The sequence below is a fragment of the Myxococcus sp. XM-1-1-1 genome, from assembly GCF_020037095.1.
Taxonomy (GTDB): Bacteria; Myxococcota; Myxococcia; order Myxococcales; family Myxococcaceae; genus Myxococcus; species Myxococcus fulvus.
The window spans coordinates 57,672-115,342 of the sequence record NZ_JAIQDH010000017.1; the positions used below are offsets into that span (position 1 = coordinate 57,672).

Below are 57,671 nucleotides of genomic sequence, written 5' to 3' on the forward strand. Positions count from 1 at the left end.
GAGAGCGCGTTCAAGCCCGAGGTGATGAGCGCGGCGGACGCGCGCGGGCTGATGCAGATCATCCCGAAGACAGCGACGGAGATCGCGCAGAAGCTCGCCGAGCCGGCTCCCGCGCCCGCGGACCTCTTCTCGCCCGAGCGCAACATCCGCTACGGGGCCTGGTACCTGTCACGGCTGATGGAGCGCTTCGCGCATCCGGTGCTCGCGGCCGCCGCATACAACGCGGGCCCCACCGCCGCGGCGAAGTGGGCCCAGGAGCGCGGCGACCTGCCCTTGGACCTCTTCGTGGAGTCCATCCCGTTCCGCGAGACGCGCGGCTACGTGAAGCAGGTGGTGGCGGACCTGTTCCTGTACCACGGCTTCTACGACGCCCAGGGAACCCAGCAGCCCCGGCTGTCGCTCGTGGTGCCCGCCCCCTCGAAGGAGGGCGTCACTTTCTGAGGGTGAACGGCGGCGGGCCCGTCCCCTACCCTCGCGCGGCCATGCGGCGGAGGATCTCCGCCTCCATGTCGTGGACGACCTCCGAAAGTGGGAGGCTGCTGGAGTCCACGCGGACGGCGTCGTCCGCGGCCTTCAGCGGAGCCACCGCGCGCGCGGAGTCGTCCTTGTCGCGCTTGGTCTGGTCCGCGAGCACGTCGCCCAGGCTGCTCTCCACGCCCTTCTGGAACAGCTCCTCGAAGCGACGCCGCGCGCGCACCTCGGGGCTGGCCTCCAGGAAGAACTTGGCGTCCGCGTCCGGGAACACCACCGTGCCGATGTCGCGCCCCTCCAGGATGGAGCCCTTGCTCGACTCGAGCGCGAGCCGCCGCTGCAGTTGCAGCAGCCCCGCGCGCACCACCGGGCGGCCCGACACCTGCGAGGCGGCCATGGAGATCTCCGGCGAGCGGATCTCTCCGGACACGTCCTCGTCGCCGAGGAACACGCGGTTCTCCTCACCCACCACCTGGAAGTGGATGTGCACGCGGCCGAGCAGCTCGCCCAGGCGGGCATCGTCGTCGTAGGCGATGCGCTCACGCCGCGCGAGCAGCGCCACGCAGCGATAGATGGCGCCCGTGTCCACCAGGCTGAACCCGAGCCGGCGCGCCAGCAGCTTGGACACCGTGGACTTGCCCGCGCCCGCGGGACCATCGATGGCGACGATGAAGCAGCGAGCGCCCGTCACGCGAGCACCTCCTTCAGCGCGCGCACACAGCGCTCGTTCTCCGACGCGGTGCCCACCGAGATGCGCAGGCAGGTCGGGAAGCCGCCGCCCGCGAACGGCCGGACGATGACCCCCTTGCGCAACAGCAGCTCATACAGCTCCGTGGACGAGCGGCGGAAGTCGGCGAACACGAAGTTGGCGTGGCTCTTCGTGAGCGTGATTCCCAGCCTGGGCAGCTCCGCCTCGAAGTAGCGCAACCCTTCCCGGTTGTTCTCGCGCGTGCGCTTCACGTGCTCGGTGTCCTCGAGCGCCGCGAGCCCCGCCGCCTGCGCCACCACCGTGAGGTTGAAGGGCATGCGCGTGCGCTGCACGTACGTCGCCAGCTTCGCGTCCATCACCCCGTAGCCCAGCCGGATGCCGGCGAGCCCGTGGATCTTGCTGAACGTGCGCAGCGCGACCAGGTTCGGGTGGCGCCGGAACAGCTCCACCCCGCTGACGTACTCGGGCCAGTCGACGAACTCGAAGTAGGCCTCGTCGTAGACCACCAGCACCTCGGACGGCACCGCCGCCAGGAACTTCTCCAGCGCCTCGCGGCCGAACGCCGTGCCCGTGGGGTTGTCCGGGTTGGCCAGGAAGATGAGCCGCGTGCGCGGCGTCACCGCGCGCGCCATGGCCTCCAGATCGTACTGGTAGCCCTCGCGCATCGGCACCTCCACGAAGGGCCGCCCGTGGGCCTGCGCGGAGATGCGGTACGCGGCGAACGAGTTCTTGCACAGGAGGATCTCATCCTCCGGCGTGGTGAAGGTGCGGATGAGCAGCTCGATGAGCTCGTTGGAGCCGCTGCCCAGCACCACTTCCTGAGGCTGCACGCCCAGGGACGCGGCCAGCCGGCGCACCAGGTGGAACGACGTGGCATCCGGATACAGGTGCACCTGGGCGGACGCGTGCCGCATCGCCTCGAGCGCCCGCGGGGAGGGCCCCAGCGGGTTCTCGTTGGAGGCCAGCTTGATGACGCCGGAGAGCCCGAACTCGCGCTCGGTCTCCTCGATGGGCTTGCCCGGGACGTACGGCTTGAGCGTCTCGACGTAGGAAGGAACGAGAGGTCGCATGGGAGACGGGGCCCTGGAAGTGGTGGCTCGAATGAGCGGTGGCTGGCTCAGCGCCCGGAGAACACACCGAGCGCGCGGAACTTCGCGTAGCGGTCCTTGACCAGGCCGTCGGGCGTCAGCTCGGCCAGCTGGGTCAGGTGCTTGCGCAGCGTCTTGCCCAAGGCCTCCGCCATCTTCGCCGGATCGCGGTGGGCGCCACCCGCGGGCTCCTGCACGACCTCGTCGACGATCTTCATCTGGACCAGGTCGCTCGCCGTCAGCTTCATCGCGTCCGCCGCCTTGTCCGCCTTGCTGGCGTCGCGGAAGAGGATGGAGGCGCAGCCCTCCGGTGAGATGACCGAGTAGACGCTGTTCTGGAGCATCAGCACGCGGTTGCCCACGCCGATGGCCAGCGCGCCCCCCGAGCCGCCCTCACCCACCACCGTGGAGATGATGGGCACGCGCAGCCGGCTCATCACCTCCAGGTTGACGGCGATGGCCTCGGCCTGTCCGCGCTCCTCCGCGCCGATGCCCGGGTACGCGCCCGGCGTGTCCACGAAGGTGAGGATGGGCTTCTCGAAGCGCTCCGCCAGTTCCATCAGCCGGCGCGCCTTGCGGTAGCCCTCCGGGCGCGGCATGCCGAAGTTGCGCGCCATGTTCTCCTTGGTGTTGCGGCCCTTCTGGTGCCCCATCACCATCACCGGCTTGCCGTCGAAGCGCGCGAAACCGCCGACGATGGACGGGTCCTCGCCGAAGTGCCGGTCTCCGCACAGCTCCACGAAGTCCGTGAAGAGGAAGCGGACGTAATCCAGGAAGTAGGGCCGCGCGGGGTGGCGGGACATCTGCACCACCTGCCACCGCGTCAGGTCGCTGAAGATCTCCGTCTGGAGCTTCTTCGCCTTCTTCTCGAGCTTCGAAATCTCCGAGGTGAAGTCCGCGGATCCACCCGTGGACAACGCCTTGAGCTCATCGATCTTCTTCTCCAGTTCGATGAGCGGGCGCTCGAAGTCGAGCGCGTAACTGATGCCGGTTGCCATGGCGCGGAACTAGCACCAGGGTATGGCACCTTTCAACGCGCAAGCACTTACGCACCGCACCGTGTCACGGTGCCGGACACCCCACGCCCCTCCGGACGCCATGCTTCATGCCCTGCCGCTGCTCGTCCTCGCGCTGAGCGCCGCCCCCGTCCCGGCCCCCGCAAGGGCCCTCAACACCGAGGGCTTCCGCCTGTACCAGGCCGGCCGCTATCCAGAGGCCCTGGAGAAGTTCCAGGCCGCCGTCCGAGCGGCCCCGGACTACGCCCTGCCCCGCTACAACACCGCCGCCACCCTGGGCGTGCTCCGCAAGCAGGGCCAGGTCTGCGAGTACGGTGCCCACCGGGACGTCATCGTCGAGCACCTCACCCAGGCCGTGAAGCGGGACGCCCGCCGGCTGACGCGCGCCCGCCAGGACGCGGACTTCGACGGCATCCGGGACACCCTCGGCTGGCAGCGCCTGCAGGGCCGCGTCCCGGAGAAGGAGGCCGACGTCCCCTTCCTCCTGCGCAACGTGAGCTGGTACGGCCCGGGCGTGGGTGTCCACGGCACCACCCGGGGCCTGCGCTTCCGCACCCAGGGCCGCGTGACGCTCTGGAATCGCGACGTGGACGCGGAGGGAAAGCCCCACCGCTCGGAGCTCTCCGGCACGTACTCCGTGAAGGGGCGCCAGGTGGAGCTGAGGCTGCGCGGAGAGGCGCCCGTGACGGGCACGCTGACCGAGACCGGCGCGCTGACGTTCCCCCAGTGGGGAACCTTCACCGACGCGCCGTCCGAGTGTGACGCCTGAGGCCGCCAGAGCCGCCCCAGTGGGGCCTCAGGCGGCCTTGATCTTCGCGGCCGGCGGCGACAGCGCGTACCACGCCGTGCGGAACGCCTTCAGCTCGCGCAGGCCGGCCGGGTGACGACCGAGCGCCGGGGCCATGGTGACGGGCAGGCCCAGCTTCTTCTCGATGGCCTTCGCCGCGTTGAGCTCCAGCTTGCGGCGGTTCTCGCACTTCTCACACGTGGACTTGGGGCCCACGCGGTTGACGAGGATGCGCTCCACCGGGAGCTTCTTCTCCTTCAGGTACTCCACCACGCGCTCGGTGCGCGCCGCGGCCAGGTCCTCGCCGCGCGTCACCACCACGAAGCGCGCCTCCGACGGGGACGCCAGGGCCTCCTCGAAGCGCTTGGCGTGCTTGATCATCCCGGCGATGTCGTCCGCCAGCTCGCCCAGGCCCTTGGCGCGGTGCTTGTTGAGCACGGTGTGCAGCGCGCCCAGCCACGTCTTGGCCGTCTCCGCCAGCTCCACCACCCGCACCGAGTTCACCACCGGCGACGAGTCCACCACGATGCGCTTGAACCGCTCCTGCACCAGCGCGTCCGTCAGCACGCTCATCGCCGCCAGCTCGTCGATGCCCGGGGGCGCGCACTCCAGGAGATTGCGCAGGTACAGCAGATCCGCCGGGACCTCGCTGCCCGCCTTGGGCGCGCCCTCGAAGGCCTTCTCCGCCTTCTCCTTGAGCCGCTTGCGCAGGGCGTTGAACCAGCCCGCCATGTCCAGCTCGCGCGCGTACAGGCCCTTGGTGCCCTTCACCTGCGTCTCGGTGTCCGTCAGCCGGCTCTGCAGCACGTCCGACAGCGAGTGCGCGGGGTCCGTGGAGATGAGGAGCACCGGCCCCTCCTTCTCCGTCAGCGTCACGGCGGCCGCGGCCGCGCAGGAGCTCTTGCCCACGCCGCCCTGGCCCACGAAGAAGATGAGCCGCGTGGGAGGCAGCGGCGGCGCGGCGATGGGCGGCATGGACGGCGCGCGCACCAGGGCCGGAGGGCCCTCCGCGGCGGCGAACTCCAGCGCCTTCGTCTCCTTGCCACCCGCCCACGCCTTGGCGAACAGACCCACGCCGTCCAGCCCGCGCGGCGCCACCTCGCGGCGACCCAGCAGGTGGACCGGCACCGTCTTGTCCAGCGCCTGGAACTTGCGCACGTGCGGCGCCTGCAGTCCCCGGCGGCCCTGACACGCGGGGCAACCCTCGCGGTCCTCCACCTGGTTGACGACGATCTCCGTCACCGGCAGCCCGCGCTCGCGCAGCTGCGTGAAGAGCATGCGCGTCTGCGCCTCGGGGACCGGCTCCGCCAGCGCCGTCAGGTGGAAGGCCGTGCGCGCGGGGTCCTTCAAGAGCGCCAGCAGCTTCTCCGCCTTCTGTCCCAGCGCCTCCAGGTAGCCCGGCTCCGCGGCCGCGGCCTCCTGCGCCTTCTTGCCCTTGCCCGTCGCCGCGGCCGGCTTCTCACCGGCGCGCACCAGGCCCAGGAACTTGCGCAGCCCCACCGGCAGATCGAACAGCCGCAGGGTGTGCGACGTGGGCGAGGCGTCCACGATGATCCGGTCGAAATCCTTGTCGTCGATCAGCGCCACGACATGGAAGAGCGCCACCAGCTCCTCCAGCCCGGGGATGGCCTGCTGGTACAGCGAGCCCAGCTCCTCCTCGGTGAAGTGCGTGCCCTTGACCGCGGCCTTCTTCAGCGCGGGCAGGTACTCCGCGAGGAAGGGCTTGAGCAGCGCGGCGGGCTCCAGCTCCAGGCCCCAGACGCCGCCCTCGCCCTTGCCGGCGACGAGCTTTGTCGGCTTCGCGCCGAGCTTCTTCTTGAGCAGATCCGACAGGGAGCGCACGGGGTCCAGCGAGACGAGCAACACCCGTTCCTTCGGGGCCTCCTCCGACAATCGCAACGCGTACGCCGCCGCGAGCGTGGTCTTGCCGACCCCGCCCTTGCCGCCGAAGAAGTGAAGAACTCGCGCGTCGCTCATTGCGTTGTGGCCTTCCTTGTGCCCCCCCGGCGGCACCCTGATGCACACTCCTGATTTGCCGAGTTGAAGGCTTCGGAGTCGCCCGGAGCGTCGACCTGTACGGCCGGGCCCTCCCTGTGGGTGGGAGGCGACCGCAGAATCCCTTGTCCAGAGGTCAAAAGTCAAGAATTGACGCGGGGTTTCGCGGAGGGTCGGCCCCTGCCGACCCCTCCTGCCGAGGCCCCCGTCGCACCGTCTCCGAGCCGCTCCAACAGCGCGGAATCCGGAGCGGATTTCCTACCCGTCAGGTCAGCGCGCCAGCAGGTTGCTGGCGCTCAGCGGACCATCGCTCCCCTGCCCGCCCAACGGCCCTCCAGGACCGGACTGCTGGGTGCGAGCCTCCGCCGCGTAGCGGTTGAGCTTGTTGTAGAGCGTCTTCTCGCTCACCCCGAGCACCTCCGCCGTGCGCGCCTTGTTGTTGCCATTGCGCTGGAGGCTGCCGAGGATGTACTCACGCTCCACCGCGTCCAGGCTCAACCCGAATGGCAACCGGAAGGTATGCCGCTCCGGGCCCTTGCCAGCCATGTCCGGCGGCAGGTGCTCGCGGGTGATGAGTTCCCCGTCGCACAGGATCACCGCGCGCTCCACCGCGTTGCGCAGCTCGCGGATGTTGCCCGGCCACTCGTAGTTCTTCAGGACCTCCATGGCCTCCGGGTGCACGCCGGACACGCGCTTGGCCGAGTCCCCACGGAACTTGTCCACGAAGTGCTGGACCAGGATGGGCACGTCCTCGCGCCGCTCGCGAAGGGGCGGCAGGTGGATCTGGAACACGTTGAGGCGGAAGTAGAGGTCCTCGCGGAAGCGCTGGTTCTTGATCTCCTGCTTCAGGTCGCGGTTCGTGGCGCACAAGACGCGCACGTCCACCTCGATCTCCACCTTGCCACCCAGCCGGCGCAGGCGCCCCTCCTCCAGGACGCGCAAGAGCTTCGCCTGCAGGTCGATGGGGATCTCACCCAGCTCGTCCAGGAACAGCGTGCCGCCGTGGGCCAGCTCGAACACGCCCGGGCGGCGCTGATCCGCGCCGGTGAAGGCGCCGCGCTCGTGGCCGAAGATCTCCGACTCGATCAGCGTGGCGGGGATCGACGCGCAGTTGATGGCGATGAAGGGCTTGTCGCGGCGCAGGGACAGGTTGTGGACGGCGCGCGCCACCACCTCCTTGCCCGTGCCGGACTCACCGCTGATGGACACGCTGGCCTTGGACGGGGCCACCTTCTCCACCAGCTCGATGACCTTGCGCATGCCCGCCGACTGGGCGATGAGGTCCGAGGAGCCCAGCTGCTTGAGCCGCCGGCGCAGCGTCTGCACCTCGCGCAGGGTCTCCTTCTTCTCCAGCGCCCGGTCGATGCAGACCTTCAGGCGGGCGGTGTCGAGCGGCTTGACGATGAAGTCATACGCGCCCTCGCGGATGGCCTCCACCGCCGCGTCGATGGTGCCGCGCCCCGTGAGGAACACCACCGGGCAGTCCGGCAGCTCCTCCTTGAGGTTGCGCAGCAACCACAGTCCATCCGTCTCGGGCATCGCCAGGTCCGACAGGACGACGTCCGGGCGGAACTCGCCGGCCTTGCGCAGGGCATCGTGCCCGTCGAAGGCCGTCTCGACCTTGTGCCCCCAGGAGCTGAGCATCTCTGCCAGCGCCTCGCACGTGTCGCGTTCGTCGTCCACGGCCAGGATTCGTGCGCTACCCAAGATGAAGACCTCCGGTACTGCGTCGTGACGCGGATTGGGGGTGACTCTGAATGAGAAGCCCGCTGCTCGGTACAGCCCTCAAGCGCGAGGAAAGATGAGACGGCAGGAACCACCGCGGACATGGAGGTCCACACCCAGCTGCGAACAGCGCAGCCCCAGCGCGGCCACGGCGTCCGCCAGCTCCGGCGCGCCGTCCCCTCCCGAGTCCTCGACCTCCAGCACCGCCACCGGGCCGTCCGCGCGCACCGTCACGCGCACCGAGCCCCCACCTTCCGCCCGCCGGACTCCCCGCAGCAGCGCCTGGATGACGAAGAAACCGAGCTCCGAGGTGTCCGAGAGGCGCACCCGCACCCCAGCCTCCACGGCCACCTGCATCGTGGCGCGACGCTTGCGGCCCTCGTGCGCCACCACGCTCATCGCCCGCGTCGTCGCGTCCGACAGGTCCACCTCGCCCGCCGCGCCGCCCTTGGACACGATGAAGTCGGAGAACTGCCGCAGGATGCCGTCCACGCGCTGGATCTGCTCGCGCAGCGCCTTGAGGTTCTTCTCCTGCGACGGGGGCACCTGCCCCGTCTCCGCCTTCAGCTTCTCCGACAGCACCTCCAGATGGATGGCCATCGCGTTGAGCGGGTTGCGGACGTCGTGCAGCAGGCTGTCCATCAGCGTCTGTACGGCGCCGTAGCGGGCAGCGCCCACCACCGGATCCGTCGACTCCTGGACACGCACCATGCTGCTGGACACAGCCGTCGAGCTAACCAACGGAAACTCCTCGGGTTTTTCGTCTCCCTCCCCCGCCGCCACCCCACCGCGGCCAAGAGTTAGGGAGCGTGTTCCACAACGTCAACCCTGGGTCGGTAATTCTTGCCGGAACCGGCAAATTCCCGTGTAGCGACGCCTACTTGCGCAGGCTCCCGAGTGTTCTCCGGGCGACGTTTCCCGTGGCGCTTCCGTCCGCGTGAGTCGGGGGTTTCCCGCTCAGGTCGACGACGCGGGCGGGCGCGAGGCCTCGCCCAGGCCCACCAGCTCCAGGTTGAGCCGGGTGGCGACCTCGAAGATGCGGGGGTCCCGGTAGAACTCCCCGAAGACGATGCGCACCAGCCCCGCGTTGGCGATCAGCTTGAAGCACGGCCAGCAGGGGCTGGCGGTGGTGTAGATGGTCGCCCCGTCGATGCCCACGCCGTTGGTGGCCGCCTGGATGATGGCGTTGGCCTCCGCGTGCACCGTGGCCACGCAGTGTCCGTTCTCCATCATGTGGCCCACGTCGTCGCAGTGGGGCAGCCCGCGGATGGAGCCGTTGTAGCCGGTGGACAGGATGGTGCGGCCCCGGACGATGACGGCGCCCACGTGCTTGCGATCACACGTGGCCCGGGTGGCCACCTGCTTCGCGATGTCCATGAAGTACTGATCCCACGAAACCCGTCCGGACATGCGCTCGCCTCCTGGTGACGCGAAAAAGAGCGGGACGGATGTAGCGCGGACGGGGCGCCTGTCGACAAAAAGGCGGGTCAGCGACCCGCGGCGTGAGCGACGCCTCCCTCACCAGGCAGGCTGCGCTCGAGCAGCCGGCCAAAGCCCTGGGCCTTGAGGAACTGGCGCACCTTGGTGCTCGGCGCGGCGAACGTCTCGCCGGGCATGGGCACATCGAAGCTGAAGCTCTCCTGCTGCACCTCGAAGCCCACCTGCGCGGTGCGGTAGCCCTCCACGATGGCGAGCAGCCGGCCCGTCTCCAGGCTGAAGATGCCGCCACCCGACGCCCCGTAGCCGATGGGCGCGTCGGTCTTCACCAGCTTCGGCCGCCGCGACTCCCGGTCCCACTCCACCTGGGACAACATGCCGCCGGACAACGACAGCGCGCGGCCGAACGGAGACGCCGCCACGACGACGTCCTCGCCCAGCTCCAGCTCGGCCTCCTCCGCCAGCTCCACCGCGGGCAGCCCCAGCCCCGGCACGCGAAGCAGCGCCAGGTCCATCTCCGGCACCTTGCCGCGCGCCACCACCTGCCCCACGTGCGTCTCCACGTCCCCGCGCCGGTCCACCAGCACGCGCAGCTCCGGGGCCTTCAGGTCCTCCATCACCACCGCGTGCGCGTTGGTCACCACCCACGCCACCACGCCGTCCTCGCTCCGCTCCGAGCCCACGACCACGCCGGACGCGGTGCGACGCACGTTGTCCCCCTCGGCGATCTGCAGCCGCACGTTGTGCGGGAGGATGCGGCGCACCATCTCCTTGCGCGTCGGCCGCGCGGGCTCGGGCATCGCCACCACGCGCACGACCTCGGCAGGGGCCTTGGGCGCGGGGGCGCTCGCGTGGGGCGACGAGGCGCCGGCACACGACGCGAGGGCGAGCAGGGCGACGGGGGCGCCCAGGAGGAAGCGGGTCATCGACTCTCCGGGATGAAGGATGGCGCGTGGGACTGCGAACTCGCTCGACGCCCCCATCTTCCCGAGCCCGCTTACCAATGGAAAGCAGGCGCCCGAGCAGGCCCCGTCAGCCCGCTCGCCCGCTCCTCATGCGTAGCGCTTCTTCATCAGGAACAGGATGGCGTCCTTCGCGCAGTGCTCGCAGTAGCCGTAGCGCTCCGCCATCGTCTTGAGCGTGCTCTGCACCTGCGTCTGCTCGCGCGACGTCAGCTGCGCCCGGTCCTCGGAGAGGTACTTGAGGACGTTCTCCTTGTTCTTGCGCAGGACGCGCTTGCGCTCCTCGAAGTAGTGATCTCTCAGGCGCTTGAACATGTCCGGGAACACGCGCGCGTAGTCCATCACCACGTCCGGGTTGTCCAGCCGGTGGGCGCCGATGGAGGCGATGAGCCCGCGACGGAAGTCCGCCACCTCCTCGCCCCGGGGCATGACGATGGCCTCCACCTCCTGCATGCGCTGCTCGTCCGGCTTCTCCATCTCGCCCGTGACGCGGTTGCGCATCTTCTCGCCGCGCACCCAGTGGCTCACGCTCTGGATGTAGCGCTCCACCAGCTCCCGGTATTGGCCCTCGGACACCAGGCCCATGGACTCGCGCACCTCGGTGTCCACGCGGTCCAGGTACTCGGCCTCCGCCACGCGCACGAAGGCCTCGTGGTCGTGGTAGCCGTCCACCACCTCCTGGAGCAGGAACTCGTAGACGCTCTTGTCCTTGCAGATGGCCTCCAGCTCCTCCAGCACCGCGAGCGCGTTGAGGCACTTGTAGTCGGGGTTCTGCGCGGCGTTGAACAGCGCCGTCTTGATCTCCCGCGCGCTCGCGCCCATGCGCCCCTCGTAGTTGGGGTACGCGTCCGACTCGGTGAAGAGCTCCTCGCGCAGCTTGCGCAGCTCCTTGGTGTTGGCCAGGCTGAGCCGGTCCGGCGGCGCGCCCTCCTCGTACAGGTGCAGCTTCTCCACCGGCGTGACGTGGTCGATGAGCTCCTTCACGTCGCCGGGGTAGCGGTCCGGGATCGGCTTCTTGAGCCGCGTGAGCACCGCCCACATCGCGGCCACCGCCGTCGCGTGCGGCGCCACGTGCTTGCCCACCGTCGTCGCGGACACCTGCGCGTCGTAGATCTGCTGCTCGGTGCGGTAGCGGCGCAGGTACGGCACGCGCACCAGCTCGATGCGGCCCTTGAACGACGCGAAGTCCGGCAGCTCCTTGAACGCGCCCAGGTGCTTCTCGTTCGAGGACGCGATGAGCACCTCGTCCAACTGGAGGACGAACGGCTCGAGCGGCACCTCGCTCGTCTCGCTGAAGCCCAGGAGGTACTTGAAGGCCTCCAGCGGCCGCTTGAGCAGGTCCGCGTACTCGATGAGCCCGCGGTTGGCGTGCACCAGCGGGCCGTGCGGCTCGAAGAGCACCGTGCTGTGCAGGGGCGCGGGCACGTTGAGCTGGGTGCGGTCCGCGGTGAGCTGCTGCACCACCGCGTCCACGCTCATCTGCGGCTCCACCGTCACCGTGGCCACCTGGTAGCGCCGCGACACGTAGAAGCGCTCCACCTGGACGTGGCGCATCACCTTCAGCCAGTCGCCGTTGTACGAGTTGAGCAGCGCCGTGTAGATGCGCCGGCACTTGGAGCACAGCTCGCCGTCGCGCACGTAGTCGGAGAGGATGAAGTCCCCCGTCTCCCCGTCCCCGTTGCCCAGCCCCTTCTTCTTGAGCGCCGTCTCCAGCACCTTGCGCCGGTCCACCGCGGGCATGGCGAAGAGCGGATGGTCCCTGAGCTCGCAGGGCATGCGCAGGTCGATGGACTCCGCGTCCAGGTGCGCGAAGGTCGTCAGCTCCCCGTCCCCGGTGCTCGCCCGCTCCCCGAAGCCGATGGAGCCCTTGATGAGCTTCTCCGAGGGGAACACCCAGGCGATGCGGTACAGCGCCCCCTGCGGCAGCCGCGAGTACGTCTCCATCCCAGACTTGAGCGCGTTGACCAGCGAGGACTTGGCGCTGCCGTTGGGACCGTGCAGGAAGATGAGCTTGTTGATGCGGCCGGCGCGCACGAAGTTGCCGAGCACCCGGTAGATGGCGTTCTGCACCTCCTCCTGCCCCGCCACCCGCCCGTCGCGCTCGTTGTGCTGCGCATCGAACACCTTGAAGCGCCGGATGCTCCCCGTCGGGTGCGGCACCGTCTCCGTCCCGAAGTGGTCCATCACGTCCCGCAGGTACTGCGCCGCGTTGCGCGCCTGGGCCTTGGGGTCGTTCAGGAAGAGCGACAGGTACTCCTCGAAGGACAGGATCGAACGGTTCTTGACGAAGTCGGCGTTCACCTGCGAGCCCACTTCCTGCAGATACCCCTTCGCGTCCACGTGGCTCTCCTCGTCGTCGTCCAGGTCCGTTGATCTAGCCACGCCACCGGCGGGCCGCAGGCCGTCCTCTGCGCTCCTCGACCTTTCCCGCCCGCCCTCCGGAAAGTCCAGGGCCCTTTGGCGCCGTGTCGTCCACCCCACGTGCTCGGGCCGTCGGCTGTCCTCCAGGGGGGAGAGTAGCCCAGGTGCACTTTTCGCCCGACATGGTGCGGGGTTGCAGGGCTTTGTCGCAGGTGGGTGTCAGCTTACTCGCGTGGTGGGCCGGGGTGCGCTACGGTCCAGCCTTTCTCTTCGGTGGCCACCCGGAGCCCAGACACGATGCACAAGGAGCCCATCATCGGCATCGACCTCGGCACGACCAACTCGTGCGCGGCGATTGTCGAGGACAGCGGGAACGTCAAGCTCATCCCCTACAAGGGCGGTGAGTACACCATCCCCTCCATCTTCGCGATTGATGACAAGGGGAACGAGCTCATCGGCTACGAGGCCAAGCGCCAGTGGCAGCTCAACCCGCGCAACACCGTCTACGGCGCCAAGCGTCTGGTGGGCCGTCCTTTCGGCAGCGACGTCGTCGAGACGATGAAGAAGGTCGTGGCGTACAACATGCGCCCCGGCAAGAAGAACGACGTCACGCTGGACGTCGGCAAGCGTGAGTTCACGCTCCAGGAAGTGAGCGCGAAGATCCTCGGCAAGATTCGCGAGGTCGCGTCCAACTACCTGAAGATGCCCATCAAGCGGGCGGTGGTGACGGTGCCCGCCTACTTCAACGACCGGCAGCGCCAGTCGGTGAAGGACGCGGGCAAGCTCATCGACCTGGAGGTCGTGCGCATCATCAACGAGCCCACCGCGGCGGCGCTCGCGTACGGCGTGGGCAAGGGCCTGAAGGAGAAGGTCGTCATCTACGACCTGGGCGGCGGCACCTTCGACGTCTCCATCATCGAGATCCGCGAGCGCGTCTTCGAGGTGAAGTCCACCGGCGGCGACGTGTTCCTGGGCGGCATCGACTTCGACAACGCCATCATCCACCACGTCCTCAAGGACTTCGCGGCCAAGACGGGCATCGACCTGGCCACGGACCCGGTGGCCATGCAGCGCATCAAGGACCTGGCCGAGCGCACCAAGATTGATTTGTCCGCGCGCGACGAGGTGCCCTTCAACATCCCCTTCATCACGATGACGTCCCAGGGCCAGCCCCTGAACATCGAGATGAAGTTCACGCGCAAGATGCTCGAGCAGCTCACCAACCACCTCGTCGACCGCACCCTGCAGATGGTGGCGCGCGTGCTGGTGGACTCGGGCCTGTCCACCAAGGACGTGGACCAGGTGATGCTGGTCGGCGGCCAGACGCGCATGCCCATCGTCCAGGACCGGCTGACGAAGTTCTTCGGCAAGGCGCCCAGCAAGGCCGTGCACCCGGACGAGGCGGTCGCCATCGGCGCGGCGCTCTACGCGCACTCGCTCCAGGACGACACCAACCTGCGCATCCAGCTCTTGGACGTGATTCCCATGGCCATCGGCCTGGAGAAGGCCGGCGGCGCGTTCCACGTCGTCTTCCCGCGCAACGCGCCCATCCCCAACGCCAAGCAGCTGCTCGCCACCACCAGCATGGACAACCAGACCGAGCTGGCCATGCGCATCTTCCAGGGCGACCACGAGATGGTGGCGCGCAACGACATGCTCGGTGAGTTCACCTTCTCCGGCATCCAGCAGGCCCGCGCCGGCGGAGTGCAGGTGGAGATCACCTTCGACGTGAACATCGAAGGCATCCTCACCATGCGCGCCCGGGATCCGGCCACCGGCCGGGAGATGAACACCACGGTGCGCGTCACCCAGAGCAGCTGAAGCGCCGCGCGCCGTCCCCGCTCATCGGGACGGCTGCGCCACCAGCCCCGCCGCCTCGTGCGAGCCCTCCCCGGGCTCCTCGTGGCCCCCCGAAGAGGGCATGTACGGCGTCGAGTCCTCCGACACCGGCGTGCGTGCCCCCTCCGCCCGGAGCAGCTCGTACACCAGCAGCTCCACCGAGGCCCCTGGAGGCACCTGGGGTCCCAGCGCCGCGTAGTCGAAGGGCTCCTGCGCGCGCTCCTTGGTCCGCTCGCTGAGCAGCACCTGCCCGCGCCGCGCCAGGGTGGACAGCCGGGCCGCGGTGTTCACCACGTCCCCCAGCACCGTGTAGTCGAGCCGCCCGGACGCCTTCGCGCCGATGCTGCCGGACACCACGTCCCCGGAGTCCAGCCCCATGCAGACGCCGTGGGCGTACGGGGCGCCCTCGCCTCCCCTCGTGGCCAGCACCTCGAGCTGCTGTCGGATGGACAGACACGCCTCCAGCGCATGGTCCACGTGGCCGGGGCCGCGGAAGACGGCCATCACCGCGTCGCCCACGAACTTGTCCACCGTGCCGCCGCGCGAGAGCACCTCCGGGACGATGGCCTCGAAGATGGCGTTGAGCCGCCGCAGCGACTCCGGGGGCGCCTCGTCCTTGAGCACCGGGGTGAAGCCGTGCACGTCGACGAAGACGACGGTGCCCTCCACCCACTCGCCCGCCATGGCCTCCGTGCCTTGCATCATCGGCGGCAGCCGCTCCAGCACGCCGCCCGGGACGAACATGCGCAAGAGGCCGTTCTCCTCGGTGTAGCGCACCGTGCGCCGCAGCTCGCGCACGTGCTTGAGCGTCTTGACGAGCGTGGCCTCCAGGTCCGGGAAGTCGATGGGCTTGGTGATGAAGTCGAACGCGCCGCGGTTCATCGCCGTGCGCAGGTTGCTCATGTCCCCGTACGCCGAGACGATGACCACGCGCGTGAGCGTCGTCACCTCGCCGATGCGCGACAGGAACGTGAGCCCGTCCATCCTCGGCATGTTGATGTCGCAGAGGACCACCTCGGTGTCCGGGTGCTGGCGCAGCTCCTCCAGCGCCTCCTCGCCATCCGCCGCGAACAGGAACTGGTAGACGTTGCGGCGGACCTGCTTGCGGAACACCTGCTCCATCAGCACCGCGACATCCGGCTCGTCGTCCACCACCAGCACCTTGGCCGGACGCGCGGGCCGCCCCGCCTCCACCCTCGCGCTGAAGGCCGAGGACAGCTCGTGCGCGGACTGGAAGCGCTTCGAGGGGTCCACGTCCAGCGCCCGCGCGAAGAACGCGTCCACCTCCGTGCCCAGCTCGGGCGCCAGCGAGGACGGCGCCACCGGCGGCGGCGGCACGTTGCCCAGGCGGAACTGGCGCAGCGACTCCAACGGGAACGGGTGCTGTCCGGTGAGCGCCCGGTACGCCACCACCGACAGCGCCCACAGGTCGCAGCGGTGGTCCAACCTGGGCGACAGCCCGCGGAGCTGCTCGGGGCTCATGTAGCGCGGCGTCCCCGCCATCTCCTCCTCGGGGTGCGGATGCGCCGTGCCACCCTGGGTCAACAGGGCAAGCCCGAAGTCCAGCACCTTCACGACCTCTCCGGACGCGCTCCGGGAAAGGAAGATGTTCGCGGGCTTCAGGTCTCTATGGATGACACCGGCGGCGTGGGCGGCCGTGAGGGCTCGGGAGGTCTGCGTGAGCAGCCGCTCCACCATGGCGAGCGACAGGCGGCCTCGGCGGTTGAGCAGGGCCTCCAGGTCCTCGCCCTCGAGCAGCTCCATGACGATGTAGGGGGTGTCTCCCTCCAGATGGCAGTCGTGGATCTGGATGACGTGCGGGCTCTGGAAGCGGGCGATGGCCTGGGCTTCCCACTCGAACTGGCGCAAGGCGTGCGGGGTGGGGGCGCAGTGGGTGGCCATGAGCTTGAGGGCCACGCGGCGTTGGAGCTTGGGATCCGTCGCCACCCACACCGTGCCCATCCCACCGCCCGCGAGCACCCGCTCGAGGACGTATCGCCCGCCGATGATGCGCGGCTCAGACATGTCGTGTTGGTTCATGGTTGGTCGCACCGGGCGTCGCGATGATGGCACATCGGGTCCACGCGCCGGAACACCATCCCGCCCCCTCCCTCCCCTGGCGGACGTGCCACCTCGTCCGAGTCGCGGGCGTCGCACGTGTTACCGTGCTGGCCCCGTTCCCCGACCTGTTCCGCAGCTCCCTACCCGTGGAGGAGTCATGCCTGATGTGACTCGAAGCGCCGTGTCTCCCCTTCCTTCCCCCTCGGCGGAGGATGTGCCGCCGCCCGCGCCGCCCCATCTGCCGGATGGGACGACGTACCCTGGCGTCGCCGTCCCGCCGGGTCTCAGACCCGGGATGCCGCGCAACGCGATGACATCCAACCGGGAGCGCTTCACGCGCGAGCCGCTGCACGTGCTCGCCGGCAAGCTTCCCCCGGACCTGCACGGCCACGTCTTCGTCGCCGGCCCCAGCGTGTCCGAGGGCTCACCGGCGCTGGCCTCCGACGGGCTCGTGCTGCGGCTCGACTTCGACGGGGCCCACGCGACGTTCAGCTCCTCCATCATGGAGACGCCGTCGTACGTGGCGCGCGAGCCGGTCAACGCGGGCAAGACGTCGCGCGGGCCGCTCACGCGCTACCTCAACGAATTCCGGGAGACGACGCTGTCGGACGTGTCCATCGCCCTGGGCGCGCAGGAGGCCCCCAACACGGCGCCCTTCCTGGTGCAGGGCGAGAACATGATGCTGGTGACGACGGACGCGGGCCGTCCGTGGGCCATTCATCCGATGACGCTGGAGGCGTACACGCCGCTGGGCTACCTGCGCGAGTGGAAGCCGGCCATCGGCACGCCGTGGACGTTCCCGCTGCTGCAGAGCACCGCGCACCCCGCCTTCGCGTTCGAGCACCCGGTGGCCATCTCCGAGGCGCCGGGCGCCGGGCAGAAGCCGCGCCTGTTCCTGACGAATCACGCGCCCAAGTGGCCGCTCGGGGAGGGCTGGACGCACCTGGTGAGCTGGGACACGTGGGAGAACCGGCTGCACCACTGGTCGCTCATCGACGCGGCCACGGGCAAGCCGGTGGTGACGCAGTCGCTGCATCAGATCGCCGTCACGCGCGACTACGTCGTCCTGCTGGACAGCAACTTCCCGGTCAACTTCTGGAGCATCGCGGTGCAGTCCGCGCTGCCGGGCATGACGCGGCTGCAGCGGCTGGTGAGCCGGTTGACCTCCGAGCCCTCCTATCCCCAGGCGGTGTTCTGGGTGGTGAAGCGCTCGGACCTGCGTCCCTCGCCCGGCACGCTGTTGCCCGATGACCCGCCGAGGATCCCCGCGTACCGCTTCCAGTCCGGCGGTGGCGGTCTGCACTTCGCGGCGCGCTACGAGAACCCGGACGACGTCATCACGATTGTCGTGGGGCACTCTCCCACCGAGGACCTCTCCCACACCATCCAGGAGGGAGATTTGCTCATCAACGGCAACCGGGCCCAGGCGTACCAGCAGGGCATGCCCACGGCGGTGCCGGTGACGCGCAGCTCGCTGGGCGTGCACCACATCGACATGCGCCGGCGGACCATCGAGTCGAAGCTGCACTCGCACGATGACTACACGTGGGGGCTCACCGTCTTCTCGAACACGGGCCTCATCAACGGCGAGCTCGAGACCAATCTGAAGCTGTACCTCGACGAGGTCCCCCGCGAGCCGCCTCCTGGCGGTGAGCCCCCCGGCGGCATCAACTGGGGCATTCCGGAGGACGAGCTGGCCATCTACTTCAACTCGGATGGCTTCACGGCGGACATGGTCCCCGAGTTCATCTACCAGATGTACAAGCCCATCGTCGGAGACCGGGAGGGCATGCCCATCCGCGAGGGCCGGGCCGCGAGCTTCTTCAAGTTCTTCGTCAACTCCGGCCGCTTCGAGGGCTACGTGCTGCCCACCGGCTGGTTCGGCTTCGCGCCGCAGTTCGTGCCGAGCATCAAGCTGCCGATGGTCCCGTACTGGAAGGGCTACGTCGTGGCGCTGGTGGTGTCGGACCCCACGCCGAACCTGCCGCCGGACTCGACGGGGGACGAGGTGTGGATCTTCGACTCGGAGGACATCGCCAAGGGACCCATCTGCCGGCTGGGCAGCAAGAACTTCGACATCGGGATGACGCTGCACACGACGTATCTGCCGCCGGGCCTGGGGGACATCCTCGATGGCCACGTGCCGAACGACCCGCCCTACTGCGTGGACGTGCGCGAGGACTACGACGTGAGCGCGATGCAGAAGGCCTACGAGAACTGGCTGCCGAGCCTGTTCCCCCGAGTGCCGCGCGCGCTCTTCGCCCCGTGGCGGATGGGCGTGCGCTGGGTGCTCAACTTCCCGAAGCTGCGCGAGGTGTTCGAGAACGACGTGTACCCGCGCTTCACGATGAGAGCGCCTCGGAAGAAGTAGCGGCATGACGGCGGTGGTGCCTCGGAGGATGAATGGGTTCTCCGAGGCATGGGCTCGCGCGACTCAGTCACCCGCCATGACCGCGCGGGTCGCCTCCTCGAAGCAGGCATCCGGCACGGAGGCGAGGACCTCGTCCTTCCCTCCTTGAATCCAGGTCCACCTCGCGCCCAGCTTCGTCACCAGTCCGAGCTTCCCGCCGCGAAGCCTCGCGATGAAGTGCCTCGCGGTCCCCTTGCCGCCGTCAGCGCGCCACAGGACAGCCTCGAGGTCCGGAGGCGCGCTCCCCGCGAGCAACGGTGCGATGGCTGCGTGGCACTCCAGTCGGAGGATGCGCGCATCCAGCTCCATGAGCAGCCCTTGCACGCCCAGCCCCGCGCGACCGGGCTCCTCGTCGAGGTACTTCACGACACGGGCCACCGCGGCGGTGAGGTGCACGAAGGTGTCCTTGCCGCGACACAGCGCCGCCGCAGCACCTGCCGTCCGCCGGACCACCGCGAGCGCCTCCGACTCGTCAGCCTCGGAGCGCGAGTCCGCGATGAGCGCGTGATAGGCGCGGCCCGCCTTGCTCGTCAGCTTCTTGTCGTGCCCCAGCGAGAGTGACTCCTGGGGCGTGAGGCGCAGGGGCTTCGACAGGAAGTCCCGCACGCGCTCGACGATGCGGTGCGCGACGGCCTCCTCGAAGCGATCCGCGAGAAACGGCGGTACGAGGGAGGAGAACCACAACCCCAGCTCCACCTGCCCCGCCGCCGGGCACACGGGACGCGGGCCGCCCAGCGCCCAACGAATCGCGGGCCGGTCTTCGGGCTTCGCCGCGAGTATCGCGGCCTTGAGAATGACGTGACAGCGCTCGAGTCCCGCGACTTCCGCCATGTCCCTTCACCTCCGCACGGCATGGGCAATGTCACACCTCGCCCCGGCGCTCATGCAGCCCACGCTCGCCATGCACGACAGAGCGTGACACCTCCGGCGTTCTGGCGCGCGCCGTTCTTCGTCGCGAGCCCGCGCCCGAGGCCCCCCTTCACGCCCCCGCCATCACCGTGTCGACGATCTTCGCCGAGCACAGCACCGCAGGCAGGCCCGCGCCGGGATGGGTCCCCGCGCCCACCAGATACAGCCGGTCCACGTCCTCGCTCTTCGCCTGCGCCCTCAAGAACGTCGTCTGCAACAGCGTGGGCGCGAAGCTGAACGCCGCGCCCCGGAACGAGCGCAGGTCATCGCGGAAGTCCTCGGGCGTGAACACCCTCGACGTCATCAACTCCGACTCCAGCCCGGGCAACACCGTGCGCGACAGTCGCTCCGCCAGCATGCGACGGAACGTCTCCGCCCTCGCCTTCCAGTTCGAGCCCTCGCCCAGATGCGGCACCGGCGCGAGGACATAGAACGCGTCATGTCCCGGCGGCGCCAGACCCGAGTCCGTCGCGGTGGGACGGTGCAGGTACAGCAGCGGGTCCTGCGACGGCTGACCCGAGCCCGACAGGCCCGAGAACATGCCTCGGAAATCCCGACCGAACAGCAGCGTGTGGTGCGCGACCTCGGGGTACTGGCGCCGTGTGCCGAAGTACCAGAGGAACACGCTCATCGAGTATCGCGCCTGCTGGATGCGGTCATCCGTCCAGTGGCTGCGCACGTGACGCGGCAGCAGGTACCGGTACGTCCACGCCGCGTCCGCGTTGGACACCACCGCCTCCGCGGGGAGCCACTCCCCCGAGCCCAATCGGACCCCCGTGGCCTTGCGCCCCTCCACGGTGATCTCCGACACCTCGCTGTCGTAGCGGACCTGACCGCCCAGCGACTCCAGCAGCGACACGAGGCCCCGCACCAGCGCGCCCGTTCCTCCCACGGGGAAGAACCCACCCCAGCGCCGCTCGACGAACTGGATGGACGTGTACACCGCGCTCGCGGCCGAGAACGGACTGCCGCCGATGAGCAGCGGATGGAAGCTCAGCGCCTGCCGGAGCCGCTCGTCCTTCACGTGCCGCGACACCAGGCCGTACATCGTCCGGAAGGCCTCGTCTCGAACCAGCGCCGCGGTGAAGGGCGCAAGACTCAGCACGTGCGGCACGGGCGCGCTCATCAAGGGGCCGATTCCCGCCTCGTACAGCCGCTCCACCCGGGCGGACAGCGCCAGGTAGCCCGCCTCGTCCCCGGGGGAGACGCGGCGCACGGCCTCGAGCATCCGCTCCCGGTCCGTGTGGTAGTCGAACGTGAAGCCATCCGGGAAACGCATCCTGTAGAGCGGCGTCACCGGCCGCAGCTCGACGTGCTCCGCGAGCTTCCGCCCCGCCAGGGCCCAGAGCTCCTCGAGCAGGTGCGGACAGGTGATGACCGTGGGCCCCGCGTCGAACGTGAAGCCGTCCTGCTGGAAGGCATGGGCACGTCCCCCCGGGACGGCGCGACGCTCCAGGACGGTGACTCGCCAGCCTCGCGCGGCCAGACGCACCGCCGCCGCGAGCCCTCCGAAACCACTGCCGATGATGAGGACGCGCCTGCCGTCCCGCCGTGTGTCCTGTTCCACCCTGGCCGTCGCTCTCATCACCGTGGAGGTTGCATGGCACACCCGGCCCCAGACCACCACTCCGGTGAGCAGGCAGCCGCCCCGTGAAGCGGGCCCGGTTCGGTTGCGAGTCGCGGGCAGGCACAGCTAGCCTGCCGGCCCCAAGGGGGGTGCCGCGCCCCTGCGCGCACGGGTCGAGCAATGATTGATGTCCCTGGCTACCGAAGCGACAGAGCGCTCTGCAGCTCCGGCTCCTTCCAACTCGTTCGCGCCACCCGCGCCAACGATGGAGCCACCGTCAACCTCAAGCTCGCGGAGCCCTCGCGCACCGGAGCCCTCACGCAGCGGCTCCGTCACGAATTCGAGCTGACCCATCCCCTGCGCCTCGACGGCGTCCTCCACCCGCTGGCCCTGGAGGAGTCCCGTCCCGGCATGTCCGTGCTCGTGCTCGAGGGCTTCGGCGAGACGACGCTCGCCCAGCGCCAGGCCGTGGGCCGGATGGAGGTCCTCGCCGGCTGCCGGCTCGCCGTCTCGCTCGCGCGCGCCGTGGGGCAGCTCCACGCCGCCGGCATCCTGCACCGGGACCTGCAACCCGCGTCCGTGCTCGTGGGCGCGGACGGCGTGTCCGTGAAGCTGACCGGGCTCACCCTCGCCACGCGGCGCGCCCGCGCGGAGGTGGCCCCCGTCGCTCCGGACCGGCTCGAGGGCACGCTCGAATACCTGTCCCCCGAGGCCACCGGCCGCACGCATCGCAGCGTCGACTCCCGCAGCGACTTCTATTCGCTGGGCGTCATGCTGTTCGAGCTGTTCACCGGCCGCCGTCCCTTCGCGGACACCGATGCGCTGGGGCTCGTCCACGCGCACGTCGCGCTGCCGCCGCCGCCGCCCCAGTCGCTGGTGCCCGAGCTGCCGCGCACGCTGTCGGCGCTCATCCTCAAGCTGCTCGCCAAGTCCCCCGAGGACCGCTACCAGAGCGCCTACGGGCTGGTGGCCGACCTGCAGCGCTGTCTCGATGGCCTGGAGACGGGCAATGGCGTGCCCGACTTCGAGCTGGGCACCAAGGACGTCCCCGAGCGCTTCGCCGTCCCCGAGCGACTCTATGGTCGGGCCCCCCAGCAGGCCGCGCTGCGCGACGCCTTCGAGCGGGCCGCCACCGGTCGCTCCGGCTTCGTGCTCGTCACCGGCGCGGCCGGCATGGGCAAGTCCGCGCTCACCGGCACGCTCAAGCGTCCCGTGTCGGAGAAGCACGGCCTGTTCGTGCGCGGCAAGTACGACCAGCTCCTGCGCGACACGCCCTACTCCGGCATCTTCGAGGCGTTCCGCGAGGTCGCCCGAAGCCTGCTCGGCGAAGAGCGCCTGGACCTGTGGCGGCAGCGCCTGCTGGAGGCGCTGGGCGGGATGGGCCAGCTCGTCGTGGATGCGGTGCCGCGCCTGGGGCTGGTGCTGGGAGAGCAGCCGCCCGTGGCCGAACTGGACCCGGCGGAGTCGGAGCTGCGCTTCCAGTTGGTGCTGCGCAAGCTGGTGGGCGTCCTCGCCACGCCCGAGCATCCGCTCGTCATCGTGCTGGATGACCTGCAGTGGGCGGACAGCGCGAGCCTCCAGTTCCTGCGCCAGCTCCTGACGGACCGGGAGCTGGGCAACCTGCTCGTGGTCGCCGCGTGCCGCACCGAGGTCCTCGACGCCGAGCACCCCGTCGAGGGGCTCACCCAGGCCCTGCGCGAGGCGGGCACGCCCGTGCAGCGCATCGACCTGGAGCCCCTGTCCCCCGAGCAGCTGTCGCGACTGGTCGCGGATGTCTTCCCCGCGGCGGCGGGACAGCCCGACACGCAGCTCGACGCGGTGGTCCTGTCGCTGACGGAGGGCAACCCCTTCTTCGCGGTGCAGCTGCTGCGCGCCTTCTATGAACGCGGGCTCGTGCGCTTCGACGCGGAGGGTGGAGGCTTCCGCTGGGACGGCGGCGCCCTGCGAGGTCAGGACTTCAGCGACGGCGTGGTGGCGCTGCTCACCGCGCGCATCCGGGAGCTGAGCCCGGGCGCCCAGGCGCTGCTGCCCGTGGCCGCCGCGCTCGGTCATGCCTTCACCCTGCGCAACCTCTCCACAGTGCTGGAGCAGACGCCCGAGCAAACGGCGGAGGTGCTGGACGAGGTGCTCCACGCGGCCCTGGTCGCGCCCGTGGGCGAGCGGCTCACGGACACCGAGCCCTCCGACAGCTTCCAGTTCGCGCATGACCGCGTCCAGCAGGCCGCGTTGGAGCTGACGCCCCCGGAGCAACGCCCGGAGGTCCATGCGCGCATCGGCCGCCTGCTGCTGCGGCACACGCCGCCCGAGCTGATGGACGAGCAGCTCGCGGACATCGTCAGCCACTTCCACCTGGCCCTTCCCGTGCTGAAGGACGCGCAGGAGCGGCACCGGGTGGCGGCCCTGGACCTGCGCGCGGGTCGCGGCGCCAAGTCACGCGGCGCGTGGTCCGCGGCGCTGCGCCTGTTGACGACAGGCCGTCAGTTGCTCGGGGACGACGGCTGGAGCGCCAACCGCGCGCTCGCGTTCGACCTGCACGTCGAGGCCGCCGAGGCCGCGTATCTCGCGGCGGACTTCGAGCAGATGGAGCGGCTGGCCACCGCGGCCCTGGACCACGCCCAGGACCGGCTGGAGCAGGTGCGCGTGCACCTGGTGCGCATCCAGTGCCACTCCCACCGCGGCGAGCACGAGCGCGCCGTGGACCTGGGCCTGGAGGTGCTCGGAATGCTGGGCCAGCACCTGCCCGCGCGCCCCATCCAGGCGCACGTGCTGGCGGGCGTCGCGAAGACGAAGGTCCTGCTGGGCCTGCGCAAGCCGGAGGACCTGGAGTCGCTCCCCGAGCTGAGGGACCCGCTGCTCGTCGCGACGCTGCGGGTGATGATGAAGCTGGCCACGGCCGCGTTCATGGCCCGCCCCCTGCTCTTCCCGCTCGTGGTGCTGCGCAACCTCCAGCTCACCATCCGCCACGGCGCCACGGGCACGGCCGCCTTCGGCTACGTGGGCTACGGGTTGATGCTCAGCGTCCACCTGGGCAACCCCGAGGAGGGCTATCGCTACGGGCGGCTCGCGCTGAAGACGTTGGACCGCTTCGGCGCGGAGAGCCTGCGCTCGATGGTGCACTTCGTCTTCAACCTCTTCATCCGCCACTGGAAGGAGCCGCTGGGCACGTGCCTGGATGACTTCTTCGCCGGCGCGAGCAAGGGCCAGGAGACGGGCGACATCGAGTACTTCGCCTACAACGCGAGCGCCGGCTGCGCCGTGTCCCTCATCGGCCGGGACGGGCTCCTGGAGCATGGCCCCCGCGTCGACCGCTTCCGCGACGCGCTCGCGAGCCACCGGCACACGAACGTGCCGTTCCTCCAGTACACGCGGCACACCCTCGACGTGCTCACCGGCGCGTTCACCGGCGACGTGGAGGCCCGGGAGCGGGACATCGTCGCGCCGTACCACCAAGCCGGCTACTCCAACGGCATCGCCACCTGCGAGGTCATGCGCACCATGCGCCGCTGGCTGTGGCGCGACGCGAAGGGCGCCCTGGAGAGCGCGGCCGCGGTGGATGCCCGCGCGGAGCTCATCACCGGGCAGATCTACCTGCCCTGGTACAAGTTCTTCCAGGGCCTGGCCCTGCTCGAGTTGCACACGTCGCGAGGGCCGCTGGAGCGCCTGCGCGCGTCCCGCACCATCGACGCGCTCCGCAAGCAGATGCGCGGCTGGGCTCGCATCGCCCCGATGAACTACGCCGCGCGCGCGGAGCTGCTCGACGCGGAGCGGGCCCGGGTGGACGGCAAGCCCACCGAGGCCGCGGATGGCTATGACCGGGCCATCCGGCTCGCGAGGGAGCACGGCCTGTCGCTCGACGAGGCGGTCGGCTGCGAGCTGGCGGCGAGGTTCCACCTGGACCAGCGCCGCGAGCGCGTGGCCCATGGCTACCTGGAGGACTCCCGGGCCGCGTATGTCCGCTGGGGCGCGCGCGCGGTGGCCTCGCGACTGGAGCGCGAGTACCCGCACCTGCTCCCCACCACTCCCGAGCCCGTGCGGGCCGAGGAGTCCGCGGGCACGCCGCTGGCCTCGCTGGACCTGGAGTCGGTGCTCAAGACGGCGCGCGCGCTGTCCGGCGAAATCGTCCTGGACAAGCTCCTGCGCAAGCTGATGACGCTGCTCATCGAGAACGCAGGCGCGCGGCGCGGCTTCCTCATCCTCATGCGCCCCGAGGGGCTCTACATCGAGGCCGAGGGCTCGGTGGACGGCGCGCGGGTGCTGCTGGACCAGGGCGTGCCGGTGGAGTCCTCCACGGCGCTGCCGGCCTCCATCGTCCACTACGTGGTGCGCACCGGCGAGACGGTCATCCTGGACGACGCGGCGACGGAGGAGCCCTTCTCCGAGGACCCGTACGTGCGCACCGCGCATCCCAAGTCCGTGCTGTGCAGCCCGCTGCTCAAGCAGGGCTCGCTCACGGGCGTGCTCTACCTGGAGAACGACGCCACGCGCGGGGCCTTCACCCCCGAGCGACTGGAGGTCCTGCGCCTGTTGTCCTTCCAGGCCGCCATCTCCCTGGAGAACGCGGGGCTGTACGCGAGCCTGGAGGAGTACAGCCACACGCTGGAGCGCCGCGTGGATGAGCGCACCGCGGAGCTGCAGAGCAAGAACGTGGAGCTGGCCGAGACGCTCACCCGCATCCAGGAGATGCAGCGTCAGCTGGTCGCCCAGGAGAAGCTCGCGTCGCTGGGCGCCCTCACGGCGGGCATCGCGCACGAGCTGCAGAACCCGCTCAACTTCGTGAACAACTTCTCGGAGCTCTCCACGCGGCTGGCCGCGGAGCTGGACACCACGCTGCGCGCCCAGACGGGGAAGCTGGAGTCCACCACCGCCGAGGACATCCTCGAGACGCTGGAGGACCTGAAGCAGAACGCCCGCCGCATCCAGACCCACGGGCGCCGTGCCTCGGACATCATCAAGACGATGCTGCGGCACTCGCGCCGCTCCGAGGGCTCGCGCACCCGCGTGGACCTGAACATGCTGATTCGCGACAGCGTCAACCTGGCCGTCCAGGGCCTGCGCGTGCGCGAGGGCGCGACCCTGGTGGAGACGGACACGGAGCTGGACCCGCGCGTGGGCACCGTCGAGGTGGTGGCCGGGGACATCAGCCGGCTCATCATCAACATCCTCGACAACGCCTTCTACGCGACGCTGGCCAAGCGTCGCGACGAGGGCGAGGCCTTCGTGCCCCGCATCCTGGTCTCCACCCGGCGGCTCGCCGCGCGCGTGGAGCTGCGGGTGCGCGACAACGGGCCGGGCATCCCCCTGGAGATTCGCGAGAAGCTCTTCGACCCGTTCTTCACCACCAAGCCCGCGGGCTCCGGCACGGGCCTGGGCCTGTCCCTGGTCCACGACATCGTCCAGGAGCACCAGGGCGAGATTCGCGTGGAGAGCGTCATGGGCGAGTACTCCGAGTTCGTCATCTCCCTGCCGTCGCTGTTGCCCACGACGGCCGCCGCGTAACGGGCGCCGGACACGACTCGGCCCCTGCCTCCCGTGAGGGAAGGAGGGGCCGAGCAGAACGGCACGGAGCAGAAGGGCCGCTAGGCCGTCTTCTTCTCCTTCTCCATCACGAGCTGAGGCGGCTCATGGCGGGTGATGACCGTCTCGGTGATCTTGCACTCCTTGACGCCCTCGCGGAACGGCACGTCGTACATGATCTCCAGCATGGCGTCCTCGAGGATGGCGCGCAGGCCGCGCGCTCCGGAGTGACGGCGCATCGCCTCGCGGGCGATGGCGCGCAGCGCCTCCTTCGTGAAGGTGAGCTTCACCTTCTCCATCTCGAAGAGCTTCTGGTACTGCTTCACCAGCGCGTTCTTCGGCTGGGCGAGGATGGTGACCAGGTCCTCTTCCTTGAGGTCGTTCAGCGTGGCGATCATCGGCAGACGACCGATGAACTCGGGAATCATCCCGAACTTCATCAGGTCCTCCGGCTCCGTCAGCGCGAGCAGCTCGCCCACGCTGCGCTCCTCGCGGTGGGTGATCTTCGCGCCGAAGCCCAGGCCCTTCTCGCCCACGCGGCGCTTGATGACGCCGTCGATGCCGTGGAACGCGCCGCCGCAGATGAACAGGATGTTCGTCGTGTCGACCTGGACGTACTCCTGCTGGTTGTACTTCTTGCCACCCCGCGGGGTGACGTTGGCGCGGGTGCCCTCGATGATCTTCAACAGCGCCTGCTGCACGCCCTCGCCGCCGACGTCGCGGGTGGCGCTGGGCATGTCACCCTTGCGGGCGATCTTGTCGATCTCGTCGATGTAGACGATGCCGCGCGCCGCCTTCTCCACGTCGTAGTCGGCGTTGTGGAGCAGGTTCTGGATGATGTTCTCGACGTCCTCACCCACGTAGCCGGCCTCGGTGAGGCTGGTGGCATCCGCGATGGTGAACGGCACGTTGAGGAAGCGCGCCAGCGACTGGGCGAGCAGCGTCTTGCCCGAGCCCGTGGGGCCGATGAGCAGGATGTTGCTCTTGCTCAGCTCCACCTCCTCGCCCGACGGACTCTTCACGCCGGGGCGCGGTCGGGACGTGGGCTTCTTCTGGTAGATGCGCTTGTAGTGGTTGTAGACCGCGACCGACAGGACCTTCTTCGCCTGGTCCTGACCGATGACGTAGTCGTCGAGGAACGCCTTGATCTCCGAAGGCGTCGGCAAGCTGACCTGGGGCTTGCCCTCCTCTCGCTCGTTCTCGTCCGCGATGATGTCGTTACACAGCTTGATGCACTCATCGCAGATGTAGACCGTCGGTCCCGCGATGAGCTTGCGGACCTCGCGCTGCGATTTTCCGCAGAACGAGCAGGACAGGTTGACGTGGTGCTCCTTCTTCACTGCCGCCTCCGAGTTCGCCGACCCCAGACTTGCCGGAGCCACTTCGCCGTCCACCGCTCCCCTACCCACACGGCCTGCCCACGTCTCGAACAGCCGTCAGGCCCACCTACACCGGGGCCCTGAACCACTATAGGGCCCTGTCACCTGGGCAGGAAGCCCAACGGTGCGGGCCCGTTACGGACCGTACAGCGGCCGCAACGGGTGAGCGTTCAGTAACAGCGGCTCAGGCGTCCGTCACGCCCGAGGCGAGCTCCTCCACGTCGTCCGCCAGGGCGGCTGCCCGCTCGGCGACAGCGTTCGGAATCTTGCGGCACCCCGCCAGCTCGCTGGCGAGCTTCCGGGCCATGGACGCCAGCTTGCGCACCTGGAGGCTCTCGGGGGGAGGCTCGGGCGGCGGCCGGGGGAAGCGCTCCGTGAACTCCTTCTTGAGATCCGTCGGGTTCTTCTCCGGGCTCCAGATGCTGTCACGTAGGGATTTGTATTCAGTGGGAGACAACTGGCCACGCTCCTCGGCGTCGGCCAGCACTTCGATGACCTCGAAGGCGGGCGCCTTCTCCGGGAACTCCTGGGCCCGCAGCTCCTCCTCGGGCTCGTGCTTGGCCAGGAAGCTGAAGGAGCGGGTGAGCTTGAGGGCCGTCTGCTTCTTGATGTGCAGTTCCTTGAGGCAGTAGGCCTCGAAGGTGGGGTAGCCCCACTCCTCGAACTTCGCCTCGTCCCGGACGGTGACGAGCAGCTTGCCCAGCTCGGCCCAGGTGGACTTGAAGCGTTTGGCGGCGACCAGCACGGTGTGACGGAAGGTCCCCGGCGGCACGCTCAGCGCCTTCTTCGCGATTTCGGTCTCGGCAACGGATGCGGCGGACATGGCCCCGGTATGGGGCATGCCCGGGAGGTGGGCAAGAAAGTGGCCCTAGCCCCGCTTGCCGATGTTGAAGGACAGGCCGACGGTCGCCCGCTCCCCCTCGTAGGCCCGGAACGGCCACTTCTGCAGCTCCGTCAACAGGCACTCGTAGAGCGGGCCCTTCTTGAACTGGGGGTTGTCCACCCAGAGCTTGTTGACCTTGCCGTCGTTGCCGATGACGAACTCGAGCGGAATCTTCGCCGCGAGCCCCGGGCTGCGCTCGGCCTCTTCCTTGAAGCACTTGAAGAGCGTGGACTTGTTGCCGGCCACGACGCGGTTGATGGCGGACTGGTCGAACTGCTGCGCCACCTCCATGCCGTCCGGGTCCGTGCCCACGCTGCCCGCGGGGCGCGGCGGCCGGCGGTCATCGGTCCGGGACGCGGAGGCCACGGCGGTGGGCTTGCCGGTGGAGGCGCCCGTGGGCTTGGTGCCCGCGGGAGTACCGGGCTTCACGGCGCCCTGCGTCGGGTAGTCGAAGAGCTCCTCGTCGTCCTGCCGGGCCTGGGCCACGCGGATGACGGGGGCCTCCATCTCGATGCCCTCGAACTCGTCCTCGCCGAACCAGCCGTGCACCGCGGCGTTGCGCGCCACGTAGATGCCGACGGTGCCGAGCACCAGCGCCAGGCCCGCGGCCACGCCGCCGAGCATCAGCACGCGCTTGTGGTTCTTCTCCCGCTCCACCAGGACGGCCGCGTCCACGCGGGCGCGCGCCTCCGAGAGCGCCACGTGGACCTTGAAGGGCTCCACCTCGCGCATCGGATGGAAGTCCCGCTCGCCGGCCAGGGCCAGCGGGGACTCGGGGGTCAGCTCTCCTGTCTTGAGCTTCTCCACGATGACCGAGCCGCTGACAGGTCCGAGGACCAGGTCACCATGTCGGAAGAGCCACTGCCCATCCACGTCCGCCGCGAGTTCTTGTCCAGCCGCCATTTCGCGCGCGATTATCCCGTGTAACCCCGCGACCTCGCAACGCCGTGCTCACTTCGACCTCCAAGCGGATTCCCGTCGCACTGTGGATCTGGTACCGCGGCGGAAACTTCCGCGGCTTCCAGCGTCAGACGGAGGGCCCCACCGTCCAGGAGGCGCTCGAGACGGCGCTGCGAGCGGTGGGCGTCCCGGCCTCGGTGATGCCCTCGGGGCGGACGGACCGGGGCGTCCATGCCCGCATGCAGGTGGTGAGCGTCCGGCTGGAGGCCGGGGATTCGCCCGAGTCGCTGGCCAAAAGGCTCCCGGAGCACCTGCCGCTGGGGCTCGGGCTGTGCCTGGTCCGCCGGCCCCAGGGATTCCATGCCCAGTGGAGCGCCAGCGGCAAGGTGTACCGGTACCGGCTGCGGCTGGGGGGGGCCCAGACGGAGGACTGGGCACCCTACTCGCTCGACGTTCCGGGCGAGCCAGGGTTGTTGGGACGAGGCGGCGCCGTGACGCCCGAGCGGGTGGCGGCGCTGCTCGCCAGGGCCCAGGGGACGCGGGACTTCATCGCCTTCCATGAGAAGTCCAGTCCCCAGAAGCCGCGCACGCTGGAGTCCGCCACCCTGCACGAGCGGGGCGGAGGGCTGTACGAGGTGCGGCTGGTCGGGGACGGCTTTGCTCGCTACCAGGTGCGCTATCTGGTGGGGGGCGCGCTCAAGGTGGCGGCGGGGCTGTTGCCGGAGGAAGCATGGCACGCGGCCCTGGAGACGGGGGCAGCCATGGAGGGCTTCAAGGCGCCCGCGCACGGCCTGATGCTCTGGGAGGTCCACTACCCTCCGAAGGTGGATCCCTTCACGGCCCCAGAGCGTCTCCACCCTCCGGGGTTGCCGCCGGAGTCACCCTTCTCGGAGTGACACGGGGCTGGATCCACGAGCAGCTGTCAATCGACGAGCCGCTCCTCGTACTTCGCCAGCAGATCCGAGATGGCTTCCCGGAGGTACTCGCTCTGGCGGATGCGCGTGGAGCGCGACAGTTCCTTCAGGGCGTCGAGCTTCTCGCGGTTCAGCCGGAAGACCACCGAGGTGAGGCGGGGATTCAGTTCCAAGTGCGCAACCTCCTACAGATGCGCACACCATCTCACAGCCCTTTCTGATCGCAAGATTTTCACTCGGATCCGCTGACCGGGAAGATCCACTGCACCCCGGTGAAGCCCTCGGCGTCGGCGCGCAGTCCGGATCCGAACCCGAGCGTGAGCCCGAGTCCCCCGTACACCGCGATCCGCTCCGAGAAGGTGTGTCGCAAACCGAAAGCTACGCGAGGCCCCACCCACGGCCCAGAAAACGGCCGCACGACAGCGCCGAGATCCACGAAGGACTGCCACGCCTCCATTCCGAAGACGCTCCGGAAGCCCCCCACCACGGAGAGATCCGGCCCGCGGAGGCTCCCTCGGATCAACACGAAGACCTCGTCCCCCCCGTGCCCCACCGAGAGGCTGGCCCCCAGATCCAGCTGGGCATCCAGCCCCTTCACCACGTCCGCGTCCGACTCGCCGATCAGCTCCGTGTAGGACAACCCCGGACCGAGGATCAGCGAGAAGGAGCGCCGGTCCCGGTACGGCGAGTCCACGTACTCGGCGGCGTAGGACGTCCCAGGGGTGAGCCCCACGAGCACCAAGCCCGCGGCGCCCATCAGCCAGGAGGACCGCTCGCGCCGCGAAGACTGCTCGACCGTCATGATCTGCTCCGGAGGCCCAGCGGCCTTGCGCGCCGGGCGGAGAAGGGAGTCCGGGATCAGCTCACCACGGGCAGCGCGAAGCTCGGCGTCGCGGGCTTCGTCACGCCAGCGGCCTCGTTCATCCGGCCCGAGCGGAACGGCTCCAGATCCAACGCCACGAACTTGAACCCCAGCGCCAGGAACGCGGTGTTGATCCTCTGGCGCACGTCGGCCGCGAGGAAGCGCTCGTACTCCTCGGCCGCCACCTCCAGCCGCGCCACCTCGCCGTGGTAGCGCACGCGGAACTGCCGGAAGCCCAGCTTGCGCAGCTCCGACTCGGCCGAGGCGATCTGCAACAGCCGCTCGCGCGTCACCGATGTCCCATACGGGATTCGCGACGCCAGGCACGCCATCTGCGGCTTGTCCCACGTGGGCAGCCCCAGCGCCTGGCTCCACGCGCGGATCTCCTCCTTCGTCAGGCCCGCCGCGGCGAGCGGAGACTCGACGGCGTGCTCCCGCGCCGCCTTGTGCCCCGGACGGTGATCCTTGAAGTCGTCCGCATTGAAGCCATCCAGCACCACCGCCAGCCCCAGCTCCTGGCGCCGCGCCTCGCAGAGGTCGTACAGCTCCGTCTTGCAGAAGTAGCACCGGTTGGTGGGGTTGGCCGCGTACGAGGGGTTCGCCAGCTCGTTGCTGCTCACCACCACGTGCCGGGCGCCCAGCTTCGTCGCCAGCGCCCTCGCCTCCTCCGCCTCCTCGGGGGCCACGGACGCCGACAGCGCCGTCAGCGCCAGCGCCCTCTCGCCCAGCTCCTCCACGGCGATCTTCAGCACGAACGTGGAGTCGACGCCGCCCGAGAACGCCACCAGCGCGCTGCCGTGGGTGCGCAGCGCGGCCCGCATGGCCTCCAGCTTGGGGCGCGACGACTCACACAGGGCTTGGATTCGCTCGGGGCTCAGCATGCTGGACTCCTAAAACGGAAGGGCCCCGGATTGCACGCGCATCGCGCGGCAACCTGGAGCCCTTGTCATGAACACCGACGGGGCCGGGTGCCGGCCCCCTTGCTCAGCGAGCCTTGCTCTTCGCCGCCGGCTTCTTCGCGGGGCTGGCGGGCTTGGCCACCCGGGCCGCGCGCGTGGCGGGACGGGACTTGGCGCCCTTGTCCGCCTTCGCGGGCTTGGCCTTCGTCGCGGCGGCCGGCTTCGGCTCCTCCGCGCGACGCGCCTTCACGCCGCCGTTCTTCTCCGGCTTCTCGGCCTTCTCGCCCTTGGCCGGCAGCGGGTTGGCCTTCATCTTCTTGCCGGTGATGATCTTCAGCTCCTCGGTGGACATGTAGCCAAGGTCCAGGAGCGACTGGAAGATCTTCGCGGCGCCGTCCTCCACCAACTCGACGTCCGAGTGGATGGTGACCTCCGGCGACGTGGGCGGCTCGTACGGCTCCGTGATCCCGATGAAGTTGGGGATCTCCCCGTTGAGCGCCTTCTTGTAGCGGCCCGTGCTGTCACGCTCGATCAGCTTCTCGGTGGGGCAGTCGACGTAGACCTCCACGTAGCGGCCGATGGCGCGGCGGTTCTCCTCGCGCTTCGCCTTGTACGGGCTCACGCAGGGCACCAGCGCCGCGACGCCGTTGCGCGTCAGCACGTTCGCCACGAAGCCGAGCCGGCCCGCGATGACATTGCGCTCGTCCTTCGAGTCGCCCAGCCCCGCCCACAGCTCATCGGCGAGCTCACCCTCGTCGAGAATCTCCACGTGACGGCCCACCTGACGGAGCCGCGCCGCGATGTACGCGGCAGTGGTGGTCTTCCCCGTACCGGACATGCCGGTCAGCCAAAGGGTGAATCCAGTGTTGGAGGCCATAAGGATTTTCAACTCCCTGCGTCCGGAGCGCTTCTTGCACGCCGCGTTGGGACGCCGCAGATCCAGAAGATGCGCGTGGTTATAGACGAAAACCCACGCACTTGACAATTCACGCGCACCTTTCCGCAGGTAGGGGTAACGGGCAGCCAAGTGCCTGCACCTCCTCGGCTTTTTCGTTCTTGCAATGCGGGATTCAAACCTGTCGCGTTCGAAATTCTCCCCCGCTCCACTCGTACTCACACACGCAGGTGACACAGCCTCGGTGTACGGATGCGATGAGGTAGGAAACTCCCGGCAGCAGCGGATGCCCTGTCGGGGCCGCCCAGGCCCGATCTTCCGGGGAAAAGGTGGGAGGGCTGTCGACATGTGAGTGGAAGACGGCGGTGATCCGCTCGCCACTCGACTCCGCTTCGAGGCACACCTTCAACCACTCGTGGGGTTCGAAGGTGTACGCCACGGAGGGCCTGGGAGACACGTTTCGCAGGGGCAGGACCCGGGCGGCGCTGGACGACGCCAGGATCACGCCACAGCCCTCCAGGGGATAGGACGCCTCCAGGTGACGGAGCACCTGCGTGCGCACCGGCTCCGGCCAGCGCGGATCCACCCAGGGGTTCACGGCTCGGCGCGAGCGGCGCAGCGCGAGCAGCGACGCAGCGCCATCTCCTCCAGGCCCCCCGGAGGCACCAGCCAGCGGCCTCCCAGCGAGGGGGCCAGGCCCAGGCGGAGGTTCTGGAAGATCATCGCGCCCAGGGCTCCGAGCGCCACGCCCAGCGCGCCATCCGGCGGCGAGCCCAGGTGCCGCACCGTCTCGCCGAAGCACCACACACAGCCTTCGCTTCCGCGGAACACGACGCCGGCCCTCGCGCCGTCGCCGCAGAGGGCCACCCACGGGGCCTCGCCGCTCCAGGCCGTGGGCAGCTCGGCCAGGAGGCCTCCCCGACGCTCGGGGTTCGCGGCGTCCGGGTTCAGCGCGGGGACCTCGCGGGCCAGGGCCTCCGGGACGGGCTGTCCCACGTCCCCGGCCGACACCAGGAAGCCGGGAGCCCACGGGCCCAGGGTCAGCGAGCCCACGCCCGCGACCGGGGTTCCTCCTCCCGCCAGGTACGCCGTCGCCGTCATCCCCGAGGCGCCCGTGGCATCCACGCGCGCGGGGCCCGTCAGGAGCGCTTCCTGACCTCGACCGCCGACATCGCGCAGGAGGATCTGCCGCGAGTAGCGCTGGATCTGATCTTCACGCAGAGCCATGCGCCCTCACCCTCCCGCCATCGCGGGGATGAGCGTGAGCCGGTCCGCGTCCTTCACGGGCGTGTCCAGCTCGCGAAGCGCGCGGATGTCGTCCTCGTTGAGGAAGACGTTGACGTAGCGCCGCACGGCGCCGCGCTCGTCGAGCAGCTTCGCGCCGATACCGGGGTAGCTCGCATCCAGGTTCGCGAGCACCTCGCGCACGGTGGTGCCCGGGACCACCACGTCCGCCTGGTTGCGCGTCAGCGTGCGCATCGTCGAGGGAATCCGAATCGTCGCCATGAACCACTCACCTTCCCTGCTTGCGCAGCACCAGCCGATGCGTCCCGTCGTCGCGAGCCTCGAGTGACACCACCTCGTGCCCCTCTTCCCGCGCGCTGCGGGGGACGTTCTTCAGCGGCTCGGCGCCTCGGAGGAGGACCTCCAGCAGCGCGCCCGGCTCGAGGGACTCCAGCCGCAGCTTCGTGCGCACGTAGGTCATCGGACAGACCTCGCGCGTGATGTCCAGCGTCGCCGTCGTGTCACCCATGCGAGTGCCCCGACTCCGTGAGGGCACGAGCGCCAGCGCCTTCCCGCGGCGTCGACGCGTCACCGACTGCACGAGGGTGCATGGAACGTCGCCTCGAGCAGCCGTTCACTCGGGGCCAGGAACGAGACACCGTCGCTCCACCGCGACGCGTGTCCTGGTCCGACCACCTCCCAGCCAGCCGCGAACGTGTCCTCTCCCGCGCACCTTTCGCGTACGCCAGGCTCGGACACGCCTCCACCTTCGCCTCGAATCCAACCACGCGCCCCATCGCCCCCGCGCCGCACCGACTCATCGCGCGCATGCCGAGGCCTCGTCCGGGAAGCTCGGAACGGCGGTGACCTGACAGCCCGGGCACTCCTCCGCGCGAGTCACCCGCGTCACGCGCCCCAGCATCGTCCGCCCGTCCAGCACATGCAGCGCCGTCTCACCCGGTACCCGCCGCGCCGCGCCCGCCAGCAGCTCCAGCACGAGCAGCGCCTGCACCGAGCCCACCAGCCCCGCCAGCGAGCCGAGCACCCCCGCCTGCGCACACGTGGGCACCGAGTCCGGCGGAGGCGGAGCCTCGTAGAGACAGCGCAGGCACGGGCCTCCCGGCTCCACGCGCATCGCCTGCCCCTGCATCCGCAGCACGCCGCCGTACACGAGCGGCACGCCGGTCAGCACCGCCACGTCCGAGAGGAAGAACTTCGTCGCCACGCCATCGGTCGCGTCGATGACCGCGTCGTGCGAGCGGAACAGGCCCTCCGCGTTGTCCGCGTCCACGCGCTCGGGCAGCACCTCCGTGCTCAGCCCGGGAAACGCCCGGGAGAGCCCCGCCGCGGCGGACTCCGCCTTGTTGCGGCCCACGTCCTCGGCGCGGTGCCACAGCTGTCGGGGCAGGTTCGTCACGTCCACGCGGTCTGGCTCCGCCAGCGTCAGGTGGCCGACACCGGCCTGGGCGAGCGCCAGGGAGACGGGGCAGCCGAGCCCGCCTGCTCCCACGACGAGCACCCTCGCGCGCTCAATCCGGGACGCGTGGGGAATGCGGGGATGGTGGTGTTCTTCTGGGCCGTGCATCGAATGCTGCTCCGCGAAGGCGGATGCGAATAACGTGCGGACCCCTGCGTCGCATCAGGCGACCGTTGGGCGCAGGCGCCCCTACCAGCTGCCACACATATGAAAAACCTGACCGGCGTGCTCGTCTTTTCCACCACCCTGTTGCTCATGCTCGGGTGCCACAAGAACACCGGCGAGACCGCCGGCCCCGCGGATGCGGCGACCCAGCCCTCCGCCGAGGCCACGGCCCCCGCCGAGGCGACGAAGCTCGTCGACAGCGGCTCCACCCTCGAGCCCCCCGTCGCGGGCGCCGAGAAGATCGGGACGGACTCCGGCACGCTCGTCGCCGGGTCCCCCGACGCCTCCACCCCGGCCGAGGGGACGAACCTCAAGGACGCGGGGGCTCCCGAGTCCCGCCGCGCCGCGCTCGAGGCGTGCGTGGACCGCTGGCTGAAGAAGCAGAACCTGGACCCGTACGGCAACAAGGAGGGCACGATGTACGCGGGCGGCACGCCCCTCTTCGACGAGCGCACCGGCGAGTCCACGGACCGGCTGGAGTTCATCTTCCGGAGCAGGCCCGAGGCCCGCAAGGTCTGCATGCAGCCATCCTCCCGATGACGGAGGCGCGCGGGGACACCCGTCCGCCTTCTCGCTCGCCGAGAAGGTGAACGGACCACCCCAGGGATTCCCGCACACCCGGCGGCTCTCGTAAGCTGCCGGCCCAATGGATTCGAATCTCGCCCTGGGCGAGGAGACCCCGGCCAATGACCTGCGCGCGCGCGTGCGCGAGGTCCTCTCGCGCCGCAAGCTGACGGACAGCGTCTCCACGGAGCAGGCCACCGCGTCCTGGGAGCAGGACCGGTTCGTCGCCCGGGCCCGCGCCCTCTTCTATGCCCGCATGATGTTCCTCACGCTGGGACTGCTCATCCTGGCGGTGCCCACGTGGAGCGGCTACTTCGGCCTCACCGGCGCGCTCTCCTTCCTGGGCTACTTCACGATGCTGCTCTACAGCGTCGCGAACCTGCTGGTCATCGACCACCCCAAGGCCGGCCGCTGGGTGACGTACACCACGCTGTGCCTGGACCTGGTCATCCTGGTGGTCCTCATCGCCAAGCCCCAGGTGGGCGGCGGTCTGCAGAGCCCGCTGCTCGCCACCCAGTTGCTCTTCACCACGCTGTTCTCCATCCTCTACCCCAAGCCGCTCGCCATCCTCCCGCCGCTGCTCGCGCTGCCGATCACCACGCGGCTGGACCTGCTGCTCAACCGCAACGTGACGGCCGTGGAGCTGCTCACGCTGCTCTGGTACCTGGCGCTCAACTTCATCATCGTCTACGTGCTCGTGTACCTGAACGAGCGCGAGGCCGCGGCCCACCGTGAAGTCGTCGCGCTCCAGGGGGACCTCAAGGAGCTGGCCGTCGTCGAGGAGCGCAACCGCCTGGCGCGGGAGATCCACGACGGCCTGGGCGCGTCGCTCTCCTCGATGATCATCCAGGCCGAGTACATCCTGAACCTCGCGCGCGAGGACGGGCTGCGCGAGGAGATCCGCGAGCTGAAGGCCACCGCGGAGGAGTCCATCGACGAGCTGCGGCGCAACCTGCGGATGATGCGCGAGGACTTCGAGCTGTCGCAGGGCCTGGAGGACTACGCCAAGACGTTCCAGGAGCGCACGGGCCTGCCCATCCGCTTCGAGCGCACGGGCGCGCAGCGCAAGCTGTCCCCCGACGTGCAGCTGGCCCTCTTCCGCATCCTGCAGGAGTGCCTCTCCAACGCGGTGAAGCACGCCGAGCCGAAGCTCGTGCAGGTGAAGCTCGACTACGGCGAGGACCGCGTGCACCTCATCGTCCAGGATGACGGCAAGGGCTTCGACCCGAAGCACACGCCGCGGGGCCACTACGGCCTGCTCAACATGCGCGAGCGCGCCATGAAGCTCGGTGGTCAGCTCATCGTCGATTCGTCACCCGGCTCGGGCGCCCAGGTGGCCTTCTCCCTTCCCTGCCCCCCGACATGACCGGAGCCCCCGTGGACGCCCCGCAGCCTCCCTCCACTCCCGCGCAGCCGCCCATCCGCGTGTTCGTCGTCGAGGACCAGACCAAGATCCTCAAGAACCAGCTGCGCCTCTTCGAGGGCCACCCGGAGATCGACATCGTCGGCACCGCGCTGTCCGGCGAGGCCGCGCTGGAGGACGTGCCCCGGCTGATGCCGGACGTGCTGCTGCTCGACCTCGGCCTGCCGCGCATGAGCGGCATCGACGTCACGCGGGAGATCAAGGCCGTCTACCCGAAGATGGAGATCCTCATCTTCACCATCTTCGACGAGGAGGACAAAGTGCTGGAGGCCGTGAAGGCGGGCGCCTCCGGCTACATGCTCAAGGGCTCTCCGGTCGACAAGATCATCGAGGCCATCAAGGAGGTCCGCGCGGGGGGCACCGTCATCCAGCCCAACCTGGCCCGCAGGCTCCTGCGGCACTTCCGCGTGGAGCCGGACGCCACGCCCGTCCCCTCCGAGCCGCTGGCCGCCGCCCCCGCCGCCCCGCGTCCGGAGGCCCCCGCGCCCACGCCCGCCGAGAGCGCCTCCGCCGAGGAGCCGCTGCTCAAGCCCCTGTCGGACCGCGAGCGCGAGATCCTCCAGCTCATCGCCAAGGGCGTCTCCAATAGCGAGGCCGCCCGGCTCCTCAACCTCAGCAAGGCCACCATCCGCACGCACCTGGAGCACATCTACCGGAAGCTCGAGGTGACCAACCGCGTCGAGGCCGTCACCGAGGGCATCCGCAAGGGCCTCATCTCCGTCTGAGCCGTCGCGAATCCACCGTGGCCCGTGGCCCGGAGTGGCGCGAAGCGCGCCGCGCCGGGCCTTCGTGCGTCAGGGCCTCGTCGAACCCGCGGCCTCGATGACCAGGTCCGCGTAGCGGTTCACCGGGTCATCGGGCGAGGTGCCGTCGCGGAAGTAGAAGGTGTGGTCATCCCACGCGTCGGGTCGGGCGTCGTTGGCGAACATCCACAGCGCGCCGCCGCCCACGCCCACGCCGCGCATGCACTCCAGCCAGCCGCGATACAGCGCGCGACGCTGGGACAAATCCAGATCCCCCGCGTTGCGCAGGCCCAGCTCCCCCACCAGCAGCGGCTTGCCCAGGCCGTGCGCGATGGCCGCGTGCTCGCGAATCCACCGGGCCCCCGCCTCCGCCGTGCCCGCGACATCCAGCCCCCACGACTCCGGATAGAAGTGCACCGACGCGAAGTCGATGTACGGCGACGCCGTGTTGCGCGTGAAGCTGGAGCCCGGCGTGCGCAGCATCGTCGTCCCCACGCGGGACCAGTAGGCGCCGTCGTACCCTTCCGATGAGGGCTCGAAGCCCTCCTCGCCCGTGCCCACCAGGTGCCCCGGGGCTCGCGACTTCACCTCGCGCGCCATCTCGTCGACCCACGCGCGCAGCTTCTCGCCGCGCGCATCCAGCCCCCGCCCCCGAGGCTCGTTGAGCAGCTCCCACGCCAGCACCGCCGGATGGTCGCCGTAGCGGATGCCGTCCTCGGTGTTCACCCGCTCCAACGTCCGCGCCAGGTGCTCCTTGTAGAGCGCCCGGACGACGGGCTCGGTGAAGAAGCGCGGGTCCCCCTGCACCGGGTTCGGCAGCCCCGCCCAGCTCACGTACTGGCGCGTGCCGCCATAGGCATCCCAGTAGTTGCCCAGCGTGAGCACCAGCCGGACCCCATGCACCCGGGCCCGGGCGAGCACGCGGTCCAGCCCTCGCAGGGCGACCTCGTCGTATTGGAGCGGCGCGACCTGGATGGTGCTGTCCCCCACCTTCTCCGGCGCCTCGTTGTGCCCGTTGGTCCGGAGCGCCACGACGCCCATCGCGGCGGCCTTGGCGAACACCTCCTCGACGATGGGTGAGTCGGACAGGCCCCGGCGCACATCGCGCGCGGCCTCCTCCTGGAGGAAGTAGGCGTTGAGCACCATGCTCGTCGCGGGCAGCCGCCCCAGTCGCTGCGGTGGAGCGCTCCCACAGTCGGCCGCCGCGGCCTCGAGCATCACGGGCTCTCCCTCGCCACACGCGCACAGCAGGAAGAGGGGCGTGAGACACAGGAGCCAGCGCCGTGAAGACATGGAGCCCATGGTAACGGATGGGCTAGGTTGATGCCCGACATGGAGCTCCGACTCGAAGGCGTGTCCAAGACGTACCCCAACGGTACGCGTGCGTTGAACGACGTCACCCTCACCATCCCGCGCGGGATGTTCGGGCTGCTGGGGCCCAACGGCGCTGGAAAGTCGACGCTCATGCGCTCCATCGCCACGCTGCAGGACGTGGACGGTGGGACGATGACCTTCGACGGCATCGACGTGCGACGTGACAAGGACCGGCTGCGCGACGTGCTCGGCTTCCTGCCGCAGGACTTCGGCGTATACCCGAAGGTGACGGCCTGGGACATGCTGGACCACCTGGCGCAGCTCAAGGGCCTGGCCCAGCGGCGCGCGCGCCACGACGCGGTGAAGGCGCTGCTCACCAAGGTGAACCTGTGGGAGCACCGCGACCGCAGGCTCGGCGGCTTCTCCGGCGGCATGAAGCAGCGCTTCGGCATCGCCCAGGCGCTGCTCGGAGACCCCAAGCTGCTCATCGTCGACGAGCCCACCGCGGGCCTGGACCCCGCCGAGCGCTTCCGCTTCCACAACCTGCTGGCGGAGATCAGCTCGGACGTGGTGGTGCTGCTGTCCACGCACATCGTGTCGGACGTGGCGGACCTCTGTCAGGACATGGCCGTGCTGGCGCAGGGCCGCGTGGTGGCGAGCGGCCACCCGCTGAAGCTGGTGGACCAGCTGCGAGGCCGGGTGTGGAAGCGCTTCGTCACGAGCCAGGAGGAGCTCGACGCGCTGTCGAAGCAGATGGAGGTCATCGCCGTGCGGCGCGTGGCGGGCCAGCGGCTGGTGCACGTGCACGCCCCGAGCGCGCCCGAGGGCTTCGAGGCGGCGAGCCCCGACCTGGAGGACGTCTACTTCCACGCGCTGTCCGGCGCGTCGAAGGCGGCGTGACATGTTCAGCGCACTCGTGACCTTCGAGCTGCGTCGCCGGGTCAAGATGATCTCGACCTGGGTGTACGCGGCGGTGCTCGCCGGCGCCGGCCTGTTGTTGATGCTGGCGACCGGCGGCGTCTTCAGGAACATCAGCGCCAGCTCCGGCGCCGAGCGCGTGCTGGCCAACAGCCCGTACACGCTCTTCAACTTCATCACCGTGCTGGGCCTGTTCGCCCTCCTCATGGTGGCGGCCGTCTTCGGCCAGGCCGCATACCAGGACTTCGGCCACGGCACGTGGATGCTCATCTTCACGAAGAACGTGAAGAAGGTGCCGTATCTGCTGGGCCGCTTCCTCGGCGCGTTCGTCTTCAGCGCGGTGCTGATGTTGTCCATCATCCCGGGCCTGCTGGTGGGCGCCGGCGTCGTGTGGCTCATCGACAAGACCCAGCTGGCGCCCCACCAGTCCCTCGCCTACCTGTGGCCGTACGTGGTGGGCGTGTGGCCCACGCTGTTCTTCGCGGGCACGGTGTTCTTCTCACTGGCCGCGCTCACGCGCCGCATGGCCCCCGTGTACGTGGGCGTCGTCGTGCTGGTGCTGGGCTACCTGGCGCTCAGCTCCGCCATGTCGGACGTGGCCAACCGGCCGCTGGGCTCCATCCTGGACCCGTTCGGGTTCATCACCGTCGACAACGTGACGCGCTACTGGACCCCCGCGGAGCGCAACCGCGACCTGATTCCGTTCAGCGGGGTGCTGCTCGTCAACCGGCTGTTGTGGTCCACCGTGGGCGCGCTGCTGTTGGGCCTCACGGTGCTGCGCTTCCGGCCCGAGGTGGAGGAGCACCGCGGTGGCCGCGCGGCGAATTCGGAGGAGGCGCCCCAGGCGCCCGTGGGCATCCCCACCACGCGCGCCGCGCCGACCTTTGGCAGCTGGGCGCGCACGGCCGCGGCGTCCGCGTGGCTGGCCTTCCGGGACGTGCTGCGCTCGCCGGTGTACTGGTCCTTCGTGGTGGCGGGGCTCATCTTCGTCACGCTGGGCGCGCTGGTGTCCAAGCAGCTCTACGGCACCTCGACGTGGCCCGTGACGTGGCAGGCGCTGGAGGTGGCGACGGGCACCTTCAAGCCCTTCGTGCTCATCACCCTCACCTTCTACGCCGGTGAGCTGGTGTGGAAGGAGCGCGACGCGGGCCTGGGCGACATCGTGGACGCGACGCGGGCCCCGACGTGGGTGGGCTATGCGTCCAAGCTCGGCGCGCTGCTGCTCGTGGTGCTCTCGCTCAAGGTGGTGGTCGCGCTCGCGGTGCTCATCACGCAGGTGAGCCGGGGCTTCTTCCAGATTGAATGGGGCCTGTACTTCACGGACATCGTCCTGGTGGACTTCACGCACGAGGTGCTCCTGTGCGTGCTGGCCTTCTTCGCGCAGGTGCTCATCCACCAGAAGTACCTGGCGTACCTGGTCATGGTCATCCACTTCGCCTCGCAGGCCGCGCTGGGCCTGTTCGGCGTGGAGGACCGGCTGGTGCGCTACGGCTCGGACACGGGCGTGCTGTACTCGGACATGAACGGCTACGGCCACTTCGTGTCCAACCTCGTGTGGTTCCGCCTGTACTGGTACGCGCTCGCGGTGCTGCTCGTCGCGGTGGGCTACCTGCTCATCGTGCGGGGACGCACCACGCGGTGGAAGGAGCGGCTGCGCGAGGCGCGGGCCCGACAGAGCTGGGCGTGGACGGCCGGCGCCAGCGTGGCGCTGCTGGCGTTCCTGGGGCTGGGCGGCTTCATCACGTACCAGACCCGCGTGGTCAACCCGTTCGTCACCGAGAAGGACATGGAGCGCGCGCGGGCCCGCTATGAGAAGGAGTACAAGTCCTTCCTCGCCCTGCCCCACCCGCGCGTGACGGACGTGGACGTGACGTTCCACATCCATCCGGAGGAGCAGCGGCTGGAGGCGCTCGGCACCTACCGGCTGCGCAACAAGACGCAGGAGCCCATCACCAAGGTGCTGCTCGACATGCCCACCGACGTGCGCGTGCGCAAGCTGAGCCTCGCGGGCGCCGAGCGCACGGAGCCCACGGACCGGGAGCTGGGCCTGTTCGTCCTGGAGCTGCCCACGCCGCTGGCCCCGGGCGCGGAGGCCGAGCTGGTCTTCGACCTGGAGTTCCACGCGAAGCGCCTGAAGCACGGGGCAGCGCGCACGGACATCGTGAGCAACGGCACCTTCTTCAACAGCGGCAACCTGCCGACGCTCGGCTACCAGGAGGACTCGGAGCTGTCCGAGGACAAGGACCGCAAGGAGTACGGGCTCGCGCCCAAGGAGCGGCTGCCGGACCGGGATGACCCGAAGGCGCTGGCGAACAACTACATCACGCCCGACGCGGACTTCGTCTCCTTCCAGGCCACGGTGAGCACGTCGCCGGACCAGATCGCCATCGCCCCGGGCTACCTGGAGAAGGAGTGGACCGTGGGGGACCGGCGCTTCTTCCGCTACAAGATGGACCAGCCCATCCTGAAGTTCTACTCGGTGCTGTCCGCGCGCTACGAGGTGATGCGCGACACGTGGAAGGGCGTGGCGCTGGAGATCTACCACCACCCCACGCACACGTACGTGCTGGACCGGATGATGCGCGGCATGAAGGACGCGCTGGCGTACTGCTCGGAGAACTTCGGGCCGTACCAGCACCGCCAGGCGCGCATCCTGGAGTTCCCCCGCTACGGGAGCTTCGCGCAGTCGTTCCCCAACACGATTCCGTACTCGGAGGCGGTGGGCTTCATCGCCCGCGTGCGCGACGGCAGCCCGGACGACGTCGACTACCCGTACTACATCACCGCGCATGAGATCGCCCATCAGTGGTGGGCGCACCAGGTGGTGGGCGGGCGCGCGCAGGGTGCCACGATGACGTCGGAGACGATGGCGCAGTACGCCGCGCTGATGGTGATGAAGCACCGCTTCGGCGCGACGAAGATGAAGCGCTTCCTCAAGTTCGAGCTGGACAGCTACCTGATGGGCCGCGCGATGGAGCGCAAGAAGGAGGTGCCCCTGTCGCGGGTGGAGAACCAGCCGTACATCCACTACCAGAAGGGCAGCCTCGCCATGTACGCGCTGCAGGACTTCATCGGCGAGGAGCGCGTCAACCGCGCGTTGAAGCGCTACGTGGAGAAGGTCCGCTTCCAGGGGCCTCCGTACACGGGCTCCGCGGAGCTGATCGGCTTCCTGCGCGAGGAGACGCCGCCGGAGTACCAGTACCTGCTCGAGGACCTCTTCGAGACCATCACCCTGTACGACAACCGGGCGGTGTCCGCGACGATGCGGCAGAACGCGCAGGGCGCCTGGGACGTCACGCTCAAGGTCATCGCGAAGAAGTACCGCAGCGACGACAAGGGCGAGCAGACGGAGCTGAAGTTCTCCGACTGGATGGACGTGGGCGCGCTCGACGAGGACGGCAACGCGGTGTTCCTGGAGAAGCGCCAGGTGGGCCCGGGTGAATCCGAGCTGAGCTTCACGGTGCCGGTGAAGCCCGTGGAGGTCGGTATCGATCCGCTCAACAAGCTCATCGACCGCACGTCACAGGACAACGTGACGGAGCCCACGGAGGGCGCGGCCGTGGCGCTGGGCACGCCCCAGCCCTGAGCCCGGAGTGCCCCGGGGGCTTCACCAGCGAAGACGCAGGTCGAAGCCCTCGGTGCCCTCGTAGCGCTCCACCTCCACGGTGGCCGTGGAGGCGCCTGCCTGCTTCAGCGCGACCTCACACGTGCCCGCGGCGGCCTCGGCGGGGAAGACGTAGCCGCGGAACTTCGCGCGCCAGACCTGCGGACCCAGGTTCTCCACCGTGATGTCCACCGGCTCCATCACCGAGCTGAAGCTGAGCGCCACGCGCTTCATCGCCCGCTCGGGTCCCGCCACCTTCAGCGCCATGCCCACCACGCGGCCCACCAGCGTGTCGAAGTACTTGCGCACCAGGTCTCGCCCCAGCTCCCGCTGAGCGGCCTTCGGCGCGAGCCCCGCGTACGTCGTGCGCAGCGCCACGGCCTGACACGCGGCGAAAACGGACGCGGGATAGGTGGCGCGGGGCTTCTCCACGTCGTAGCCCGCCGCGAGGAGCTCGGCGCGCTGGGCCGAGTCGGGGTTCATGCAGCGAATCAGCGACTCGAACAACGTGGACTGGACTTTGACTTCGGTCGGCATTCGGGCCGTCACCCTAGGGGCAATCGCATCATCCGGTCATGACGCGTTGGTTCAAGCACTAGGAGTCAACGCGCTCCTGGACCTCGAAATGCCCCGCCTTGACGACATGCTGTTTCACCACGAGCTTCGCGGTGCGCAGGGTGCCCCGGACCTCGAGCGCGTAGTCGTTGTTCCTCGCCTCGACGAGGGAGGCGTCCAGGTCGCCGCCGATGATGACGGGCCCCTCGGTGTGGAAGGTCTCGCACTGGAAGGAGCCCCCGACGAACAGCGAGGCTCCGACAGGGTTGGCGGCCTTGCCCTTCACCGTCAGGCTGCCCGTCACCAGGAGCGACTTCACGGTGAGCGGACCGTTGAGCTCCAGGTCTCCGTGGTGGGCATGGGAGTCCTTGGAGAGCTTCTTCACCGACTTGTTCTTGGGCGCCTCGGCGCTGACGGCCTGGATGAGGCCGATGGCGGCGAAGACCAGGTCGGGGTTCATGGAGGAGCGGGACTCGATGCCCTCGTAGAGCTCGGCCAACGAGACGGCGTGGGCCTCCACGAAGACGGCGTCCATGATGCCGCGGAGCATCTCCCAGGACGCTGCGCTGACACCCGCGGGCGGCTCGCTGGAGAGGTACTTCATCACCTTCTCCTCGGAGAGACCCTTGAGCTTCTTGGGGGGCGGCGGACGCTGGTCCTTGGTGGGCAGCAGCAGTTGCACCAGCATGGCCGGGACACTGCGGCTGTGACGCGAGCTCCGGGCGATGCGCAGCGCGCTGCTGCCGAACGGTGAAGGGGTCCGCGGGTCCACGCCCTGGTCGATGATGAAGCGCACGACGCGGTCCGCGCCGAACTCCGCCGCGCGGTGCAGCGGCATCTCGTTGCCATGGGCCACGCGAATGTCCGCGCCGTGGGCCATGAGCAGTTGGATGAGCGCCACGTTGTTCTGCGTGACGGCGGTCAGGAGCGGCGTGTGGTGGTTCTGGTCCGCGAAGTCCAGGCTCAGCCCCGAGGCGAGCACCTGACGGATCTCCTCGAGCGTGACCTCGTTCTCCGCCTGCTCCTTCGCCAGTCGCTGCTCGTAGTCAGCCGGGTCCCAGGGCCGGATGTGGTCTTCGATGAAGTTGTGGCTTCGGACCTTCCTGATGAGGTTCAGGAACTCGTACTGTTGCTGCGTCATGGCGTGCGCACCCGGTGGATCGTCCGGGTCAGCCTTCTCGCGCCTCGCGGGTGAAAGCAACCCCTGTCCGCCCGGCGTCCCACCGGCCCATGACTCCCGGCTTGTTGACACCCCGGCGGCCGGGGCGATGCCAACAAGGCCCTCCCCCGCTCGCCGCCATTGAACGGGCGCGTTTTTGCGCCTATGGGACGGGGACGGCCGCCCTGTCATCGGCCACATCCCCCCGCGAGGACACAGCATGTCGCAGGTGCCTCTTCACATCGCCGCCGAGTTCCCGGCCCGCACTCTCGAGGAGTGGCGCCGGCTGGTGGACAAGGACCTGAAGGGCAAGCCCTTCACGGTGCTCCAGTCGCCGCTGGAAGGTGGACTGGCGCTCCAGCCCCTCTACGCGCAGGCGGACACGGCCGCGCCACAGCCGCCAGGCGTCGCCCCCTATGTCCGGGGCACCCAGCCCCTGGGCCACACCGAGGGTGGCTGGCTGCTGTGCCAGGAGTACTCCGAGCCGGACGTCACGCTCGCCGCCGAGGCCCTCCGCACGGACCTGGAGCGAGGCACCCAGGGAGTCTGGCTCTGCCTGGGCGAGGCCCATGGCATCCCGGTGAGGGACGAGGCCACGCTGGCCCGACTGCTGGCCCACGTGCCGCTGGACCGGACTCCCGTGCACCTGGAGCCGGACTCGGCGCCGCTCGCCACGGCGTCCCTGCTGCTGGCCGTGGCCGACAAGGCGGGCGTCAAGCCGAGCGGCTCGCTGGGCATCGACCCCTTGGGCATCCTCGCTCGCACCGGCGCGCTGCCGGAGGGCGTGGCGGCGGTGCTCGCTGAGGCCGCGCCGCTCGTCACGTCGCGGGCCCAGAGCGCGCCGGAGCTGCGGGTGCTGCTGGTGTCGACGCGGGCCTACGCGGACGCGGGGGCCACGTCGGTGCACGAGCTGGCGTGGGCCATGGCCACGGGTGTGGAGTACCTGCGCGGAATGGAGCGCGCGGGCGTGGCGGTGGACGTGGCGGCGCGCTCGGTGCAGTTCGCGCTGTCCGTCGGCGGCCAGTTCTTCCCGGAGATCGCCAAGCTGCGCGCCGCGCGGCTGTTGTGGGCCAAGGTCGTGGCCGCTTCGGGTGGCTCGCCCGAGGCGCAGGCGATGCGGCTGCACGCGCGCACCGCCCTCGGCACGAAGACGCAGAGAGACCCGTGGGTGAACATCCTGCGCGCCACGGCCGAGTCCTTCGCCGCCGTGGTCGCGGGCGCGGACAGTGTCAGCACCTCCCCGTTCGACGAGCCGCTCGGCACGCCGGACGAGGGCGCGCGCAGGCTCGCGCGCAACACGCAGCTCATCCTGCGCGACGAGTCGAGCCTCAACCGCGTCGCGGACCCCGCGGGCGGCAGCTACTACCTGGAGCAGCTCACCTCGGAGCTGGCGCGCGCGGCGTGGACGGAGCTGCAGCGCATCGAATCGCTCGGCGGCCTGGAGAAGGCGCTGGCCCAGGGCGACATCGCGAAGGTGCTCGCGGAGACGCGGGCCGCGCGTGAGAAGGCCGTGCGCAGCCGCAAGCAGCCCATCGTGGGCGTGAGCGAGTTCCCCTTCCTGGGCGAGGCGCCCGTGCGCCGCGAGGCCCGGACGCGGAGCACCGTCGCGAGCAGCGAGGGACTGAAGCCCACGCGCATCGCGGAGCCCTTCGAGTCCTTGCGTGACGCGAGCGACCGGTACGTCGCGGCCCACGGACAGCGGCCCACCGCGTTCCTGGCGAGCCTGGGCACGGTGGCCGATCACACGGCGCGCTCCACGTGGGTGGTCAACGCGCTGGCGGCCGGCGGCATCGAGTCGAAGGAGAAGCACGGCTTCGCGGACCCGGCGGCGGTGGTGACGGCCTTCGCCGAGTCGGGCGCGACGCTCGCGGTCATCTCCGGTCCGGACGCAATGTATCCCGAGTGGGTGCCCGCGCTGACGGCGGCGCTGAAGGCGAAGGGCGCGCGCACGGTGGCGGTGGCGGGACGCCCTGGTGAGCACGAAGCCGCCTTCCGCGCGGCCGGCGTGGACCTGTTCATCTTCGCGGGAGCGGACCTGTTCGCGCTCCTGAACTCGCTGCACGCGCAGCTCGGAGTGGCCTGATGAGTCCCCACGTCCCGAACTTCTCCGGCATCGCCTTCGATGCGCCGGAGACCCAGTCGACCGCCGCCGCGCTCGAGGCGCAGCGCGAGAAGGCCCGCGCCACGCTGAAGGACGCCGAGCACTGGGACACGCCCGAGGGCATCCCCGTCAAGGCGGTGTACACGCCCGAGGACCTGGCGGACGTCGAGCACCTGGGCTCGCTGCCGGGCCTGCCGCCCTTCGTGCGCGGCCCCTACTCCACCATGTACGTGCAGCAGCCGTGGACGGTGCGCCAGTACGCGGGCTTCTCCACGGCCGAGGCGTCCAACGCCTTCTACCGCCGCAACCTCGCGGCCGGACAGAAGGGTTTGTCCATCGCCTTCGACCTGGCCACGCACCGGGGCTACGACAGCGACCATCCGCGCGTCGCCGGTGACGTGGGCATGGCGGGCGTGGCCATCGACTCCATCAAGGACATGCGCATCCTGTTCGACCGCATCCCGCTCGATCAGATGAGCGTGTCGATGACGATGAACGGCGCGGTGCTGCCCATCCTGGCGCTCTACGTGGTGGCGGCCGAGGAGCAGGGCGTCAAGCCGGAGCAGCTCAGCGGGACCATCCAGAACGACATCCTCAAGGAGTTCATGGTCCGCAACACGTACATCTACCCGCCGGGCCCGTCGATGCGCATCATCGGCGACATCTTCCGCTTCACCGCGGAGAAGATGCCGCGATTCAACAGCATCAGCATCAGCGGCTACCACATGCAGGAGGCCGGAGCGACGCAGGACCTGGAGCTCGGCTACACCCTGGCGGACGGTGTGGAGTACGTGCGCGCGGGGCTCGCGGCGGGACTGGGCGTGGACGCGTTCGCGCCGCGCCTGTCGTTCTTCTGGGCCATCGGCATGAACTTCTTCATGGAGGTGGCGAAGATGCGCGCGGCCCGGATGATCTGGGCCCGGCTCATCAAGGGCTTCAGCCCCAAGAGCGACAAGAGCCTGGCGCTGCGCACGCACTCGCAGACCTCCGGCTGGAGCCTCACCGCGCAGGACGTGTTCAACAACGTGGTGCGCACGTGCGTGGAGGCCATGGCCGCGACGCAGGGCCACACGCAGAGCCTGCACACCAACTCGCTCGACGAGGCCATCGCCCTCCCCACGGACTTCAGCGCGCGCATCGCCCGCAACACGCAGCTGTATCTCCAACTGGAGAGCGGCACCACGCGCGTCATCGACCCGTGGGGCGGCAGCTACTACGTGGAGCGGCTCACGCACGAGCTGGCGCAGAAGGCGTGGGGCCACATCCAGGAGGTCGAGGCGCTGGGCGGCATGACGAAGGCCATCGAGGCGGGGCTGCCCAAGCTGCGCATCGAGGAGGCCGCGGCCCGCACGCAGGCGCGCATCGACTCCGGCCGTCAGGCCATCATCGGCGTGAACAAGTACCCGCCCGAGCGTCCCGACAACATCGAGATCCTCAAGGTGGACAACTCCGCGGTGCGCGAGGCGCAGATCGCCCGGCTCAAGGAGCTGCGCGCGGAGCGCAACGCGGACGACGTTCGCCGCAAGCTGGAGGCGCTCACCGAGGCGGGCCGGCGCAACGAGGGGAATCTCCTGGCGCTCGCCATCGACGCGGCGCGCGCGAAGGCGACGGTGGGAGAGATCAGCGACGCGCTCGAGAAGGTCTTCGGGCGCTACGAAGCCACGGTGAGGAGCGTGTCCGGCGTGTACTCGAGCGAAGCGGGCAAGGACGCCCAGGGCATCACCGAGGCCCGCGCCGCGGCGGACGCGTTCCTCGCGCGCTTCGGCCGCCGGCCTCGCATCCTCATCGCGAAGATGGGCCAGGACGGGCATGACCGAGGACAGAAGGTCATCGCCACCGCGTTCGCGGACCTGGGCTTCGACGTGGACATCGGCCCGCTGTTCCAGACGCCCGAGGAGTCCGCGCGCCAGGCCGTGGAGAACGACGTGCACGTGGTGGGGGCCAGCTCGCTGGCGGCCGGACACCTGACGCTGGTGCCGCAGCTCAAGCGCGCGTTGAGCGAGCTGGGCCGCGAGGACATCATGGTCGTCGTGGGCGGCGTCATCCCCGCGCAGGACTACGACGAGCTGCGCGCCGCGGGCGCCGCCGCCATCTTCGGCCCTGGCACGGTCATCTCGAAGGCGGCCCTGGAGCTGCTGGAGAAGCTGACGGCGGCGCAGGAGGAGGCGTGAAGCAGCTGACGGTGGACGCCTACGTGGACGGCGTCCGCTCGGCGGACCGCTCCGTGCTCGCGCGCGCCATCACCCTGGTGGAGAGCGGACATCCGCGCCACCAGGCGCTCGCGCAGGAGGTCCTCACCCGGCTGCTCCCCTTCACGGGCGGCAGCCGGCGCATCGGTATCAGCGGTGTGCCCGGCGTGGGCAAGAGCACCTTCATCGACGCGCTGGGGATGCACCTGGTGGGGGCGGGACGGCGCGTGGCGGTGCTCGCCATCGACCCGTCGAGCACCATCTCCGGCGGCAGCATCCTGGGCGACAAGACGCGCATGGCCCGGCTGTCGCGCGAGGCGGCCGCGTACATCCGCCCCAGTCCGTCCAGCGGCACGCTGGGCGGGGTCGCGCGCAAGACGCGGGAGACGCTGCTGTTGTGCGAGGCGGCGGGCTTCGACGTGGTGCTGGTGGAGACGGTGGGCGTGGGCCAGTCGGAGACGGTGGTCGCCGACATGGTGGACTTCTACCTGGTGCTGATGCTCGCGGGCGCGGGCGACGAGCTGCAGGGCATCAAGCGCGGCATCCTCGAGGTGGCGGACATGCTCGCCATCAACAAGGCGGACGGCGACAACCTGCCGAGGGCCGAGCGGGCCCGCTCCGAGCTGCGCGCCGCGCTCCACCTGATGCGTCCGGGCAACGAGCCCGTGGTCACCACGTGCAGCGCGCTGGAGGGCCAGGGCATCGGCAAGCTGTGGGAAGCGCTGGAGGCGCAGGTGGGCAAGCGCGTGGCCTCCGGGACACTGGAGCAGCGACGGCGCGCGCAGCAGGTGGGCTGGATGTGGTCCATGGTGCAGGACGGTCTGCGAGCGGCCCTGCATGCGAACCCCACGGTGGCCGCCCTGGTGCCGGTGCTGGAGGCGGAGGTCCGCGAGGGACGCGCCACGCCGACGTCCGCCGCACTGCGGGTGCTGGAATCCTTCCTCCCGACATCGAGGGCTTGACAGTCCGCGTCGAGCCCCGGCGGGCCCCGCTTCAATCGCTTGCCCGACATCCACCGCGCTCCTACTGTACGCGCCGTGCGAAACGTCCAGTTGACCCCGGTCCCCGGGCCCTACAAGCCGCGATTCCACGTGCGAATCGTGACGGCCGCCTCCCTGTTCGACGGGCACGACGCGGCCATCAACGTCATGCGCCGCCTGATGCAGGCCTCGGGCGCCGAAATCATCCACCTGGGACACAACCGCTCGGTCGCGGAGATCGTCGACTGCGCCATCCAGGAGGACGCGCAGGGCATCGCGATCACCTCGTACCAGGGCGGTCACGTCGAGTTCTTCAAGTACATGATCGACCTGCTGAAGCAGCGCGGGGCGAACATCAAGGTCTTCGGCGGTGGCGGTGGCACCATCCTGCCGACGGAGATCGAGGAGCTCCACGCGTACGGTGTCACGCGCATCTACTCCCCGGATGACGGGCGGGCCATGGGCCTGCAGGGGATGATCGACCACCTCATCCAGGAGTGTGACTTCGAGAAGCGCCCGGCGGACTTCGCGCCGACGGCGGCGGCGATGCCGGTGCGCGAGCCGATGAAGATCGCCTCGCTCATCACCATCGCGGAGAACTTCGCGTCGGTGGGAGACCAGCTCCGCGACGCGATGACGAAGCTCAGCTCGAAGCAGCCGCGCGTGCCCGTGCTGGGCATCACCGGCACTGGCGGCGCGGGCAAGTCCAGCCTCGTCGACGAGCTGGTGCGGCGCTTCCTGGCGGACTTCCCGGACAAGACGCTGGCGGTGCTGTCGGTGGACCCGTCGAAGCGCAAGTCGGGCGGCGCGCTGCTCGGCGACCGCATCCGGATGAACGCCATCGACAACCCGCGCGTGTACATGCGCTCCATGGCGACGCGGCAGAGCAACCTCGCGCTGTCCAAGCACGTGGGCGACTCCATCGAGGTGTGCAAGGCCGCGGGCTTCGACCTCATCGTGGTGGAGACCTCCGGCATCGGTCAGTCCGACACCGAAATCACCGAGCACTCGGACGTGTCGCTCTACGTGATGACGGCCGAGTACGGCGCGGCGACGCAGCTCGAGAAGATCGACATGCTCGACTTCGCGGACGTCATCGCCATCAACAAGTTCGACAAGCGCGGCTCGCTGGACGCGCTGCGCGACGTGCGCAAGCAGTGGAAGCGCAACCACAACGCCTTCACCACGGCGGATGACGCGGTGCCCGTGCACGGCACCATCGCGTCGCAGTTCAACGACCCGGGGATGAACCAGCTCTACCGCGCCATCATGGACGCGGTGGTGAAGAAGACGGGCGCCCCGCTCCAGTCGCACCTGGCCCAGACGCCGGGCATGAGCGAGAAGAAGTGGATCATCCCGCCCGAGCGCACCCGCTACCTCGCGGAGATCGTCGAGACGTGTGAGGCGTACGATGCCTTCGCCCGCGCGCAGGCGGCCATCGCCCGGCGGATGTACCAGCTCCACGGCACCATCGAGGCGCTGCGGCAGAACGTCGGCAAGAAGCGGCTGGAGATCGTCGAGCCGAAGGACGCGTCCGACGTGGTGCACGTCACCGAGCGCGTCGAGGGCGAGCCCGCGTACCTGAGCGAGCTGGTGGAGCTGTACAAGGACCTGGAGTCGCGGCTGGACCCGGATTGCCGCCGGCTCCTGAGCGAGTGGCCCGCGACGAAGCGGCGCTACGCGGCGTCCAAGTACCAGTACCAGGTGCGCGACAAGGTCATCGAGCTGGACCTGTTCACCGAGTCGCTGTCGCACCTGCGCATCCCGAAGATCGCCCTGCCCCGCTACGAGGACTGGGGTGACATCCTGATGTGGCTGTTGCGGGAGAACGCGCCCGGAGCGTTCCCGTTCACCGCGGGCGTCTTCCCGCTCAAGCGCGAGGGCGAGGACCCGGCGCGCATGTTCGCCGGCGAGGGCGGCCCGGAGCGCACCAACAAGCGCTTCCACTACGTGTCGCGCGGACTGCCGGCCAAGCGCCTGTCCACGGCGTTCGACTCGGTGACGCTGTACGGCGAGGACCCGGACCACCGGCCGGACATCTACGGCAAGGTCGGCAACTCGGGCGTGTCCATCGCCAACGTCGACGACGCGAAGAAGCTCTACTCGGGCTTCGACCTGGCGGACCCGACGACGTCGGTGTCGATGACCATCAACGGCCCCGCGCCGATGCTGCTCGGGTTCTTCCTGAACGCGGCGGTGGACCAGCAGTGCGAGAAGTGGATCCGCGCCAACAACAAGGTGGAGGAGGTCGAGCAGAAGATCGACGCGCTCTACCAGAAGCGTGGCGTGCCGCGTCCGCGCTACCAGGGTGAGCTGCCGCAGGGAAATGACGGGCTGGGGCTCTTGCTGCTCGGCGTGTCTGGCGACGAGGTGCTGCCGCGCGAGGTGTACGAGAAGATCCGCGCGTCCACGCTCCAGCAGGTGCGTGGCACGGTGCAGGCGGACATCCTGAAGGAGGACCAGGCGCAGAACACCTGCATCTTCTCCACGGAGTTCGCGCTGCGGCTGATGGGCGACATCCAGCAGTACTTCACCGACAAGAAGGTGCGGAACTTCTACTCGGTGTCCATCTCCGGCTACCACATCGCGGAGGCCGGGGCGAACCCCATCTCCCAGCTGGCCTTCACGCTGGCCAATGGCTTCACCTTCGTCGAGTACTACCTGTCGCGCGGGATGGACATCGACGACTTCGCGCCCAACCTCTCGTTCTTCTTCTCGAACGGGATGGACCCCGAGTACACGGTGCTCGGCCGCGTGGCGCGTCGCATCTGGGCCAAGGCCATCCGCGACAAGTACGGCGGCAATGATCGCTCGCAGAAGCTGAAGTACCACATCCAGACGTCGGGCCGTTCCCTGCACGCGCAGGAGATCGCCTTCAACGACATCCGCACCACGCTGCAGGCGCTGCTGGCGTTGAACGACAACTGCAACTCGCTGCACACCAACGCCTACGACGAGGCCATCACCACGCCCACCGAGGAGAGCGTGCGGCGCGCGCTGGCCATCCAGCTCATCATCAACAAGGAGTTCGGCCTGTCGAAGAACGAGAACCCCAACCAGGGCTCGTTCATCGTCGAGGAGCTGACGGACCTGGTGGAGGCCGCGGTGCTCACCGAGTTCCGCGCCATCTCCGAGCGCGGCGGCGTGCTGGGCGCGATGGAGCGCATGTACCAGCGCTCGAAGATTCAAGAGGAGTCGCTGTACTACGAGACGCTGAAGCACGACGGCTCGCTGCCCATCATCGGGGTGAACACATTCCTGGACCCGAAGGGCTCGCCCACCGTGACGCCGCCGGAGGTGATTCGCGCGACGAAGGAGGAGAAGGACTACTCCATCACCTCGCGCGACGCGTTCTGGAAGCGCAACGCGGACGTGGCTCCGGCCGCGCTGGAGGCCGTGAAGCGCGCGGCGCTCGACAACGGCAACATCTTCGCCGCGCTGATGGACGCCTGTAAGGTCTGCACGCTGGGGCAGATCTCCCGCGCCCTGTACGAGGTCGGCGGGCAGTACCGGCGGAACATGTAGTCTGTCAGCGCGCTGAGCGCCCCACGTCTCCTCGAGGAACTTCTCGAGGAGACGTGACATGGGATGGATGACGGACGCACTTCAGGCGCTGACACAAGGCAAGGACATCACCGTACGCCCCAGGGGTGGCTCGATGCGCGGAGTCATCGAGGACAACCAGCCCGTGACGCTGGCTCCGGTGAATCCGTTGGAGGTGCGCGCGGGAGATGTCGTCTTCGTGCGCTGGAAGGGCGGCGCGCTGCTCCACCTGGTCAAGGACGCCACGCCCGAGCGCGTCTTGATTGGCAACGCGCTGGGGAGGATCAACGGGTGGGCACGGCGCTCCGATGTGCTCGGACGGGTGGCCCGGATTCATCCGCGGACCTCCGGGCCTTGAGGCTCGGAGCCGCGTGACTCAAGGTCGTCGCGGTGTCGCCCCACCCTTCCGTGCGCTCGTGGGGCGCTTTTCGACGGACTGCCAGGCCGCACGGGCCAGGACGGGTATCGCGGTGCGCGGGTCGGTCTTCGTCCTGCCAGCGAGCCACTCCCGGAGCATCTCCTGCGCCGGTCCCCGGAGGATGGCGAGGAAGAGCTCGAAGGGCATCTCGTCGAACGTGCCGTCGCGGACGTGGCCCTGCCACCAGTCCTTGAGCTGACGGAAGAAGCCCTTGTTCTGTTCGCGGATGCGCGTCTCCGCCGCGGTGACGGCGGCTCCACTTCGAGCCTCCACCAGGAAGCGGGCGGCGTCGGGACGCGACAGGGACCAGTCCAGGTGGTGGCGCACCAGCGCCTCGATGCCCTCGCGCGCGCCGGGATGCTGCTCCAGTTCCTTCAAGAGGCCCGTCTGGTACTCGCCGAGCACCTCCAGGTAGAGGGCGGCCGCGATGGCCTCCTTGCTCTCGAACAGGTGGTAGATGCTCCCCGTGCTGGCCCCGGAGCGCTCTCGGATGGCCGCCATCGTCGTGCCCTCCACGCCTCGCTCCAGGAAGCACTCGAGCGCCGCCTTGAGGACCTCTTCTCTCCGGTGACCCGGGTTGCGCATGGCCGCACCCTACATTAGAACATCATTCTAGAACGATGTTCTAGTCAGCCCGGGAGGGCACCGTGGACTCACTCATGGAGATTGGGCAGCAGCTCCTCGCCAGGCAGGGCTTCAGCAACCTGATGGGGACCCGGCTGACGCGGTTGACGAAGGGCGAGGTGGAGCTCGAACTGCCCATGCGCCCGGAGCTGCGCCAGCAGTATGGCTTCGCGCACGGCGGCGTCCTGAGCTACCTGGCCGACAACGCGCTCACGTTCGCCGGTGGCACCGCGATGCTCGACGTGCCCATCATCACGTCGGAGTTCAAGATCAACTACGTGCGGCCGGCGCTCGGCCATCAGCTCGTCGCCAGGGCTCGCGCGGTGCACACGGGACGACGACAGTCGGTGTGCCAGTGCGAGATCTTCGCGGTCGACGACCAGGGGGAGACGCTGGTCGCCGTGGCGCAGGGCACCATCGTCGTGATGGGGAGCAGCAAGGAGTCATGAGCGCCCTGGCACCTGCTGACCTCGGCACCACCCTGCCCCGGGATATCGGGGAGCAGTGGACTCGAACGCGCCAGCTGTTCTCGCGGGCCTTCGCCAGCTCGCTCCACTTCTCCATCGCGACCGTCGATGAGGATGGAGCACCCCATGTCACGCCCATCGGCTCCGTGCTGCTGGGTGAACCTGGCCGTGGGGTGTTCTTCGAGGTCTTCACCCGACGGCTCTCGAGGAATCTCGCGCGCGATGCGCGGCTGAGCATCCTCGCCGTGGACAGCGGCAGGGGGTTCTGGCTCCGCTCGCTGTTCAGGGGACACTTCGCGCGGGCGCCCGCCGTGCGACTCGTCGGCCGCGTCCTCGGGTCGCCCCGTCGCGCCACGAACGAGGAGCAGCAGCGCTTCGCGAGACGGGTGAGCGCGGTCCGATGGATGAAGGGGCATGACCTGCTGTGGGGCCGACTCGAGTTCGTCCGCGACTTCGCGGTCGAACGAATCGAGCCCGTTCACCTCGGCGGGATGACGGCCCCCCTCGAGTAGGCAGGTCCGGCCCGAACCCGACAACCGCCGAGCCCTGCGCGCGGACTCAAGCGTGAGTCCGTGCCGCCCCCAGGCTCAGCGTCGAGGCTCGAAGGCGATAGCGCCACG

46 protein-coding genes (1 of these 46 only partly in view) are annotated in these 57,671 nt (G+C 69.5%); 18 read left to right on the top strand and 28 right to left on the bottom strand.

Features of this window, described 5'->3' with window-relative positions:
- Positions 1-441, top strand: the 3' portion of a protein-coding gene (locus K8640_RS28315; protein WP_223749913.1) for a transglycosylase SLT domain-containing protein. The gene continues 1,698 nt to the left of window position 1, outside the view; the window shows 441 of its 2,139 coding nt (coding positions 1,699-2,139); its start codon lies off the left edge, out of view; the stop codon is at positions 439-441.
- Between the two features lie 25 nt (positions 442-466).
- On the opposite strand, the gene cmk is transcribed toward K8640_RS28315, so the two are convergent.
- The 3 genes from cmk to K8640_RS28330 are packed head-to-tail and all read right to left on the bottom strand — an operon-like array spanning position 467 to position 3,266.
- Positions 467-1,162: a (d)CMP kinase gene (cmk, locus tag K8640_RS28320; RefSeq protein ID WP_141323909.1), complete on the bottom strand. Its 696-nt coding sequence runs from the start codon at positions 1,160-1,162 to the stop codon at positions 467-469.
- Entirely contained in the window at positions 1,159-2,250 is a 1,092-nt protein-coding gene (gene hisC, locus K8640_RS28325) for a histidinol-phosphate transaminase (protein ID WP_223749914.1), read from the bottom strand. The genes cmk and hisC overlap by 4 nt, the downstream gene beginning before the upstream one ends.
- A gap of 47 nt (positions 2,251-2,297) precedes the next feature.
- Entirely contained in the window at positions 2,298-3,266 is a 969-nt protein-coding gene (locus K8640_RS28330; RefSeq protein WP_223749915.1) for an acetyl-CoA carboxylase carboxyltransferase subunit alpha, read from the bottom strand.
- Between the two features lie 100 nt (positions 3,267-3,366).
- Here K8640_RS28330 and K8640_RS28335 point away from each other — a divergent pair, with 100 nt between their 5' ends.
- Entirely contained in the window at positions 3,367-4,053 is a 687-nt protein-coding gene (locus tag K8640_RS28335; RefSeq protein WP_370640405.1) for a tetratricopeptide repeat protein, read from the top strand.
- Between the two features lie 27 nt (positions 4,054-4,080).
- Here the strand turns inward: K8640_RS28335 and K8640_RS28340 are convergent, their stop codons facing one another.
- From K8640_RS28340 to K8640_RS28365, 6 genes are all read right to left on the bottom strand, one after another.
- Positions 4,081-6,048, bottom strand: a complete 1,968-nt coding sequence (locus K8640_RS28340) for an ArsA family ATPase (protein ID WP_223749916.1) — start codon at positions 6,046-6,048, stop codon at positions 4,081-4,083.
- Positions 6,049-6,336: 288 nt separating this feature from the next.
- Positions 6,337-7,773 carry an enhancer binding protein Nla6 gene (gene nla6 / locus K8640_RS28345; protein WP_141323913.1) on the bottom strand — a complete coding sequence of 479 codons (1,437 nt, stop codon included), beginning with the start codon at positions 7,771-7,773 and terminating at the stop codon, positions 6,337-6,339.
- Between the two features lie 78 nt (positions 7,774-7,851).
- A complete protein-coding gene (locus tag K8640_RS28350; RefSeq protein WP_223749917.1) occupies positions 7,852-8,502 on the bottom strand; it encodes a HAMP domain-containing sensor histidine kinase in 651 nt (216 codons plus the stop codon).
- A 246-nt stretch (positions 8,503-8,748) separates the two neighbouring features.
- Positions 8,749-9,201, bottom strand: a complete 453-nt coding sequence (locus K8640_RS28355; protein WP_046713582.1) for a cytidine/deoxycytidylate deaminase family protein — start codon at positions 9,199-9,201, stop codon at positions 8,749-8,751.
- Between the two features lie 77 nt (positions 9,202-9,278).
- Positions 9,279-10,154, bottom strand: a complete 876-nt coding sequence (locus K8640_RS28360) for a serine protease (protein WP_223749918.1) — start codon at positions 10,152-10,154, stop codon at positions 9,279-9,281.
- A gap of 126 nt (positions 10,155-10,280) precedes the next feature.
- Positions 10,281-12,530, bottom strand: a complete 2,250-nt coding sequence (locus K8640_RS28365) for a PrkA family serine protein kinase (RefSeq protein ID WP_223750033.1) — start codon at positions 12,528-12,530, stop codon at positions 10,281-10,283.
- 318 nt (positions 12,531-12,848) lie between these two features.
- Between K8640_RS28365 and K8640_RS28370 the strand changes: the two genes are divergently transcribed.
- On the top strand, positions 12,849-14,372 hold the full coding sequence (locus tag K8640_RS28370) for an Hsp70 family protein (RefSeq protein ID WP_141323915.1): 1,524 nt from the start codon (positions 12,849-12,851) through the stop codon (positions 14,370-14,372).
- Positions 14,373-14,393: 21 nt separating this feature from the next.
- Here the strand turns inward: K8640_RS28370 and K8640_RS28375 are convergent, their stop codons facing one another.
- A complete protein-coding gene (locus tag K8640_RS28375) occupies positions 14,394-16,415 on the bottom strand; it encodes a protein kinase domain-containing protein (RefSeq protein WP_223749919.1) in 2,022 nt (673 codons plus the stop codon).
- Positions 16,416-16,632: 217 nt separating this feature from the next.
- Between K8640_RS28375 and K8640_RS28380 the strand changes: the two genes are divergently transcribed.
- Positions 16,633-18,822, top strand: coding sequence for a carotenoid oxygenase family protein (locus K8640_RS28380; protein WP_223749920.1), 2,190 nt, complete (start codon positions 16,633-16,635; stop codon positions 18,820-18,822).
- A gap of 63 nt (positions 18,823-18,885) precedes the next feature.
- Here the strand turns inward: K8640_RS28380 and K8640_RS28385 are convergent, their stop codons facing one another.
- Entirely contained in the window at positions 18,886-19,692 is an 807-nt protein-coding gene (locus K8640_RS28385) for a hypothetical protein (protein WP_223749921.1), read from the bottom strand.
- Positions 19,693-19,840: 148 nt separating this feature from the next.
- Complete coding sequence (crtI, locus tag K8640_RS28390; RefSeq protein WP_370640406.1) at positions 19,841-21,337, bottom strand: phytoene desaturase family protein; 1,497 nt, start codon at positions 21,335-21,337, stop codon at positions 19,841-19,843.
- 180 nt (positions 21,338-21,517) lie between these two features.
- Here crtI and K8640_RS42940 point away from each other — a divergent pair, with 180 nt between their 5' ends.
- Positions 21,518-26,833 carry an ATP-binding sensor histidine kinase gene (locus tag K8640_RS42940; protein ID WP_305070689.1) on the top strand — a complete coding sequence of 1,772 codons (5,316 nt, stop codon included), beginning with the start codon at positions 21,518-21,520 and terminating at the stop codon, positions 26,831-26,833.
- Between the two features lie 80 nt (positions 26,834-26,913).
- On the opposite strand, the gene clpX is transcribed toward K8640_RS42940, so the two are convergent.
- The 3 genes from clpX to K8640_RS28415 form a co-directional block, all read right to left on the bottom strand.
- Positions 26,914-28,191: an ATP-dependent Clp protease ATP-binding subunit ClpX gene (gene clpX, locus K8640_RS28405; RefSeq protein WP_141323921.1), complete on the bottom strand. Its 1,278-nt coding sequence runs from the start codon at positions 28,189-28,191 to the stop codon at positions 26,914-26,916.
- A 223-nt stretch (positions 28,192-28,414) separates the two neighbouring features.
- Complete coding sequence (locus K8640_RS28410) at positions 28,415-29,071, bottom strand: hypothetical protein (RefSeq protein ID WP_223749923.1); 657 nt, start codon at positions 29,069-29,071, stop codon at positions 28,415-28,417.
- Positions 29,072-29,098: 27 nt separating this feature from the next.
- Entirely contained in the window at positions 29,099-30,016 is a 918-nt protein-coding gene (locus tag K8640_RS28415) for an AgmX/PglI C-terminal domain-containing protein (protein WP_223749924.1), read from the bottom strand.
- Positions 30,017-30,060: 44 nt separating this feature from the next.
- Here K8640_RS28415 and K8640_RS28420 point away from each other — a divergent pair, with 44 nt between their 5' ends.
- Complete coding sequence (locus K8640_RS28420) at positions 30,061-30,909, top strand: tRNA pseudouridine(38-40) synthase TruA (protein ID WP_223749925.1); 849 nt, start codon at positions 30,061-30,063, stop codon at positions 30,907-30,909.
- A gap of 26 nt (positions 30,910-30,935) precedes the next feature.
- On the opposite strand, the gene K8640_RS28425 is transcribed toward K8640_RS28420, so the two are convergent.
- The 9 genes from K8640_RS28425 to K8640_RS28465 all read right to left on the bottom strand — a co-directional run bounded on the left by K8640_RS28425 (position 30,936) and on the right by K8640_RS28465 (position 36,392).
- Positions 30,936-31,100, bottom strand: coding sequence for a ribbon-helix-helix domain-containing protein (locus K8640_RS28425; RefSeq protein ID WP_074956984.1), 165 nt, complete (start codon positions 31,098-31,100; stop codon positions 30,936-30,938).
- A 59-nt stretch (positions 31,101-31,159) separates the two neighbouring features.
- Positions 31,160-31,684 (bottom strand): hypothetical protein, encoded by a 525-nt coding sequence (locus tag K8640_RS28430; RefSeq protein ID WP_223750035.1) that lies wholly within the window; start codon positions 31,682-31,684, stop codon positions 31,160-31,162.
- Between the two features lie 101 nt (positions 31,685-31,785).
- Entirely contained in the window at positions 31,786-32,670 is an 885-nt protein-coding gene (gene larE / locus K8640_RS28435; protein WP_223749926.1) for an ATP-dependent sacrificial sulfur transferase LarE, read from the bottom strand.
- 103 nt (positions 32,671-32,773) lie between these two features.
- Positions 32,774-33,565: an adenylyl-sulfate kinase gene (gene cysC / locus K8640_RS28440; protein ID WP_223749927.1), complete on the bottom strand. Its 792-nt coding sequence runs from the start codon at positions 33,563-33,565 to the stop codon at positions 32,774-32,776.
- Positions 33,566-33,758: 193 nt separating this feature from the next.
- The gene (locus tag K8640_RS28445; protein ID WP_370640407.1) at positions 33,759-34,181 is read right to left on the bottom strand and encodes a Mov34/MPN/PAD-1 family protein; all 423 of its coding nucleotides are present in this window, start codon (positions 34,179-34,181) and stop codon (positions 33,759-33,761) included.
- A complete protein-coding gene (locus K8640_RS28450; RefSeq protein WP_223749928.1) occupies positions 34,178-34,810 on the bottom strand; it encodes a ThiF family adenylyltransferase in 633 nt (210 codons plus the stop codon). The genes K8640_RS28445 and K8640_RS28450 overlap by 4 nt, the downstream gene beginning before the upstream one ends.
- 6 nt (positions 34,811-34,816) lie before the next feature.
- Positions 34,817-35,089, bottom strand: a complete 273-nt coding sequence (locus K8640_RS28455; protein WP_223749929.1) for a MoaD/ThiS family protein — start codon at positions 35,087-35,089, stop codon at positions 34,817-34,819.
- 7 nt (positions 35,090-35,096) lie between these two features.
- Positions 35,097-35,336, bottom strand: coding sequence for a sulfurtransferase TusA family protein (locus K8640_RS28460; RefSeq protein ID WP_223749930.1), 240 nt, complete (start codon positions 35,334-35,336; stop codon positions 35,097-35,099).
- A gap of 288 nt (positions 35,337-35,624) precedes the next feature.
- Positions 35,625-36,392, bottom strand: a complete 768-nt coding sequence (locus tag K8640_RS28465) for a HesA/MoeB/ThiF family protein (RefSeq protein WP_223749931.1) — start codon at positions 36,390-36,392, stop codon at positions 35,625-35,627.
- A 99-nt stretch (positions 36,393-36,491) separates the two neighbouring features.
- Here K8640_RS28465 and K8640_RS28470 point away from each other — a divergent pair, with 99 nt between their 5' ends.
- The 3 genes from K8640_RS28470 to K8640_RS28480 all read left to right on the top strand — a co-directional run bounded on the left by K8640_RS28470 (position 36,492) and on the right by K8640_RS28480 (position 39,161).
- The gene (locus tag K8640_RS28470; RefSeq protein ID WP_223749932.1) at positions 36,492-36,989 is read left to right on the top strand and encodes a hypothetical protein; all 498 of its coding nucleotides are present in this window, start codon (positions 36,492-36,494) and stop codon (positions 36,987-36,989) included.
- 106 nt (positions 36,990-37,095) lie between these two features.
- A complete protein-coding gene (locus K8640_RS28475; RefSeq protein ID WP_046713561.1) occupies positions 37,096-38,379 on the top strand; it encodes a sensor histidine kinase in 1,284 nt (427 codons plus the stop codon).
- Positions 38,376-39,161 (top strand): response regulator transcription factor, encoded by a 786-nt coding sequence (locus tag K8640_RS28480; protein WP_223749933.1) that lies wholly within the window; start codon positions 38,376-38,378, stop codon positions 39,159-39,161. The genes K8640_RS28475 and K8640_RS28480 overlap by 4 nt, the downstream gene beginning before the upstream one ends.
- A gap of 69 nt (positions 39,162-39,230) precedes the next feature.
- On the opposite strand, the gene K8640_RS28485 is transcribed toward K8640_RS28480, so the two are convergent.
- A complete protein-coding gene (locus tag K8640_RS28485) occupies positions 39,231-40,472 on the bottom strand; it encodes a cellulase family glycosylhydrolase (RefSeq protein WP_223749934.1) in 1,242 nt (413 codons plus the stop codon).
- 39 nt (positions 40,473-40,511) lie between these two features.
- Here K8640_RS28485 and K8640_RS28490 point away from each other — a divergent pair, with 39 nt between their 5' ends.
- Positions 40,512-41,393: an ABC transporter ATP-binding protein gene (locus K8640_RS28490; RefSeq protein WP_223749935.1), complete on the top strand. Its 882-nt coding sequence runs from the start codon at positions 40,512-40,514 to the stop codon at positions 41,391-41,393.
- 1 nt (position 41,394) lies between these two features.
- Positions 41,395-44,997: a M1 family aminopeptidase gene (locus K8640_RS28495; protein ID WP_223749936.1), complete on the top strand. Its 3,603-nt coding sequence runs from the start codon at positions 41,395-41,397 to the stop codon at positions 44,995-44,997.
- Between the two features lie 21 nt (positions 44,998-45,018).
- Here K8640_RS28495 and K8640_RS28500 read toward each other — a convergent pair whose 3' ends face one another.
- The gene (locus K8640_RS28500; protein ID WP_223749937.1) at positions 45,019-45,552 is read right to left on the bottom strand and encodes a DUF2378 family protein; all 534 of its coding nucleotides are present in this window, start codon (positions 45,550-45,552) and stop codon (positions 45,019-45,021) included.
- Positions 45,553-45,610: 58 nt separating this feature from the next.
- Positions 45,611-46,711, bottom strand: a complete 1,101-nt coding sequence (locus K8640_RS28505) for an ankyrin repeat domain-containing protein (RefSeq protein ID WP_223749938.1) — start codon at positions 46,709-46,711, stop codon at positions 45,611-45,613.
- A gap of 238 nt (positions 46,712-46,949) precedes the next feature.
- Here K8640_RS28505 and K8640_RS28510 point away from each other — a divergent pair, with 238 nt between their 5' ends.
- From K8640_RS28510 to K8640_RS28530, 5 genes are all read left to right on the top strand, one after another.
- On the top strand, positions 46,950-48,812 hold the full coding sequence (locus tag K8640_RS28510) for a methylmalonyl-CoA mutase family protein (RefSeq protein ID WP_223749939.1): 1,863 nt from the start codon (positions 46,950-46,952) through the stop codon (positions 48,810-48,812).
- Positions 48,812-51,001, top strand: coding sequence for a methylmalonyl-CoA mutase (gene scpA, locus K8640_RS28515; protein ID WP_223749940.1), 2,190 nt, complete (start codon positions 48,812-48,814; stop codon positions 50,999-51,001). The genes K8640_RS28510 and scpA overlap by 1 nt, the downstream gene beginning before the upstream one ends.
- A complete protein-coding gene (meaB, locus tag K8640_RS28520) occupies positions 50,998-51,981 on the top strand; it encodes a methylmalonyl Co-A mutase-associated GTPase MeaB (RefSeq protein WP_223749941.1) in 984 nt (327 codons plus the stop codon). The genes scpA and meaB overlap by 4 nt, the downstream gene beginning before the upstream one ends.
- Before the next feature lie 75 nt (positions 51,982-52,056).
- Complete coding sequence (locus K8640_RS28525) at positions 52,057-55,524, top strand: methylmalonyl-CoA mutase family protein (RefSeq protein ID WP_141325055.1); 3,468 nt, start codon at positions 52,057-52,059, stop codon at positions 55,522-55,524.
- Between the two features lie 58 nt (positions 55,525-55,582).
- Positions 55,583-55,900, top strand: coding sequence for a hypothetical protein (locus K8640_RS28530; protein ID WP_046713547.1), 318 nt, complete (start codon positions 55,583-55,585; stop codon positions 55,898-55,900).
- 18 nt (positions 55,901-55,918) lie between these two features.
- Here K8640_RS28530 and K8640_RS28535 read toward each other — a convergent pair whose 3' ends face one another.
- Positions 55,919-56,545, bottom strand: coding sequence for a TetR/AcrR family transcriptional regulator (locus K8640_RS28535; RefSeq protein ID WP_223749942.1), 627 nt, complete (start codon positions 56,543-56,545; stop codon positions 55,919-55,921).
- Between the two features lie 62 nt (positions 56,546-56,607).
- Here K8640_RS28535 and K8640_RS28540 point away from each other — a divergent pair, with 62 nt between their 5' ends.
- Together K8640_RS28540 and K8640_RS28545 are read left to right on the top strand one after the other, a co-directional pair.
- Positions 56,608-57,033, top strand: a complete 426-nt coding sequence (locus K8640_RS28540; RefSeq protein ID WP_223749943.1) for a PaaI family thioesterase — start codon at positions 56,608-56,610, stop codon at positions 57,031-57,033.
- Positions 57,030-57,563, top strand: a complete 534-nt coding sequence (locus K8640_RS28545) for a pyridoxamine 5'-phosphate oxidase family protein (protein WP_223749944.1) — start codon at positions 57,030-57,032, stop codon at positions 57,561-57,563. Before K8640_RS28540 ends, K8640_RS28545 begins: the two co-directional genes overlap by 4 nt.
- Positions 57,564-57,671 lie beyond the last annotated feature (108 nt).

Excerpts from the sequence above, each read along its gene's own strand:
- hisC (WP_223749914.1), bottom strand. The coding sequence starts at position 2,250 with ATGCGACCTCTCGTTCCTTCCTACGTCGAGACGCTCAAGCCGTACGTC.
- K8640_RS28330 (WP_223749915.1), bottom strand. The coding sequence starts at position 3,266 with ATGGCAACCGGCATCAGTTACGCGCTCGACTTCGAGCGCCCGCTCATC.
- K8640_RS28335 (WP_370640405.1), top strand. The coding sequence starts at position 3,367 with ATGCTTCATGCCCTGCCGCTGCTCGTCCTCGCGCTGAGCGCCGCCCCC.
- K8640_RS28340 (WP_223749916.1), bottom strand. The coding sequence starts at position 6,048 with ATGAGCGACGCGCGAGTTCTTCACTTCTTCGGCGGCAAGGGCGGGGTC.
- K8640_RS28350 (WP_223749917.1), bottom strand. The coding sequence starts at position 8,502 with ATGGTGCGTGTCCAGGAGTCGACGGATCCGGTGGTGGGCGCTGCCCGC.
- K8640_RS28355 (WP_046713582.1), bottom strand. The coding sequence starts at position 9,201 with ATGTCCGGACGGGTTTCGTGGGATCAGTACTTCATGGACATCGCGAAG.
- K8640_RS28360 (WP_223749918.1), bottom strand. The coding sequence starts at position 10,154 with ATGACCCGCTTCCTCCTGGGCGCCCCCGTCGCCCTGCTCGCCCTCGCG.
- K8640_RS28370 (WP_141323915.1), top strand. The coding sequence starts at position 12,849 with ATGCACAAGGAGCCCATCATCGGCATCGACCTCGGCACGACCAACTCG.
- K8640_RS28375 (WP_223749919.1), bottom strand. The coding sequence starts at position 16,415 with ATGTCTGAGCCGCGCATCATCGGCGGGCGATACGTCCTCGAGCGGGTG.
- K8640_RS28385 (WP_223749921.1), bottom strand. The coding sequence starts at position 19,692 with ATGGCGGAAGTCGCGGGACTCGAGCGCTGTCACGTCATTCTCAAGGCC.
- K8640_RS42940 (WP_305070689.1), top strand. The coding sequence starts at position 21,518 with ATGATTGATGTCCCTGGCTACCGAAGCGACAGAGCGCTCTGCAGCTCC.
- K8640_RS28410 (WP_223749923.1), bottom strand. The coding sequence starts at position 29,071 with ATGCCCCATACCGGGGCCATGTCCGCCGCATCCGTTGCCGAGACCGAA.
- K8640_RS28415 (WP_223749924.1), bottom strand. The coding sequence starts at position 30,016 with ATGGCGGCTGGACAAGAACTCGCGGCGGACGTGGATGGGCAGTGGCTC.
- K8640_RS28430 (WP_223750035.1), bottom strand. The coding sequence starts at position 31,684 with ATGGGCGCCGCGGGCTTGGTGCTCGTGGGGCTCACCCCTGGGACGTCC.
- larE (WP_223749926.1), bottom strand. The coding sequence starts at position 32,670 with ATGCTGAGCCCCGAGCGAATCCAAGCCCTGTGTGAGTCGTCGCGCCCC.
- cysC (WP_223749927.1), bottom strand. The coding sequence starts at position 33,565 with ATGGCCTCCAACACTGGATTCACCCTTTGGCTGACCGGCATGTCCGGT.
- K8640_RS28450 (WP_223749928.1), bottom strand. The coding sequence starts at position 34,810 with ATGGCTCTGCGTGAAGATCAGATCCAGCGCTACTCGCGGCAGATCCTC.
- K8640_RS28455 (WP_223749929.1), bottom strand. The coding sequence starts at position 35,089 with ATGGCGACGATTCGGATTCCCTCGACGATGCGCACGCTGACGCGCAAC.
- K8640_RS28460 (WP_223749930.1), bottom strand. The coding sequence starts at position 35,336 with ATGGGTGACACGACGGCGACGCTGGACATCACGCGCGAGGTCTGTCCG.
- K8640_RS28465 (WP_223749931.1), bottom strand. The coding sequence starts at position 36,392 with ATGCACGGCCCAGAAGAACACCACCATCCCCGCATTCCCCACGCGTCC.
- K8640_RS28470 (WP_223749932.1), top strand. The coding sequence starts at position 36,492 with ATGAAAAACCTGACCGGCGTGCTCGTCTTTTCCACCACCCTGTTGCTC.
- K8640_RS28475 (WP_046713561.1), top strand. The coding sequence starts at position 37,096 with ATGGATTCGAATCTCGCCCTGGGCGAGGAGACCCCGGCCAATGACCTG.
- K8640_RS28480 (WP_223749933.1), top strand. The coding sequence starts at position 38,376 with ATGACCGGAGCCCCCGTGGACGCCCCGCAGCCTCCCTCCACTCCCGCG.
- K8640_RS28485 (WP_223749934.1), bottom strand. The coding sequence starts at position 40,472 with ATGTCTTCACGGCGCTGGCTCCTGTGTCTCACGCCCCTCTTCCTGCTG.
- K8640_RS28490 (WP_223749935.1), top strand. The coding sequence starts at position 40,512 with ATGGAGCTCCGACTCGAAGGCGTGTCCAAGACGTACCCCAACGGTACG.
- K8640_RS28495 (WP_223749936.1), top strand. The coding sequence starts at position 41,395 with ATGTTCAGCGCACTCGTGACCTTCGAGCTGCGTCGCCGGGTCAAGATG.
- K8640_RS28500 (WP_223749937.1), bottom strand. The coding sequence starts at position 45,552 with ATGCCGACCGAAGTCAAAGTCCAGTCCACGTTGTTCGAGTCGCTGATT.
- K8640_RS28505 (WP_223749938.1), bottom strand. The coding sequence starts at position 46,711 with ATGACGCAGCAACAGTACGAGTTCCTGAACCTCATCAGGAAGGTCCGA.
- K8640_RS28510 (WP_223749939.1), top strand. The coding sequence starts at position 46,950 with ATGTCGCAGGTGCCTCTTCACATCGCCGCCGAGTTCCCGGCCCGCACT.
- scpA (WP_223749940.1), top strand. The coding sequence starts at position 48,812 with ATGAGTCCCCACGTCCCGAACTTCTCCGGCATCGCCTTCGATGCGCCG.
- K8640_RS28530 (WP_046713547.1), top strand. The coding sequence starts at position 55,583 with ATGGGATGGATGACGGACGCACTTCAGGCGCTGACACAAGGCAAGGAC.
- K8640_RS28535 (WP_223749942.1), bottom strand. The coding sequence starts at position 56,545 with ATGCGCAACCCGGGTCACCGGAGAGAAGAGGTCCTCAAGGCGGCGCTC.
- K8640_RS28545 (WP_223749944.1), top strand. The coding sequence starts at position 57,030 with ATGAGCGCCCTGGCACCTGCTGACCTCGGCACCACCCTGCCCCGGGAT.